Annotated in this window: 52 protein-coding genes and 1 pseudogene (2 of these 53 cut by a window edge); 22 read left to right on the top strand and 31 right to left on the bottom strand. The window is 60.4% G+C overall.

Annotated elements, in window-relative coordinates:
• Positions 1–1,562: the 3' portion of a T6SS phospholipase effector Tle1-like catalytic domain-containing protein gene (locus tag K5R88_RS20445; protein ID WP_226298263.1), read on the top strand. The gene continues 1,054 nt to the left of window position 1, outside the view; 1,562 of the gene's 2,616 nt are visible here — the last part of the coding sequence; the start codon falls outside the window, past its left edge; its stop codon occupies positions 1,560–1,562.
• 192 nt (positions 1,563–1,754) lie between these two features.
• On the opposite strand, the gene K5R88_RS20440 is transcribed toward K5R88_RS20445, so the two are convergent.
• A complete protein-coding gene (locus K5R88_RS20440) occupies positions 1,755–2,138 on the bottom strand; it encodes a DUF6124 family protein (RefSeq protein ID WP_226298262.1) in 384 nt (127 codons plus the stop codon).
• 487 nt (positions 2,139–2,625) lie between these two features.
• Here K5R88_RS20440 and K5R88_RS20435 point away from each other — a divergent pair, with 487 nt between their 5' ends.
• Positions 2,626–3,015: a hypothetical protein gene (locus K5R88_RS20435; protein WP_008038063.1), complete on the top strand. Its 390-nt coding sequence runs from the start codon at positions 2,626–2,628 to the stop codon at positions 3,013–3,015.
• A gap of 96 nt (positions 3,016–3,111) precedes the next feature.
• Here K5R88_RS20435 and K5R88_RS20430 read toward each other — a convergent pair whose 3' ends face one another.
• From K5R88_RS20430 to exbB, 6 genes are all read right to left on the bottom strand, one after another.
• Positions 3,112–4,512: an aminoacyl-tRNA deacylase and HDOD domain-containing protein gene (locus K5R88_RS20430; protein ID WP_008030618.1), complete on the bottom strand. Its 1,401-nt coding sequence runs from the start codon at positions 4,510–4,512 to the stop codon at positions 3,112–3,114.
• 78 nt (positions 4,513–4,590) lie between these two features.
• Entirely contained in the window at positions 4,591–6,666 is a 2,076-nt protein-coding gene (gene recG, locus K5R88_RS20425; protein WP_226298261.1) for an ATP-dependent DNA helicase RecG, read from the bottom strand.
• Between the two features lie 9 nt (positions 6,667–6,675).
• Complete coding sequence (locus K5R88_RS20420) at positions 6,676–7,605, bottom strand: hydrogen peroxide-inducible genes activator (protein WP_008030615.1); 930 nt, start codon at positions 7,603–7,605, stop codon at positions 6,676–6,678.
• A gap of 269 nt (positions 7,606–7,874) precedes the next feature.
• Positions 7,875–8,621, bottom strand: coding sequence for an energy transducer TonB family protein (locus K5R88_RS20415; protein WP_008038061.1), 747 nt, complete (start codon positions 8,619–8,621; stop codon positions 7,875–7,877).
• The gene (gene exbD / locus K5R88_RS20410; RefSeq protein ID WP_008030611.1) at positions 8,618–9,046 is read right to left on the bottom strand and encodes a TonB system transport protein ExbD; all 429 of its coding nucleotides are present in this window, start codon (positions 9,044–9,046) and stop codon (positions 8,618–8,620) included. Before exbD ends, K5R88_RS20415 begins: the two co-directional genes overlap by 4 nt.
• A gap of 6 nt (positions 9,047–9,052) precedes the next feature.
• Positions 9,053–10,021, bottom strand: a complete 969-nt coding sequence (gene exbB / locus K5R88_RS20405) for a tonB-system energizer ExbB (RefSeq protein WP_226298260.1) — start codon at positions 10,019–10,021, stop codon at positions 9,053–9,055.
• A gap of 188 nt (positions 10,022–10,209) precedes the next feature.
• Here exbB and K5R88_RS20400 point away from each other — a divergent pair, with 188 nt between their 5' ends.
• On the top strand, positions 10,210–11,067 hold the full coding sequence (locus tag K5R88_RS20400) for an SDR family oxidoreductase (protein ID WP_223480131.1): 858 nt from the start codon (positions 10,210–10,212) through the stop codon (positions 11,065–11,067).
• A gap of 135 nt (positions 11,068–11,202) precedes the next feature.
• On the opposite strand, the gene K5R88_RS20395 is transcribed toward K5R88_RS20400, so the two are convergent.
• The 6 genes from K5R88_RS20395 to K5R88_RS20370 form a co-directional block, all read right to left on the bottom strand.
• Positions 11,203–11,943 (bottom strand): hypothetical protein, encoded by a 741-nt coding sequence (locus tag K5R88_RS20395; protein WP_226298259.1) that lies wholly within the window; start codon positions 11,941–11,943, stop codon positions 11,203–11,205.
• Positions 11,944–12,014: 71 nt separating this feature from the next.
• Complete coding sequence (locus K5R88_RS20390) at positions 12,015–12,395, bottom strand: RidA family protein (protein WP_003229509.1); 381 nt, start codon at positions 12,393–12,395, stop codon at positions 12,015–12,017.
• Between the two features lie 25 nt (positions 12,396–12,420).
• Entirely contained in the window at positions 12,421–14,526 is a 2,106-nt protein-coding gene (gene spoT / locus K5R88_RS20385; protein WP_008038056.1) for a bifunctional GTP diphosphokinase/guanosine-3',5'-bis pyrophosphate 3'-pyrophosphohydrolase, read from the bottom strand.
• Between the two features lie 57 nt (positions 14,527–14,583).
• Entirely contained in the window at positions 14,584–14,847 is a 264-nt protein-coding gene (rpoZ, locus tag K5R88_RS20380; RefSeq protein WP_008030604.1) for a DNA-directed RNA polymerase subunit omega, read from the bottom strand.
• 167 nt (positions 14,848–15,014) lie between these two features.
• Positions 15,015–15,635, bottom strand: a complete 621-nt coding sequence (gene gmk / locus K5R88_RS20375; protein ID WP_192420542.1) for a guanylate kinase — start codon at positions 15,633–15,635, stop codon at positions 15,015–15,017.
• 12 nt (positions 15,636–15,647) lie between these two features.
• Positions 15,648–16,511 (bottom strand): YicC/YloC family endoribonuclease, encoded by an 864-nt coding sequence (locus K5R88_RS20370; RefSeq protein ID WP_008030602.1) that lies wholly within the window; start codon positions 16,509–16,511, stop codon positions 15,648–15,650.
• A gap of 281 nt (positions 16,512–16,792) precedes the next feature.
• On the opposite strand from K5R88_RS20370, the gene rph reads away from it, so the two are divergent.
• Positions 16,793–17,515, top strand: a complete 723-nt coding sequence (rph, locus tag K5R88_RS20365; RefSeq protein ID WP_008030600.1) for a ribonuclease PH — start codon at positions 16,793–16,795, stop codon at positions 17,513–17,515.
• 29 nt (positions 17,516–17,544) lie between these two features.
• A complete protein-coding gene (locus tag K5R88_RS20360) occupies positions 17,545–17,913 on the top strand; it encodes a DUF4870 domain-containing protein (RefSeq protein WP_008038052.1) in 369 nt (122 codons plus the stop codon).
• 168 nt (positions 17,914–18,081) lie between these two features.
• On the opposite strand, the gene K5R88_RS20355 is transcribed toward K5R88_RS20360, so the two are convergent.
• On the bottom strand, positions 18,082–18,861 hold the full coding sequence (locus K5R88_RS20355; RefSeq protein ID WP_008030595.1) for an exodeoxyribonuclease III: 780 nt from the start codon (positions 18,859–18,861) through the stop codon (positions 18,082–18,084).
• 82 nt (positions 18,862–18,943) lie between these two features.
• Between K5R88_RS20355 and pyrE the strand changes: the two genes are divergently transcribed.
• Positions 18,944–19,588, top strand: coding sequence for an orotate phosphoribosyltransferase (gene pyrE / locus K5R88_RS20350; protein WP_008038033.1), 645 nt, complete (start codon positions 18,944–18,946; stop codon positions 19,586–19,588).
• A gap of 171 nt (positions 19,589–19,759) precedes the next feature.
• Here pyrE and argB read toward each other — a convergent pair whose 3' ends face one another.
• From argB to coaBC, 4 genes and pseudogenes are all read right to left on the bottom strand, one after another.
• A complete protein-coding gene (gene argB, locus K5R88_RS20345; protein WP_008030582.1) occupies positions 19,760–20,665 on the bottom strand; it encodes an acetylglutamate kinase in 906 nt (301 codons plus the stop codon).
• A 17-nt stretch (positions 20,666–20,682) separates the two neighbouring features.
• Positions 20,683–22,059 (bottom strand): annotated as a pseudogene (locus K5R88_RS20340) (phosphomannomutase/phosphoglucomutase); the annotation flags it as partial.
• A gap of 283 nt (positions 22,060–22,342) precedes the next feature.
• Positions 22,343–22,798 (bottom strand): dUTP diphosphatase, encoded by a 456-nt coding sequence (gene dut / locus K5R88_RS20335; protein WP_008030580.1) that lies wholly within the window; start codon positions 22,796–22,798, stop codon positions 22,343–22,345.
• Between the two features lie 5 nt (positions 22,799–22,803).
• Entirely contained in the window at positions 22,804–24,012 is a 1,209-nt protein-coding gene (gene coaBC / locus K5R88_RS20330; RefSeq protein ID WP_008030577.1) for a bifunctional phosphopantothenoylcysteine decarboxylase/phosphopantothenate--cysteine ligase CoaBC, read from the bottom strand.
• Between the two features lie 135 nt (positions 24,013–24,147).
• Here coaBC and radC point away from each other — a divergent pair, with 135 nt between their 5' ends.
• On the top strand, positions 24,148–24,822 hold the full coding sequence (radC, locus tag K5R88_RS20325; protein WP_008038019.1) for a RadC family protein: 675 nt from the start codon (positions 24,148–24,150) through the stop codon (positions 24,820–24,822).
• 131 nt (positions 24,823–24,953) lie between these two features.
• Here the strand turns inward: radC and K5R88_RS20320 are convergent, their stop codons facing one another.
• Complete coding sequence (locus tag K5R88_RS20320) at positions 24,954–26,540, bottom strand: ABC transporter substrate-binding protein (protein WP_226298258.1); 1,587 nt, start codon at positions 26,538–26,540, stop codon at positions 24,954–24,956.
• A gap of 446 nt (positions 26,541–26,986) precedes the next feature.
• Here K5R88_RS20320 and rpmB point away from each other — a divergent pair, with 446 nt between their 5' ends.
• Both rpmB and rpmG read left to right on the top strand, forming a co-directional pair.
• A complete protein-coding gene (gene rpmB, locus K5R88_RS20315; protein ID WP_003176907.1) occupies positions 26,987–27,220 on the top strand; it encodes a 50S ribosomal protein L28 in 234 nt (77 codons plus the stop codon).
• Positions 27,221–27,231: 11 nt separating this feature from the next.
• Positions 27,232–27,387 (top strand): 50S ribosomal protein L33, encoded by a 156-nt coding sequence (gene rpmG / locus K5R88_RS20310; protein WP_007894709.1) that lies wholly within the window; start codon positions 27,232–27,234, stop codon positions 27,385–27,387.
• Positions 27,388–27,571: 184 nt separating this feature from the next.
• Here rpmG and K5R88_RS20305 read toward each other — a convergent pair whose 3' ends face one another.
• Complete coding sequence (locus K5R88_RS20305) at positions 27,572–27,934, bottom strand: cupin domain-containing protein (protein WP_008030568.1); 363 nt, start codon at positions 27,932–27,934, stop codon at positions 27,572–27,574.
• A 249-nt stretch (positions 27,935–28,183) separates the two neighbouring features.
• On the opposite strand from K5R88_RS20305, the gene K5R88_RS20300 reads away from it, so the two are divergent.
• Positions 28,184–29,677: an aldehyde dehydrogenase gene (locus K5R88_RS20300; protein ID WP_008038003.1), complete on the top strand. Its 1,494-nt coding sequence runs from the start codon at positions 28,184–28,186 to the stop codon at positions 29,675–29,677.
• A 191-nt stretch (positions 29,678–29,868) separates the two neighbouring features.
• On the top strand, positions 29,869–31,014 hold the full coding sequence (locus K5R88_RS20295; RefSeq protein WP_084317777.1) for an MFS transporter: 1,146 nt from the start codon (positions 29,869–29,871) through the stop codon (positions 31,012–31,014).
• Positions 31,015–31,121: 107 nt separating this feature from the next.
• Here the strand turns inward: K5R88_RS20295 and K5R88_RS20290 are convergent, their stop codons facing one another.
• Both K5R88_RS20290 and K5R88_RS20285 read right to left on the bottom strand, forming a co-directional pair.
• Positions 31,122–32,690, bottom strand: coding sequence for a phospholipase D family protein (locus tag K5R88_RS20290; RefSeq protein ID WP_226298257.1), 1,569 nt, complete (start codon positions 32,688–32,690; stop codon positions 31,122–31,124).
• Positions 32,691–32,750: 60 nt separating this feature from the next.
• Entirely contained in the window at positions 32,751–34,184 is a 1,434-nt protein-coding gene (locus tag K5R88_RS20285; protein ID WP_223557040.1) for an aminotransferase-like domain-containing protein, read from the bottom strand.
• Between the two features lie 179 nt (positions 34,185–34,363).
• Between K5R88_RS20285 and K5R88_RS20280 the strand changes: the two genes are divergently transcribed.
• Positions 34,364–34,609, top strand: a complete 246-nt coding sequence (locus K5R88_RS20280) for a DUF1127 domain-containing protein (RefSeq protein ID WP_226298256.1) — start codon at positions 34,364–34,366, stop codon at positions 34,607–34,609.
• Positions 34,610–34,727: 118 nt separating this feature from the next.
• Here the strand turns inward: K5R88_RS20280 and K5R88_RS20275 are convergent, their stop codons facing one another.
• A complete protein-coding gene (locus K5R88_RS20275; RefSeq protein WP_226298255.1) occupies positions 34,728–36,020 on the bottom strand; it encodes an NAD(P)/FAD-dependent oxidoreductase in 1,293 nt (430 codons plus the stop codon).
• 147 nt (positions 36,021–36,167) lie between these two features.
• Between K5R88_RS20275 and K5R88_RS20270 the strand changes: the two genes are divergently transcribed.
• Positions 36,168–36,521, top strand: a complete 354-nt coding sequence (locus tag K5R88_RS20270; protein WP_007947437.1) for a YkgJ family cysteine cluster protein — start codon at positions 36,168–36,170, stop codon at positions 36,519–36,521.
• 112 nt (positions 36,522–36,633) lie between these two features.
• Here the strand turns inward: K5R88_RS20270 and K5R88_RS20265 are convergent, their stop codons facing one another.
• A complete protein-coding gene (locus K5R88_RS20265) occupies positions 36,634–37,122 on the bottom strand; it encodes an Lrp/AsnC ligand binding domain-containing protein (protein ID WP_003177284.1) in 489 nt (162 codons plus the stop codon).
• Positions 37,123–37,278: 156 nt separating this feature from the next.
• On the opposite strand from K5R88_RS20265, the gene dadA reads away from it, so the two are divergent.
• The 6 genes from dadA (at position 37,279) to K5R88_RS20235 (ending at position 43,528) form a co-directional block, all read left to right on the top strand.
• Positions 37,279–38,583 (top strand): D-amino acid dehydrogenase, encoded by a 1,305-nt coding sequence (gene dadA / locus K5R88_RS20260; protein ID WP_008030556.1) that lies wholly within the window; start codon positions 37,279–37,281, stop codon positions 38,581–38,583.
• The gene (locus K5R88_RS20255; protein ID WP_008030554.1) at positions 38,555–38,908 is read left to right on the top strand and encodes a RidA family protein; all 354 of its coding nucleotides are present in this window, start codon (positions 38,555–38,557) and stop codon (positions 38,906–38,908) included. Before dadA ends, K5R88_RS20255 begins: the two co-directional genes overlap by 29 nt.
• Before the next feature lie 97 nt (positions 38,909–39,005).
• Positions 39,006–40,079: an alanine racemase gene (gene alr, locus K5R88_RS20250; protein ID WP_226298254.1), complete on the top strand. Its 1,074-nt coding sequence runs from the start codon at positions 39,006–39,008 to the stop codon at positions 40,077–40,079.
• A 125-nt stretch (positions 40,080–40,204) separates the two neighbouring features.
• Positions 40,205–40,753: a cupin domain-containing protein gene (locus K5R88_RS20245; protein WP_007947433.1), complete on the top strand. Its 549-nt coding sequence runs from the start codon at positions 40,205–40,207 to the stop codon at positions 40,751–40,753.
• A gap of 182 nt (positions 40,754–40,935) precedes the next feature.
• Positions 40,936–41,349: a c-type cytochrome gene (locus K5R88_RS20240; protein ID WP_032828815.1), complete on the top strand. Its 414-nt coding sequence runs from the start codon at positions 40,936–40,938 to the stop codon at positions 41,347–41,349.
• A gap of 256 nt (positions 41,350–41,605) precedes the next feature.
• Entirely contained in the window at positions 41,606–43,528 is a 1,923-nt protein-coding gene (locus K5R88_RS20235; protein ID WP_192228208.1) for an acetyl-CoA hydrolase/transferase family protein, read from the top strand.
• A gap of 128 nt (positions 43,529–43,656) precedes the next feature.
• Here the strand turns inward: K5R88_RS20235 and K5R88_RS20230 are convergent, their stop codons facing one another.
• Together K5R88_RS20230 and rep are read right to left on the bottom strand one after the other, a co-directional pair.
• The gene (locus K5R88_RS20230) at positions 43,657–44,229 is read right to left on the bottom strand and encodes a xanthine phosphoribosyltransferase (RefSeq protein ID WP_008030547.1); all 573 of its coding nucleotides are present in this window, start codon (positions 44,227–44,229) and stop codon (positions 43,657–43,659) included.
• 69 nt (positions 44,230–44,298) lie between these two features.
• Complete coding sequence (gene rep, locus K5R88_RS20225) at positions 44,299–46,308, bottom strand: DNA helicase Rep (protein WP_008030544.1); 2,010 nt, start codon at positions 46,306–46,308, stop codon at positions 44,299–44,301.
• 263 nt (positions 46,309–46,571) lie between these two features.
• Between rep and K5R88_RS20220 the strand changes: the two genes are divergently transcribed.
• Entirely contained in the window at positions 46,572–48,245 is a 1,674-nt protein-coding gene (locus tag K5R88_RS20220; RefSeq protein WP_008037990.1) for a putative bifunctional diguanylate cyclase/phosphodiesterase, read from the top strand.
• Between the two features lie 105 nt (positions 48,246–48,350).
• Here the strand turns inward: K5R88_RS20220 and K5R88_RS20215 are convergent, their stop codons facing one another.
• Positions 48,351–49,739, bottom strand: coding sequence for a NorM family multidrug efflux MATE transporter (locus K5R88_RS20215; protein WP_226298253.1), 1,389 nt, complete (start codon positions 49,737–49,739; stop codon positions 48,351–48,353).
• A gap of 158 nt (positions 49,740–49,897) precedes the next feature.
• Here K5R88_RS20215 and K5R88_RS20210 point away from each other — a divergent pair, with 158 nt between their 5' ends.
• On the top strand, positions 49,898–50,818 hold the full coding sequence (locus K5R88_RS20210; protein ID WP_008030538.1) for a LysR substrate-binding domain-containing protein: 921 nt from the start codon (positions 49,898–49,900) through the stop codon (positions 50,816–50,818).
• A 182-nt stretch (positions 50,819–51,000) separates the two neighbouring features.
• The gene (locus K5R88_RS20205; protein WP_226298252.1) at positions 51,001–52,977 is read left to right on the top strand and encodes a methyl-accepting chemotaxis protein; all 1,977 of its coding nucleotides are present in this window, start codon (positions 51,001–51,003) and stop codon (positions 52,975–52,977) included.
• Positions 52,978–53,106: 129 nt separating this feature from the next.
• Here K5R88_RS20205 and K5R88_RS20200 read toward each other — a convergent pair whose 3' ends face one another.
• The 4 genes in view from K5R88_RS20200 to K5R88_RS20185 are tightly spaced (at most 56 nt apart) and all read right to left on the bottom strand, a layout consistent with a single transcriptional unit that may run on beyond the window.
• A complete protein-coding gene (locus K5R88_RS20200) occupies positions 53,107–54,549 on the bottom strand; it encodes a vWA domain-containing protein (RefSeq protein ID WP_226298251.1) in 1,443 nt (480 codons plus the stop codon).
• Positions 54,550–54,605: 56 nt separating this feature from the next.
• A complete protein-coding gene (locus K5R88_RS20195; protein ID WP_008030533.1) occupies positions 54,606–55,112 on the bottom strand; it encodes a hypothetical protein in 507 nt (168 codons plus the stop codon).
• A gap of 4 nt (positions 55,113–55,116) precedes the next feature.
• Complete coding sequence (locus K5R88_RS20190; protein ID WP_207284938.1) at positions 55,117–55,848, bottom strand: hypothetical protein; 732 nt, start codon at positions 55,846–55,848, stop codon at positions 55,117–55,119.
• Positions 55,849–55,882: 34 nt separating this feature from the next.
• A protein-coding gene (locus tag K5R88_RS20185; protein WP_008037965.1) for an SUMF1/EgtB/PvdO family nonheme iron enzyme crosses the window boundary here: on the bottom strand, positions 55,883–56,316 show its 3' portion. The gene runs 1,111 nt beyond the window's last position; only the last 434 of its 1,545 coding nucleotides appear in the window; its start codon lies beyond the right edge, outside the window; it ends in the stop codon at positions 55,883–55,885.

The following is a 56,316-nucleotide window of genomic DNA, read 5'->3' as shown; positions in this document are numbered from 1 at the left end:
TTCCTCTGGATTCTATTCGCCGGAGGTCAAAAACGGCTGACGGCCAGCGAAATACTGAGGCTCCCTCTAGTTACCGGGATAATACTGTCGAGTACTTTTATCCAGGTGTGCACTCCGACGTAGGAGGAGGTTACTCACCGAAAGACCAAGGCAAAGCGATTTCTGGTACAGACGATTTGCTATCTCAAATTCCGTTACACCATCTCTATGCTGAAGCATTCAAGGCCGGTGCTCCGCTGCAAGTTCCACAGAATATTCTTCTTCCAGATCACGAAGCGTGGCGTGCCATGGACCCTAAGGTCCAAGACGAGTTCGACTTTAACGCTACCCTGGTTCGCCGCTTCAACGCTTGGCAGGCTCAAGCCAAAGGCGGCACTTTGGAAGAGGTGATGAAACAAGAGCATGCGCTAATTACCGCATGGAGAATCGACCGTTACGCCGGTGGCGTAGAAAAACAGCCATTCTTTCAAAACTCTCTTGCGGATATGCCCAAAGCAAAAATCGATGCTTGGGAAGCTATTCAGAAGCGCAGAGATGCCAAAACCTCTGCTGCTGCTGAGGGCAAGCCCGAGCCGACTTACACCGAGGCAGAGGAGAAGGAAAACCAACTGAACATACAAATTGTCGGTGGCCAGGAAAAAGTCGACAAAATGCGTTGGGAGAAAAAATTTGAGCCTCCTCTAGACCACCGCCAGCTAAGTGGGGCAGCAGCGGAGTTTAGGCATGACTACTTGAGAGAGTGGGGCATGGTGGATGACTCATTCACCGCTGGTGGTGTGGTAGATATGCTACTGGGCGGTACAGTGTTCCTGATAAATGAGGAAGACGAAGCGGAGGAGTATGCCTACCTGCATGCTGAAGGCACAAAGCTGCACGAAAAAATGTTTATTGCAGCCAATAAACCTAGGCCGGGGCAAGAAGACCTAGTGGCGTTGTTTGACAATCAGATTCACGACTCCCGAGCGTGGTTCATGAACCACTCCGCTATTGGACCGCGTGAGCCCTTTACGGACTATTTCCGTATCCGTTTGATTCATTTCGATAACGAGTCGAATAAGCAGCTATCGCTCTTAGCCAGTGCCGGGCGGGTTATCGGACTTGGTATTGCATTGGCTAGTGTCGGCCTGAGTATCAAGAGGAAGGATCCTCGTATGTTGCTAGGTCTGTTTTTACCATCCTTGGCTCGTCCTGTCCTGAGCGGAAAAGTGGGGCTGCCGGAAATCAGTGCTTTCGACCCACTTACAGGCATTGCGCTTCCAGTGGCAAGCAATCTGGATGCTCTACGAGTGTTCACTAAAGAACCGGGAGACCTGGTGGCCAAAGCCGCAGCCTTGCCACCGCTGAAACCATTGACTGAAGCAAACGCGAACACCCCGGCGCTGCAGAAAATTCTGGTAGCCCATCAGGCGCTTGAAGCAGTCGAAGCTGCTCGCAAGAAGGACGTGGGTGCATTGGCCGGTATGTTGGCGAATGCGGCGAACGATGAGGACAAGCCCGGTGGCTGGCTCGACTTGGTGGCTGATCAGGCCAGTAACTTGAAGTCGTCTGAAAAGAACGTGTAACTGCACAACGATAAAGGGCGACTCTGGATGAGCCGCCCTTTTTGCGTGGCGCCCAGTTACCCTGACAAAGTCTGTTTTGAAGCGAAGGAACCAAAGGTCTGCCCGGGTTCCTGAGCCAGAAAAGAACACGGCCCCGATTGCTGGCAACATCAATCGGGGCCGTTTTTGTTTGCTTGGTTAGCCAGTTCCGTCTTACGCCTTGGCGCGATGCTCTTCCGAGGGCGGCGAATCAATGTGGTCCAGCGCTCGTTCCACCAACAGATGCACGCCGTCCGCCATTCTGCTGAGTGCCAGGGCGACTGAGCGGCGGGAGCCTTCTACACCGTCGGCCAGGTCGGCGGCGATGGCGCTGATGGACAGCAGGTCTTCGGAGGCATTGGCCAGGAGGGTTTCGGTGTGGAGGTCGGGAGCGACGATAAAGAGCGCACCCTTGCGGGTTTTCGATTGTTTATCCGGTGCTGTGCCGAAGTGATGGTCGAGGGCGCGCTCGGCGGCTTCGTGGAGTTTTTTGGAATCGAAGGATTCGTAGGGGGATGTGGCTTCGTGTTCTGGGGGATTCGGAGTTGGCTTAATCATTGATGTAGCTCCTGGAATTAAGAGACCGACACCGTTTCGCTTTGCACTTCGAAAGAGGTGGCAGCTGTGCGTTGGTGTGCAAGACCGATCCAGGAACCGGCAGACCCGAAGGTCTCCGACGCACAGCCGCCATAACGACCCGCGAGCATAGGAAAACGCTCGACGAATAGCCATAAGCAATTGCACACCTGGGTTCGGACTTGCACGTCCGTATCACCGATTTTGCGGCGACGGACAAAGCCTATCGATGAAGCTCGATGCTGCCTAGTTCATGAACAACGCCATACATTGAAGGAAATATCCGATAGCCCCGAGCGTAGAAAGACCAAAAAACCTCAGCTTTTAAACAACAGCCTTTCGTCAATGACTTGGTAGTCATCAGCGTCAAAAACCACGGCATCTTCTTCTAACACTGCACAATAGTGGCGTTCTCGCTCGAAGCCGCTACACTGCGCCGGCCGTTCATTTTCCTTTTGAGGCTGTGCGCATGAAATTTCGTTTTCTTCTGTGGATGCTGGGTTTGTTGATGGGTAAGGCCAGTCGGACTAATCCTGCGTTTCAGCAGCAGTTGGGTGACAAGGAGTTGGTGTTTCAGCTACAGACACTGGACGGGAAAGTGGCGCGGCATTTCTTTGTGAAGGACCAGCGCATTACCAGTAAGTCGGGCGTGTATGCCGAGCCGGCGTTTGCGATTGCGTTTAAAGATGCGGCGTATGGCTTTGCCACGATGCAGGCGAAGAACAAGCAGTTGGCGTTTATGACGGGGATTCAGGACAAGTCGATTCAGATCAAGGGCAACCCGGCGTTGGTGATCTGGTTTCAGGGGTTGACCAAGTATTTGAAGCCGCGGAAGGCGAAGGCTGCCGCTAAGGTTTGAGGTGGTCAAGTAGACCGAGGTGGATTTTTCGCGGGCAAGCCTCGCTCCTACAGGAATCACGAAACCCTGTAGGAGCGAGGCTTGCCCGCGAAGCTTTTAGGCCTGGGTGAATTGCGAGGCGAGTTCGCGCAGCAGGACTTCGGCTTCGAGGACTTTGCTGACGACGTCGTTGGCTTTGTCGCGAGTCAAACCGACGCGCTCCAGCAGGGCGTCGGGGATGTCTTCATCCGGGCCGGAGCCGATGCCGCGGCTACGCAGCAGGCGCACGGACAGGCACACGAGGTTCGGGTACTCGGCGTAGGCGCCGTCGTAGCTTGGGTCGTGCTGGAAGCGCAGCGCGGTGGCCAGTTCGTCGGGCATGTCCCAATAGCGCATCAGCCATGAGCCGATCTGTTCGCGGCTGATGCCGAGCAGGTGTTGCTCGACGTAGCTGTGGCACAGGTGCGGGTTGACCTCCAGGTGGCGGCAGATCAGCGAGAAGTGCGGCGGGAACACGTGGGCCAGCAGCAGGTAGCCGAAGTTGTGCAGCAGGCCGGCGAGGTAGGTCAGGCCGGCTTCCGGGCGCTGGGCGCGCGGCATGGCGCGGGTCAGGCCTTCGATGACGGCGGCGGTGTAGATCGATTGCTGCCAGTACGGCGTGGTGTGTTGCGGGTGGTCTTTGGGCAGGCTGAGGGTTTTGCCCAGGGCCAGGCCCAGCGCCAGGTTGATCACCAGATCGAAACCCAGCACGCGGACGATGGCGTCTTCAACGGAGCGAATCTTGCCCGGCGAGGCGTAGTACGGCGACGCCGCCCAGCTCACGACTTGTGCGGCCAGGGCCGGGTCGGTTTCGACCACGCCGGTGATGTCGTCGATGGTGGCGTTGGGGTCGACGCGCAGTTTGATGATTTTCTGCGCGGTCTCGGCCAGTGGCGGAATTTCGATGGTGGCTTCCAGGCGTTGCTGGATGCGTCTCGCGGTGAACGCCTGGACGGCCTGGGTGATTTCCTCGCGGTCATCGTCGGGGCGGTCGAGGTTCGGGCGGATGCTGCTCACGTTCTCGCCGAAGTTGGCGGCGCTGGCCTTGGTCAGCATGGTCTTGAAGGCTTCGCTGGTGATTTCCAGCAGCACGCCCGGCTCGCCCGAGTTGATCAGCAACTTCGGTTCGCGCAGCAGGCTTTCTTCGTACAGGCAGGGCGAGCTGGTCAGCGCCGGCAGGCCGGGCAGCAGGCTCAGGTTGTGTTTGCCGAGCATCTTTTCCAGGCGCTCGGTCGACACGGCGGCGAGGCGGCGGCCGGTCAGTTCGGCGAGGCGGTTGAGGTCGAGCAACTGGCTTTGCGGGAACAGCACCATCAGCGCGCCCACGGCGTCGTCGAGCAGCACCGCTTGCACTTTGCGCGAGGCGTTCAGGCCGTGGTGGTCGAGGACTTCTTCGTAGGCGATGCCCAGTTTGGCGAGCAGCAGCCGAATAACAGACGGAGCGTGCGGGGTTTCGGGGACGAGGGCAGCTTCAGTCATGGTCTGTATCCGTATTCAAACAATTGCAGGAGTATAACCAGCTTGTTTAAGGGCAGGGTCCAGAAACTGCGACGGTGCTCACACTTGGCCGTATTGCTGCCCGTGGCGCAGCCAGCGGTCGAGCAGCGGGCTGACGTGATCCGGCCAACGCTCCAGCAATGCCTGGGCGGCGTCGCGCACGGCGGGTAGCAGATCGGCGTCGCGCATCAGGTCGGCGACCTTGAATTGCAGCAGACCGGTCTGGCGCGTGCCGAGCATTTCGCCGGGGCCGCGTAGTTCGAGGTCTTTCTCGGCGATGACAAAACCGTCGTTGGTTTCGCGCATGATGCCCAGGCGCTGACGGCCGATCTGTGACAGCGGCGGATGGTAGAGCAGCACGCAATGGCTGGCGGCGCTGCCTCGACCGACGCGGCCGCGCAATTGGTGCAACTGCGCGAGGCCGAGGCGCTCGGGGTTTTCGATGATCATCAGGCTGGCGTTCGGCACGTCGACGCCGACTTCGATCACGGTGGTGGCGACCAGCAGTTGCAGGTTGCCGGCCTTGAATTCAGCCATCACGGCGGCTTTTTCCACAGGCTTCATGCGGCCGTGAATCAACCCGACCTTCAACTCGCCGAGGGCGGAGGTGAGGTCCTCAAAGGTGGTTTCCGCCGCTTGGCAGGTCAGCTCTTCCGACTCTTCGATCAGCGTGCACACCCAATAGGCCTGACGCCCTTCGGCGCAGGCACCGCGCACCCGTTCGATGACTTCGACGCGTCGGGTGTCGGTGACCAACACGGTGTTGACCGGGGTTCGGCCGGGCGGCAGTTCGTCGAGGATCGAGGTGTCGAGGTCGGCGTAGGCGCTCATCGCCAGCGTGCGTGGAATCGGCGTGGCGGTCATGATCAGCTGATGCGGACACATGCGCCCGCCGACGCCTTTCTGCCGCAGCGCCAGGCGCTGTTGCACGCCGAAACGGTGTTGTTCGTCGATGATCACCAGCGCGAGGTTCTTGAACTGCACTTCGTCCTGGAACAGTGCGTGAGTGCCGACCACCATCGGTGTGCCACTGGCGATCTGCTCCAGCGCGGCCACGCGGTTCTTGCCTTTGAGCTTGCCGGCCAGCCACGCGACTTCAATGCCCAGCGGTTCGAGCCAGCGCTTGAAGGTGATGAAATGCTGCTCGGCGAGGATCTCGGTCGGCGCCATCAACGCCACTTGGTAACCGGCTTCCAGCGCTTGCAATGCGGCAAGGGCTGCGACCACGGTTTTGCCCGCACCGACGTCGCCCTGAATCAGTCGCAGCATTGGTTCGTGCTGGCTGAGGTCATAGGCAATTTCGTTGCCGACGCGTTGTTGGGCGCCAGTTGGATTGAAGCCGAGATTGGCCAGGTATTGGGCCGGCAATCGGGTGGCTTTCGGCATCGCCGGCGCGCGCAGGGAACGCATGCTTTCGCGCAGACGCTGCTGGGACAGTTGATGGGTCAGCAGTTCTTCAAAGGCCAGACGATGCTGCGCCCAATGATGACCGAGGGCGAGTTCGTCGACATCGGCGTCGGCCGGCGGGTGATGCAGGTAACGAATTGCGTCGGCCAACGGCGCCAGTTGATAGTCCCGCGCCAGTTCGTTCGGCAACCAATCCGGCAGGCTGGTCGGGCCGAGCATCGTCAGGGTTTGCATGCAGAGCTGGCGCAAACGCTGCTGGGTCAGGCCTTCGGTGAGCGGGTACACCGGCGTCAGGGTTTCATCCACGGGCGGCGGCTCGTCGCCGGTGAGGGCGCGGTATTCCGGGTGGTAGATTTCCAGTCCCGACGCACCGGGCCGCGCTTCGCCGTAGCAGCGAATCCGCGTGCCACGTTTGAGGCCTTCTTTCTGGGCGTTGCTGAAATGGTAGAAGCGCAGGCTGAGCCCGCCGGTACCGTCCTGCAAGCGCACGACCAGGCTGCGGCGCCGGCCCATGACCACGTCGGCGCCGCTGACGGTGCCTTCGATCACGGCATCCTGCCCCGGTCGCAGGTGGCCGATCGGGACTACGCGAGTGCGGTCCTGATAACGCAGCGGCAGGTGAAACAGCACGTCCTGGAGATTCTCCAGGCCGACCTTGGCCAGTTTCTCGGCCATGGCCTCGCCGACACCCTTGAGTGCCGTGACCGACACTTGCGACAACTCGGTCATGACAGCAACTTAAGCCGCAGCCACCGGCGCGGGCGGCTTGGCCACCGAGCACAGGCGAATGGAGTCAGCGAGGATTTCAATGGCCTTCGGACGCGGGAAGCTCGCGCGCCAGGCAATGGCCACGGTGCGGAACGGCACCGGGGCGGTCAGTGGGCGCACTTCAATTACACCGGGGGCGTAGTGATGGCTGTCCACGGCCGACAGCGGCAGGATCGAAATCCCGAGCCCCGAGGCGACCATGTGGCGAATGGTTTCCAGCGAGCTGGATTCCACCGTGGTGTGCTTGGCGCCGTCGTTGCCTTTGGTCAGCGTCGGGCAGGCTTCCAGCACTTGATCACGGAAGCAGTGGCCCTCGCCAAGCAGCAGCAGGCTCTTGTCGTTGAGCAGGGCGGCGTCGATGGATTCTTTTTGTGTCCACGGGTGCTGGGCCGGCATCAGGACGTAGAACGGCTCGTCGTAGAGCTGCAGGGTCAGGACGTCGGCTTCGTTGAACGGCAGGGCGATGATGATCGCGTCGAGCTCGCCGTTGCGCAGTTTGTCGCGCAGCACGTGGGTGAAGTTTTCTTCGATGTACAACGGCATCTGCGGGGCGACCCGGTGCAGTTGCGGAATCAGGTGCGGAAACAGGTACGGGCCGACGGTGTAGATGGCGCCGACTTTCAGCGGGGCGGTCAGCTGGTTCTTGCCGGCCTGGGCCAGTTCGCGGATGCCTTGGGCCTGTTCCAGGACTTTTTGTGCCTGGGCCACGATGCCTTCGCCGACCGGGGTCAGGCGCACGGCGCTCTTGCTGCGCTCGAAAATCAGCACACCGAGTTCGTCTTCAAGCTTTTTCACGCCCACCGACAGGGTCGGCTGGCTGACGTGGCAACGCTCGGCCGCGTGGCCAAAGTGCTGCTCTTGGGCGAGGGTAACGATGTAGCGTAATTCTGTAAGAGTCATAGCGAGCGTCCATGAAGTTGCGGGCCAAGCATACCGGCTGCAATCGATAGACGCACGTTATCAGAGAGAGTGTGTCGAGTGACACCGGGTAATGCCGGTTTGCCGCTGGCGGATATGCAAAAGGCACCTTTCGGGTGCCTTTTGCATATCTTGTTACCGCCACAGAATCTGTAGGAGCGAAGCTTGCTCGCGAAAGCGGTATGTCAGTCGAATCATTCGTGAATGACACACCGTTTTCGCGAGCAAGCTTCGCTCCTACAGGGTTCTCTTTAGCGGCGGCGTTCCAGCGAGTAAACAAACGGCGCAACAATTTCGATGGAGCCGTTGTTCAGCATGTCGGCCGGTGGCTTGGGCAGCGGTTGGGCACGCTTGATCATTTCCAGGGTGGCCCGGTCCAGATCGGCGTTGCCCGAACGGCCCACCAGTTCGAACGACAACACGTTACCTTCGCCGTCCACCACGAAGCGCAGACGGTTCAAACCTTCCTTGCCCCGCGCCTGTGCACTGGCCGGGTACTTTTTGTACTTGGCCAAGTGCGCCAGCAGGGTGCCTTGCCAACTGGCCTTGGCCGCTTGCTGCGCAGGTGATGGGCCCGGTGCCGGTTGAGCGGATTTCTCCGTCGGCGCCTGGGTCGGTTGCGCTTCGCTCGGTTTTTCCTCGGACGGTTTTTCCTTCGGCGGCTCCGGCTTTTTCTCCACAGGCTTGGGCGGTTGAGGCTTGGGCTTGGGTTTGACCGGCTTCGGTACGGTGATTTCTGCCTTCGGCACTTCGGCCAGTTTCGGGATCGGCAGCTCTTCCACCGGAGCAGGGGGTTGTGGCGGCGTTATCACCTTCGGCGGTGCCGGAGGAGGTGGTGCCGGAACCGGCGCCAACTCGACCATCATCGCCTGCGGCGGCAGCTCGATAGGTGGGCGCGACGTCCAGTTCAGCGCCAGCGCAATGGCCAGCGCATGGACGCCCAGCACCACGGCCAGGCTACCGCCGTAACGCGTCAGCTTATGGCGCGTCGTGATCATTTCTTCACTGCCGTCTCGAGTCCGACCAGACCGACCTTCAGGTAGCCGGCAGCGCGCAGGTTGTCCATCACGCTCATCAGGTCGCCGTAGTCCACGCCTTTATCGGCCTGGAAGAAGATCGTCGTGTCTTTCTTGCCCTGGGTCTTGGCGTCGAGCGTGGCGCCGAGTGCTTCGGCTTTCACTTCGTCTTCGCCGAGGAACAGGCGCTGGTCAGCTTTGACGCTGAGGAACACCGGTTTCTCTGGCCGCGGCGCCGGTTTGGCGCTGGAGGCAGGCAGGTCGACCTTGATGTCCACGGTGGCCAACGGAGCGGCCACCATGAAGATGATCAACAGCACCAGCATCACGTCGATGAACGGCGTGACGTTGATTTCGTGGTTCTCGGCCAGATCGTCGTCTGCGCCTTCTTTCAAATGCAGGCCCATGGCCGATTACCCCACTTTCACCATGTGCGGTTGCGAGCTGCGCTCAGGCTGGTGGTCGAGGTCGCGGCTGACCAGCAACAGGACTTCTGCCGAGGCGTCGGACACTTGCGCCTTGTAGCCGGCGATGGAGCGGGCGAACACGTTGTAGATCACAACGGCTGGAATCGCGGCAACCAGGCCCAGCGCGGTGGCCAGCAAGGCTTCGGCGATGCCGGGAGCCACGACGGCGAGGTTGGTAGTCTGGGTTTTGGCGATGCCGATGAAGCTGTTCATGATGCCCCACACGGTGCCGAACAGGCCCACGAACGGCGCGGTAGAGCCGATGGTGGCGAGTACGCCGGTGCCGCTGCTCATGTTGCGACCGCAGGCTGCGACCAGGCGCTCGAGACGGAAGGCGACGCGTTCCTTGATGCCTTCTTTCTCACGGCTGTTGGTCGACAGGTGCATCTCTTCCAGCGCATCGTGCACCAACAGGTTGGCGAGGGTGCCGGGCTTGGCTGCCGTTACACTGGCTTCCTTGAGGGTGGCCGCCTTCTTCAGGTGGACGATTTCGGTGCGCAGACGGCGCTTGGCGCCCATCAGCTCGAAGCCCTTGGCGATCCAGATGGTCCAGGTGATGATCGACGCGATGGCGAGGCCGATCATCACGATTTTCACGATGATGTCGGCGTTCTGGTACATGCCCCACGGCGACAGGTCATGGGCCATGCCCAGGCTGTTGTCGGCTTCGAGGACTTGCGGCGCGTCTTCACCAGCGGCGTCTACGGCCTGGGCCGGATCGGTGGCAACCGGTGCGGCGTGTTCGGCAGAGTGCTCGGCGGGAGCGGGCGCAGTGGCGGCGGCTGGGGTGGCCGGGGCTTGTGCGTCAGCGAAGGCGGCGGTTGGCGCCAGCATCAGGCTGAGCAACAGGGCGGCCACCGCGCTCCAGGCGCGAGGTCGATTGGTTGGCGAAGCGGGGAATTGATTGCGTGTCATGCTGGCCGGACCTGAGAGGAAAAGACGGTAAATGTTCTTCCAGGCCTCGAAGGCCGAGAACAAAAGTGGCGGGCATTATTGCAAGTAATTCTTGTTAACAGAAGTAATAGAGTATCTTTTTTTCCTTCATTGCTAGCCGCTCGTCCATTGCCGGCGCTAGTCTGTGGCTTTCCGATAGGAGTTTTTTGATGTCCGCGCCCTCTGTTTTGATCGCCGGCTGCGGTGATGTCGGCAGTCGTCTGGCTACACAATTGCTCGCTTGCGGGTGGGAGGTCCATGGCCTGCGCCGTGACGTCTCGCGCCTGCCCGAGGGGGTGATTGGCGTTGCCGGTGACTTGTTCAACAAGGATTGCCCGCAAACCTGGCCGGTCGGTGCGGTGGACTACCTGGTGTATTGCGCGGCAGCCACCGATCACGATGAAGCCGGTTACCGCGCCGCTTATGTCGAGGGCTTACAGCATGTGATCGAGTGGCTGGACGACTACGGACAGGTGCCCAATCGCCTGCTGTTCGTTTCCAGTAGCAGCGTTTACGGCCAGCAGGACGGCGAGTGGGTCGACGAAACGTCGCCGACCATCGCTGCCGGCTATTCAGGTCGACTGATGCTGGAGGCGGAACAAGTGGCACTCAACAGTGGCATCCCGGCAAGCATCGTGCGTTTGACCGGCATCTACGGCCCGGGCCGCGAATGGCTGCTGACGCAGGTTCGTCGCGGGTATCGCGTGGCTATTGATCCGCCGTTGTATGGCAATCGGATTCACGTGGATGACGCGGCTGGCTTGATGGCGTTTCTGCTTGAGGCGGATCGGCGCGGTGTGGCGTTGGATGACGTTTATATCGGCGTCGACGACGCGCCTGCACCACTGGCCGAAGTGGTGGATTGGTTGCGTGAATATCTGGGCGTGACCGAATGGGCTGACGATGCGAGTGTGCGGCGCACGGGCAGCAAGCAGTGCAGCAATGCGCGGGTGAAGGCCTTGGGTTGGGTGCCGAAGTACCCGAGCTATCGCGAAGGGTACGCCGCCATTCTCGAAGGCCGCTGCTGATTTCCAGGCCCCACATACAACTGTAGGAGCCGGCTTGCTGGCGATGAGGCCGTAACATCCAACATCTCTGTTGGCTGATACACCGCCATCGCCAGCAAGCCGGCTCCTACATTGGTTTCGCGTGGGGCTTGCGGGTTACTGCTTTTCCAGCAACCACTTGCGATCACCCGGCGTGAACTGCGGCATTTCGTCTGCCTGCGCGGTGTTCACAGCCTGGAGGATCTCCAGTTCCTTGCCCTTGCGCGCAAAGATCCAGGTGTTGCCCTGGCCCTTGAGCTGCAACCACATGTTGTCGTTGCCGCCGCTCATCGATGCGCAATCGCCCGCCAGACACAGCGCGTAGCGATCCGCACCCGGCAAACCGGTTACCTGGCCGTCGGCCTGGAACTGCACGGAGCTGCCTTCGCCGGGACCACTGATGACTTTCCAGTTGCCGCCCATGTAGGCGGAATACAGCGCGCGTTCGAAGCTGGCACCCATCGGTGCGCCATCCGGCACCGGGATCAGCGCGCGGTCGAAGACCTGTGCGGGTTCGTTGTCGCTGGCGACTTGGGCCAGTTGCTTGCCGTCACGCTTCAGCTCACTGGCGGAACTGCCGTAGAAGTCGACTTTCCAGGCGCCGGACGCTTCGCCCAGCAGCTTGCCTTCGACGTTCTCAAAACCGTTGGTGTAGCGGGCCTGACCGGCCTTGGTGTTGACGTCCCATTCCAGGTTCGGACCATAGGCCTGGAGCGCTTCGCGCAGGGGGCCGCCTTTGGACGCAGCATCGATCGCCACCTGATTGATCCAGGTGCCGCTGATGTCGCGGTCGGCAGGGTTGCTGGCACATCCGCCCAAGAGTAGGGCGACCAGCGAGACAGCAAGCGCAGTGCGCATGGTGGAATCCTTTCAAAACGCTTTTTTATACATACGGCATTGGCGCAGCCTTTCGGGCTGCGCCGAACGCATTACTCGATGACCAGAATGGCATCCATTTCAACCTGCGAACCCTTTGGCAGGGCGGCTACGCCGATGGCGGCGCGGGCTGGGTATGGCTGGTCAAAGTACTTGCCCATGATCTCGTTGACCTTGGCGAAGTGGCTCAGGTCGGTGAGAAAGATGTTCAGTTTGACGATGTCCTTGAACGAACCACCAGCGGCTTCGGCCACGGCTTTCAGGTTCTCGAACACCTGGACGGTCTGGGCTTCGAAGCCTTCAACCAGTTCCATGGTTTTTGGGTCCAGAGGAATCTGACCCGACATGTAAACGGTGTTGCCAGCCTTGATCGCCTGGGAGTAAGTGCCGATGGCGGCCGGGGCCTTATCGCTGGTGATAACAGTCTTGGTCATGAATGACTCCTTGTAATAGGTTGGCTTAGGCGCGCATGCGGGTGATGCGGATCACCCCGGTCAGTGCGCGCAGTTTCTTGATTACGCGGGCCAGATGCACACGGTCGTGCACGCTGACCACCAGTTGGACCACGCTGATGCGACCATCGCGTTCGTCCATGCTGATTTTTTCGATATTGCCGTCGGCCGCGTTGACGCTGCTGGCCAGCAGTGCGATCAAGCCGCGCTGGTGTTCCAGCTCGACGCGCAGCTCGACGTTGAATTCGCCGGTGACATCCTTGGCCCACGAGAGCTGGATGCATTTTTCCGGGTTGTGGCGGATTTCGCTGATGTTGCGGCAGTTGTCGAGGTGCACAACCATGCCTTTGCCCGCCGACAGGTGACCGACAATCGGGTCGCCCGGGATCGGCGTGCAGCACTTGGCGTAGCTGAGCACCAGACCTTCGGTGCCGCGAATCGCCAGCGGGCCTTCCGCGCTTGGCAACTGTTCGCCTTCGCCCAGCAGGCGGCGGGCAACCACGTAAGCCATGCGATTGCCCAGGCCGATGTCTTCGAGCAGATCTTCGATCAGTTCGAGGCGGTACTCGGTAAGCATGGCCTTCACGCGCTCGGCCGGGACTTTGTCCAGGGCGCTGTCGAAACCGTTGAGGACCTTGTTCAGCAGGCGTTCGCCGAGGCTGATGGATTCGGAGCGGCGTTGCAGTTTCAGTGCGTGGCGGATATGGGTTCGCGCCTTGCCGGTGACCACGAAATTGAGCCACGCCGGGTTCGGCCGTGCGCCGGGAGCACTGACGATCTCGACCGTGGAGCCGCTTTGCAGCGGTTCGGACAACGGCGCGAGACGACGATTGATCCGACAGGCAATGCAGCTGTTGCCCACGTCGGTGTGCACCGCGTAAGCGAAGTCGACCGCCGTGGAGCCTTTGGGCAGCTCCATGATCCGGCCTTTGGGCGTGAACACGTAGACCTCGTCCGGGAACAGGTCGATCTTCACGCTTTCGATGAATTCCAGCGAGTTGCCGGCGCGTTGCTGCATTTCCAGCACGCCTTTGACCCACTGGCGGGCGCGGGCGTGAGTGCCTTTGGGCTGCTCGTCGCCGCTGGATTTGTACAGCCAATGGGCGGCGATGCCGTTATTGGCCATCTCTTCCATTTCACGGGTGCGGATCTGGATCTCGATCGGAACACCGTGCATGCCGAACAACGTGGTGTGCAACGACTGGTAGCCGTTCGCCTTGGGGATCGCGATGTAATCCTTGAAGCGCCCCGGCAGCGGTTTGTACAAATTGTGTACAGCACCCAGTACGCGGTAGCAGGTATCGACCTTGTCGACGATGATCCGGAACGCGTAGACGTCCATGATCTCGTTGAAGGCCCGACGCTTGCCGCGCATTTTCTTGTAGATGCCGTAGAGGTGTTTCTGGCGACCGCTGACTTCGCCCTGAATCCCATCGATGGCCAGGCAGTGACCGAGGGATTCTTCGATCTTGTTGACGATTTCCTTGCGGTTGCCCCGGGCGCGTTTGACCGCCTGGTTGATCCGCGCGGAACGCATCGGGTGCATGGCCTTGAAGCCGAGGTCTTCGAATTCTATGCGGATGGCGTGCATGCCCAGCCGGTTGGCGATGGGCGCATAGATTTCCAGGGTTTCCTTGGCGATCCGCCGGCGTTTCTCTCCGGACAGGACTTCCAGCGTGCGCATGTTGTGCAGGCGGTCGGCGAGTTTGACCAGGATCACGCGAATGTCGCGCGCCATGGCCATGGCCATTTTTTGGAAGTTTTCGGCCTGGGCTTCGGCCTTGGTCTCGAAGTTCATCTGGGTCAGCTTGCTGACGCCATCGACCAGTTCGGCCACGGTTTCGCCGAACTGCGCTTGCAGCGCTTCCTTGGCAATACCGGTGTCTTCGATTACGTCATGCAGCATCGCAGCCATCAAACTCTGATGGTCCATGTGCATGTCGGCAAGAATATTCGCCACCGCAAGAGGATGCGTGACGTACGCCTCGCCACTGCGGCGGCGTTGGCCGTCGTGGGCTTGTTCGGCGTAGAAGTACGCTCGGCGGACCAGGTTGACCTGGTCCTTGCCGAGGTAGGTCGATAAGCGATCGGCGAGGGCGTCTATGCTCGGCATGATGACTCCTGCCGTTCGCTGTGACCCCGCGCCGTGCTACGTCGACCAGGCATAGGCTTAGACGGCCTCGTTGGACTCGTCCTCGAACGCTGCGAACAGCGGTTCATCCTGGACGATTTCTTGCTCGGCGATGAACTCGTAGCTCATCAGGCCTTCAGCGATTTCACGCAGCGCTACAACGGTAGGCTTGTCGTTTTCCCACTGAACCAGCGGCTCTTTGCCACCGGTGGCCAGTTGACGGGCACGCTTGGTAGAGAGCATGACCAGCTCAAAGCGGTTTTCCACGTGTTCTAGGCAGTCTTCAACGGTTACGCGGGCCATGGTATTCCTCGGAGCGAATGCAATATGCGCGCTGCCCGGTTGGGCGAGCGGACTCAACAGTTTAAAAAATCACCAGCGATTAGGGAAGCGCTGATTTTTTGACCAAGCCCTTCAACGCGCTGCAAGTGCCAATGTAAAGCCCTTGCAGCGGTTTTGGGAAGAGCTGTTTAGCCGAGCAATTCAGCCAAAAGTTTGCCGTTGCGCTGCTGCTGACGCTTCTGATGCAGCTGATTGGCACGGAAAATCGCCTGCAAATCGCGCAGGGCATGGGCGAAATCGTCGTTGATGATCAGGTAGTCGTAGTCAACGTAGTGGCTCATCTCGCTGACGGCTTCACGCATGCGACCGTCAATGATCTCGTCGCTGTCCTGGCCGCGATTGGTCAGGCGCTGGTGCAAGGCCTGCAGGGACGGCGGCAGAATGAAGATCGAACGGGCCTGGGGCATCAACTTGCGCACTTGCTCGGCGCCTTGCCAGTCGATTTCCAGAATCAGGTCGTGGCCTTCGTCCAGGGTCTGCTGCAGGTGGCTTTGCGAAGTGCCGTAGAGGTTGCCGAATACTTCGGCGCGCTCGAGGAAATCGCCGTGCTCGATCATCTTCACGAACTCGCCGCGTTCGACGAAGTGATAGTTCACGCCGTCCACTTCACCGGGGCGCATGGCGCGGGTGGTGTGGGAGACCGAGACGCGGATCTCCGCATCAGCGTCGGTCAGGGCTTTGACCAGGCTGCTCTTGCCCGCGCCCGAAGGGGCGGAAATGATGTACAGGGTGCCGGTGCTGTGGGTCATGTCGGGTTTGCCTTACTCAATATTCTGCACTTGTTCGCGCATCTGCTCGATCAACACCTTGAGGTTGACCGCCGCCTGAGTGCTGCGCGGGTCGAAGGCTTTGGAGCCCAGTGTGTTGGCTTCGCGGTTGAGCTCCTGCATCAGGAAGTCGAGGCGCCGGCCGGCAGCGCCGCCGGACTTGAGTACCCGGCGAACTTCGATGATATGAGTGCTCAGGCGATCCAGTTCTTCGGCGACGTCGCTCTTCTGAGCGAGCATGACCATTTCCTGTTCCAGACGCTGCGGGTCCATTTCCGCCTTCATGTCGGCAAAGCGGTCGAGGACTTTCTGGCGCTGGGTGGCGAGCATCTGCGGGACCAGTTCGCGCAGGGTCACCACGTCTTCTTCAATGGACGTCAGGCGATCGTTGATCAGCCGTGCCAGCTCCGCGCCTTCGCGCTCGCGGCCAGCCTTGAGTTCCTTCAGGCCTTCGTTGAACAGCGCCAGCGCTTCGGCATTCAGGGCTTGCGGGTCGGTGGCATCGCCCACCAGCACGCCGGGCCAGGCCAGCACTTCCAGCGGGTTCAGCGCGGCCGGGTTCTTGATCAGGCCGGCGATGGTCTCGGCGGCGGCGACCAATTGCGCGGCGCGCTCGCGATCCACTTGCAGGGGTTTATCGGTGTTCTCTTCGGTGAAGCGCAGGGTGCATTCGAGTTTGCCTCGGGAGATGCCTTGGCGCAGCGCTTCGCGGACCGCGCCTTCGAGATCGCGAAACGACTCCGGCAGACGCAAGTGCGGTTCCAGGTAGCGGCTGTTGACCGAGCGCAGTTCCCAGCTCAGGGTGCCTTGGACGCCGGCTTTTTCGACGCGGGCGAAGGCGGTCATGCTGTGCACCATGGAGGTACCTCGCAATGCAGGTCGATGCGTTACCAAAGGTTTCGCGGACCCGCTATCTGTGAATTAAAGCCGACAGGCAGCAAAGGCGCAGGATTGTAGCGCAGTGGGGCGGATGCGCCCAAACACACGGTGTGACAAAGGGCTGCAGGCCGTCGGTAAAGCACTGTTCCAAGCTCAAGCCAGAGCCTTCAATCGTCGGGCGGATTTTTTAGAAGTGCCCAGTATTGGCGCGCGGCTCTATAATGCTCGGCAGTTTTCCGTCCCCCGTACAGGTATTCCCTATGAAACGTCCAAGTGGTCGCGCTGCCGATCAGCTCCGCTCGATCCGCATTACCCGCAACTACACCAAACACGCCGAGGGATCCGTACTGGTCGAATTCGGTGATACCAAAGTCATCTGCACCGTCAGCGTCGAAAACGGCGTGCCGCGTTTCCTCAAAGGTCAGGGCCAAGGCTGGTTGACCGCCGAATACGGCATGCTGCCGCGCGCCACCGGCGAGCGTAACCAGCGTGAAGCGAGCCGCGGCAAGCAAGGCGGCCGCACCCTGGAAATCCAGCGTCTGATCGGTCGTTCGCTGCGCGCCTCGCTGGACATGTCCAAGCTGGGCGACGTCACCCTGTACGTCGACTGCGACGTGATCCAGGCTGACGGCGGCACTCGCACCGCGTCCATCACCGGCGCGATGGTTGCGCTGGTCGATGCCTTGAAAGTGATCAAGAAGCGCGGCGGCCTGAAAGGCGGCGACCCGCTCAAGCAAATGATCGCCGCCGTTTCGGTGGGCATGTACCAGGGCGAGCCTGTGCTCGACCTCGACTACCTGGAAGACTCGGCTGCCGAGACCGACCTGAACGTGGTGATGACCAGCACTGGCGGCTTCATCGAAGTTCAGGGCACTGCCGAAGGCGCGCCGTTCCAGCCTGAAGAGTTGACCGCTATGCTTGAACTGGCGAAGAAAGGCATGACCGAAATCTTCGAACTGCAAAAGGCTGCACTGGCTGACTGACCGGAACCATTCCAGACAAGGAGGACAACATGAGTGACGAGCAAGAGCTGCTTCCCGTCCCGAGCAAAGAAGTTCGGCAATGGGCGATGTTTTGTCACCTGTCCGCCTTGCTGGGGATCTGGATTCCGTTCGGCACGCTGATCGGCCCGCTGATTCTCTGGCAGATGAAGCGCGAGATGGACCCGTTTGTCGATGCGCAGGGCAAGGAGGCGCTGAACTTTCAGATCACCGTCGCCATCGCTTCGGCCATCTGCTTCCTGCTGATGGTGTTGATCATTGGGTTCTTCCTGTTCGGGTTGCTGGCGATCGGTGCGTTGGTGTTGACGATCATTGCTGGCGTGAAGGCCAATGAGGGGGTGCCGTATCGGTATCCGTTCACTTGGCGGTTGATCAAATAGGCGACACAGCCCTGTAGGAGCGAGGCTTGCCCGCGAAGAGGCCGTCACATCCGGCATAAATGTCGGCTGTTAAATCGCTTTCGCGGGCAAGCCTCGCTCCTACAAGAATGAGGCGCCCACAAAAAAGCCGACACTGCTGTCGGCTTTTTTGTGTCTGTGTAACGACGTCTAGATGGTCAGCGTCCAGTCGTAGTCCACGATCAGTGGTGCATGCTGCGAAAACCGTGGCTGACGTGGCAAGCGAGCGCTACGTACAAAGCGGCGCAGGCCCGGCGTCAGTATCTGGTAATCGAAGCGCCAGCCCAGGTTGAGCATCTCAGCCTGCTCATTGTCCGGCCACCAGCTGTACTGATCACCTTCACGGCTGACTTCGCGCAGGGCATCGACATAACCCATGTTGCCGACAATCTCGTCCATCCAGGCACGCTCAGGTGCCAGGAAGCCCGGGGATTGCTGGCTGTCGCGCCAGTTCTTGATATCCAGCTTCTGTTGCGCCACGTACAGCGAGCCACAGTAAATGTACTCGCGACGTTTGCGTCGCTGTTTATCCAGATAACGGGCGAAGTCGTCCATTAGCTTGAACTTCTGGTTCAAGTCTTCATCGCCGTTCTGCCCCGAAGGGAGCAGCAAGGTCGCGATGCTGACCTTGTCGAAATCGGCTTGCAGGTAGCGCCCGTAGCGGTCGGCCGTCTCGAAACCGAGACCGCTGATGACTGCCTTCGGCTGCAACCGCGAATACAAAGCCACGCCACCCTGGGCGGGAACTTCGGCTTCGCAGGCATAAAGGAAGTAGCCATCCAGTTGGAAGGCTGGATCGTCCAGTTCAAAGGCGGAGGCGCGGGTGTCCTGCAGGCAGATGACGTCGGCATTCTGTGCTTGCAGCCAACTGAGCAAACCTCGCTCCACTGCAGCCTGAATACCATTGACGTTCACACTGATGATCCGCATAAATGGCCCCAAAAATCGCGTGCGTGTATGATACACGGCGTCAACCTAATTAGCTAAATCCGTGGTATTTGGGGTTTTTTTCATGCAAGCGTATCAGCGCGATTTCATTCGTTTTGCCATCGATCGCGGCGTTTTGCGCTTCGGTGAGTTCACCCTGAAGTCCGGGCGTACCAGTCCATACTTCTTCAATGCCGGCCTGTTCAACTCGGGTTCGGCCCTGGCGCAGCTGGGTCGTTTCTACGCGGCGGCCATCGTCGAGAGCGGCATTCCCTTCGACGTATTGTTTGGCCCTGCCTACAAAGGCATCCCTTTGGCGGCGACCACCGCAGTGGCCCTGGCTGAACATCACGACCGTGATTTGCCATGGTGCTTCAACCGCAAAGAGGCCAAGGCCCACGGCGAAGGCGGCAGCCTGGTCGGCGCGCCATTGACCGGCGATGTGCTGATCATCGACGACGTGATCACCGCCGGCACCGCGATCCGCGAAGTGATGCAGATCATCGCTTCCCAGGACGGCGCCAAGGCGGCGGGCGTGCTCATCGCCCTGAACCGCCAGGAGCGTGGCAACGGCGAGTTGTCGGCGATCCAGGAAGTGGAGCGTGATTTCGGCATTCCGGTGATCAGCATTGTTTCGCTGAATCAGGTGCTGGAATTCCTGGCCGACGATCCACAGCTCAAGCAGCACCTGCCAGCCGTAGAAGCCTACCGCGCCCAATTCGGCGTCTGACGCCGACATTGTAGGAGCGAGGCTTGCCCGCGAAGGCGGTCTCGCAGTCACATCCCTGTTGAATGTGACGACCCCTTCGCGGGCAAGCCTCGCTCCTACAAGGGATCGCGCAGGCAAAAAAAAGACCCCGCTCAGCCAGGCTGAGCGGGGTCTTTTTGTATGCGCTATCGCTTAGTGACGCTTGCGATTGCTGATCAAAGTACCCACGCCGGTATCGGTGAAGATTTCCAGCAAGATCGCATTCGGCACCCGACCATCAATGATCAGCGAGCTGCCCACGCCACCCTGAACCGCTTCCAGTGCGCAACGGATCTTCGGAAGCATGCCGCCGTAGATCGTGCCGTCGGCGATCAGGTCGTCGACCTGCTGAGTGCTCAGGCCGGTCAGGACCTGGCCCGACTTGTCCATCAACCCGGCGATGTTGGTCAGCAGCATCAACTTCTCGGCTTTCAGCGCTTCGGCCACCTTGCCGGCCACCAGGTCGGCGTTGATGTTGTAAGACTCGCCGTTGGCACCGACGCCGATTGGCGCGATCACCGGGATGAAGTCGCCTTTGACCAGCAGGTTCAGCAAGTCGGTATTGATACCGACCACTTCACCGACGTGGCCGATGTCGATGATTTCCGGTTGGGTCATCTCCGGCGTCTGGCGGGTGACGGTCAGCTTTTTCGCACGAATCAGCTCGGCGTCTTTACCGGTCAGGCCGATGGCGCTGCCGCCATGACGGTTGATCAGGTTGACGATGTCTTTGTTGACCTGGCCGCCCAGGACCATTTCCACCACGTCCATGGTTGCCGCGTCGGTGACGCGCATGCCATCGACAAAGTGGCTCTCGATCGACAGTCGCTTGAGCAGATCGCCAATTTGCGGGCCGCCACCGTGAACCACCACCGGGTTAATCCCGACGGCTTTCATCAGCACGATGTCGCGGGCGAAGCCGGTTTTCAGCTCCTCGCTCTCCATCGCGTTGCCGCCGTATTTGATCACCAGCGTCTTGCCGACATAGCGGCGGATGTAAGGCAGCGCTTCGGACAGGACCTTGGCGGTGTTGGCGGCGGCTTCGCGTTCGAGGGTCATTCAGGGCTCCGGGTGAATCAGAACGGTAGTTGGAGATCAGGTGCAACACGCTTCAACTGGACTTTGAAAACGTCCTTGATGCGTTGCAATTCAGCCTCGTCATCGGCCTCGAAGCGCAGCACCAGCACCGGTGTGGTGTTGGACGCGCGCACCAGGCCCCAGCCTTTGGCATAGTCGACTCGCACGCCGTCGATGGTGGTCAGGTCGGCGCCTTCGCCCCACTTCGCGTCGTGCAATGCATCAATGATGCTGAATTTGCTCTCTTCGGTCACATGGATATTGATTTCCGGCGTAGAAATATCATTCGGGAAGGTCGCAAACAGCTCTTCCGCGGTGGATTTTTCCTTGCTGAGGATTTCCAGCAGCCGTGCGGCGCTGTAAATGCCATCGTCGAAACCGAACCAGCGTTCCTTGAAGAAAATGTGCCCACTCATTTCGCCGGCCAGCAGGGCGCCGGTTTGTTTCATTTTCTTTTTGATCAACGAATGACCGGTCTTCCACATTAGCGGACGACCGCCGTATTCCTTGATCAGCGGCGTCAGGCGACGGGTGCATTTGACGTCGAAGATGATTTCCGCGTCCGGATTGCGCGCCACAACGTCGCGGGCGAACAGCATCAGCAGGCGGTCCGGGTAGACGATGCTGCCGGTGTTGGTCACTACGCCAACGCGGTCGCCATCGCCGTCGAAGGCCAGGCCGATGTCGGCGTTGGTTGCCTTGACCTTGGCGATCAGGTCGACAAGGTTTTCAGGCTTGCCCGGGTCCGGGTGATGGTTCGGGAAGTTGCCGTCGACTTCGCAGAACAGCGGGATGACTTCGCAGTTCAGCGCTTCGATCAATTGCGGGGCGATCACGCCGGCCGCGCCGTTGCCGCAGTCGACCACGACTTTGAGGCGGCGGGACAGTTTGATGTCCTGGACGATTTCGGTGTTGTAGCGGTCGAGGATCTCGACCTTGGTGATGCTGCCCTTGCCGCTGCTCAGGTTGTTGGTCTTGAGGCGGTCGTGCAGGGCCTGGATCTGTTCGTTGGCCAAGGTGTCACCAGCGATGACGATCTTGAAGCCGTTGTAGTTCGACGGGTTGTGGCTGCCGGTCAGCATCACGCCCGATTTGCCGGCCAATACGTTGGCGGCGTAGTACAGCGCCGGGGTTGGCACCAGGCCGACGTCGCTGACGTGGCAACCGGCCTCGGCCAGGCCTTTGATCAGCTGCTCGACCAGTTCCGGGCCGGATAGGCGACCGTCGCGGCCAACGGAGACGTTCGGTTCGTCCTGGGCCAGGCTTTGGGCGCCAATGGCGCGACCGAGCCAGTAAGCGGTTTCAGCGTTCAAGAATTCCGGGACGGTGCCGCGAATGTCGTACGCGCGGAAAATGCTGTCGGGGAACTTGGGTGCGACTTGGGCTGGGTTGCTCATCTGTGGGAATGCTCCATCTCGAAAGTGGCTGGACCTGCGCGCGAAGAACGCTTCGGCGGGCTCGAACTGAAGGGTATGACGGCGTTTTTCGCAGAGAGTTCGTGGTGCGAAAAGGCCATGCCACCAACGCCAACCAGGATTTGGCCAGCCAATGCCTTGTTTTCCAGTGTTAAACCTTCCAGATGACGGCTATGCAATTTTCATTCTGAAAATGCAGAGCACCCTTCAGGCCGGGCAGGGCGCCCAGCCTGAAAACCAGAAATCAATGCTTGCCGGAATGCCCGAAACCGCCCGCACCGCGCTCGGTTTCAACGAACTCTTCGACCATCTCGAAGTGCGCTTGAACCACCGGCACCAGAACCAGCTGGGCCAAACGCTCGCCAACCACCATGTTGAAATCGGTCTGGCCGCGGTTCCAGCACGAAACCATCAACGGACCCTGGTAATCGGAGTCGATCAGGCCGACCAGGTTGCCCAGCACGATGCCGTGCTTATGGCCCAGGCCGGAGCGCGGCAGAATCAGCGCCGCCAGGCCAGGATCGCCAATGTAGACGGACAGGCCGGTCGGGATCAGCACGGTTTCACCCGGTTTGATGACGATGTCTTTTTCCAGCATGGCGCGCAGGTCGAGGCCGGCGGAGCCTGGGGTGGCGTATTGCGGCAGCGGGAATTCAGTACCGATGCGTGGGTCGAGGATCTTGGCTTGCAAAGCGTGCATGTAAATTAAACCTGGTTCAGACGTTCGGCGATAAAAGTGATCAGCTGGCGAGCAATCTTGCTCTTGCTGGTCTGGGCGAAAAGTGTGGCGTGGAGCTCACGGTCGATCACGCTGCAGGCGTTTTCTTCGCTATTGAAGCCAATGCTCGGGTTGGCGACGTCGTTGGCGACGATCAAATCGAGGTTCTTGTCTTTCAACTTGCGCGCAGCGTAATCGAGCAGGTGTTCGGTTTCAGCGGCGAAACCGACACTGAATGGGCGGTCGGGGCGCGTGGCGATGGTGGCCAGAATGTCTGGGTTGCGGACCATTTGTAGTAGCAAGCCGTCGCCGTTCGTAGGGTCTTTCTTGAGTTTCTGTGGGGCGACGACTTCGGGGCGGTAGTCCGCGACTGCTGCCGAGGCGATGAACAGGTCGCAAGGGATCGCGGCTTCACAGGCGGCGAGCATGTCGCGAGCGCTGACCACGTCGATGCGGGTGACGCGATCCGGCGTCGGCAGGTGCACCGGGCCGGTGATCAGGGTCACGCGGGCGCCTGCTTCAACGGCGGCTTCGGCCAGGGCAAAGCCCATTTTCCCGGAGCTGTGGTTGGTGATGTAGCGCACCGGGTCGATGTTTTCCTGGGTCGGGCCGGCGGTGATCAGCACGTGTTTGCCGGTCAGCGCCTGGCGCTGGAAGCAGTCTGCCGCGCACTGGGCGAGTTCGACGGCTTCGAGCATGCGGCCCAGGCCAACGTCACCACAGGCCTGGCTGCCCGAGGCCGGGCCGAAGGCCTTGATGCTGCGGCTTTCGAGGGTTTGCAGGTTGGCCTGGGTCGCCGGGTCGCGCCACATGGCCTGGTTCATCGCCGGGGCGACGGCGACCACAGCGTCGGTGGCCAGCACCAGCGTGGTCAGCAGGTCGTCGGCGATGCCTTGGGCCAGACGGGCGATCAGGTCCGCGGTCGCCGGAGCGATCAGCACCATGTCGGCCCACTTGGCGAGTTCGATGTGGCCCATCGCCGCTTCGGCCGCCGGGTCCAGCAGGTCCAGGTGGACCGGATGCCCGGACAGGGCCTGCATGGTCAGCGGAGTGATGAACTCAGCGCCGCCACGGGTCATGACCACGCGCACTTCGGCGCCCTGATCGATCAGGCGGCGAACCAGATCGGCGCTCTTGTAGGCAGCAATACCGCCGCCGACGCCCAGAACGATGCGTTTCCGATACAGCCGCTGCATAGGTCTGCCTTTCATTTCGTTGATGACTGCGTAGCGATACCCCCTCCCCAGGAGTGAAATCGCCCACAAAAAAGATGGGCTACGATATCACAGCGACCGCTACGGAACAGCGGCGCCCACAGACAGGGAGGTGCTATGAGTATTCGCGATTGGCCGGTGGCCGAGCGGCCGCGGGAGAGGTTACTGGAGTTGGGTTCGGCGAGCCTTTCGGACGCTGAGCTGTTGGCGATTTTTTTACGGACCGGCGTGTCGGGTAAAAGCGCGGTGGATCTGGCGCGACACTTGTTGAGTCAATTTGGCAGCCTGCGCGCCTTGCTGGAGGCCGATCTAAAGGCATTCAGCGGACAGTTGGGGCTCGGGCCGGCAAAGTTTGCGCAGTTGCAGGCAGTGTTGGAAATGGCCCGTCGGCATCTGGCTGAGCGCTTGCGCCACAGCTCCGTGTTGGAGAATCCGCTGATGGTGCGTGATTACCTCAAGTCGATGCTGCGACATGAGCCTCATGAAGTATTTGGTTGTCTGTTCCTCGATTCGAAACATCGAGTACTGGCGTTTGAATCACTGTTTCGCGGCTCTATCGACTGCACCAGCGTTTATCCGCGTCAGGTGGTCAAGCGCGCTTTGGCTCACAACGCCGCAGCTTTGATCCTTTGCCACAACCATCCCTCAGGCAATCCCGACCCTAGTCATGCCGACCGAAAGCTGACCAAGCGCCTGCAAGAGGCGCTGGACTTGATCGATGTGCGGATACTCGACCATTTCATCATCGGCGACGGTGATCCGCTGTCGATGGCGGAGTATGGGTGGATGTAGGAGGGCGGATACGTAACCAAATGTGGGAGCGGGCTTGCTCGCGAAGGCGGAGTGTCAGTCGCAATCAATGTTGCCTGACACGCCGTCTTCGCGAGCAAGCCCGCTCCCACAGGGTTTTGTGGCGATGCTGATTACTTAAAGTTGACCTTGGAGTAGTCCTGGCGGCCGAAGGGGCTGACCGAGTACCCGTCTACTTCCTTGCGCATCAGCGCGAAAGCCGTCGGGTGCGCCAGCGGCAGCCACAGCGCCTGCTGCTGGATCTGCGCCTGGGCCTGTTCATACAGCTTGGTGCGTACACCTTGCTCGGAGGTGGTCTTGCCGGCACTGATCAGCTTGTCCAGGTCCTGGTTGCAGTAGCGGGCGAAGTTGGTGCCGGACTTGACCGCCGCGCAGGAGAACTGCGGCGTCAGGAAGTTATCCGGGTCACCGTTGTCGCCAGCCCAGCCCATGAACAGCAAGTCATGCTCGCCAGCCTTGGCGCGGCGGATCACTTCGCCCCATTCGATCACGCGAATCTCGGCCTGAATGCCGATTTCCGCCAGGTCCGACTGGAGCAGTTGCGCGCCGAGGCTTGGATTGGGGTTCAGCAGGCTTCCGGACGGGCGGGTCCAGATCGTCGTCTGGAAACCGTCTTTCAGGCCGGCCTTGGCCATCAATGCCTTGGCTTTTTCAACGTCATGCGCGTAGCCCGGCAAGCCTTTGGCATAGCTCCAGGTATTTGGCGGATACGGGCCGTTGGCGGCTTCGGCGGTGTCTTCGAACACGGCTTTGACGTAGTTGGCCTTGTCGAACGCGAGGTTGATCGCCTGGCGCACTTCAGGCTTGTCCAGTGGCGGATGCTGGCTGTTGATGGCAACGAACGCGGTCATGAACGCATCAGTCTTTTCGACTTTCAGTGTCGGCTCTTTCAGCGCGGCTTGTACGTCCAGCGGTTTCGGCGAGAGGGCGATCTGGCACTCGTTACGACGCAGTTTCTGCAATCGCACGTTGGCGTCTGGGGTGATGGCGAAGATCAGCGGGTCCACCGAAGGCTTGCCACGGAAGTAATCCGGGTTGGCTTTGTAGCGGATCGTGGCGTCCTTCTGAAAACGCGTGAACACGAACGGGCCGCTACCGATCGGCTGGCTGTTGAGCTTCTCCGGGGTGCCGGCTTTCAGCAGCTGGTCGGCGTATTCGGCGGAGTAGATCGAGGCGAAGCCCATGCTCAGGGTCGGCAGGAACGTCGATTCCGGATGATCGAGGGTGAAGCGCACGGTCAGTGGGTCCAGCGCGTCGATCTTCTTGATCAGCGCCGGCAATTGCATCGATTGCGCGTGCGGGAAGCCGCTCTGCGCCACTTTGTGCCACGGATTTGCCGGGTCGAGCATGCGCTCGAAGCTGAATTTCACGTCTTCGGCGGTCAGTTCGCGGGTCGGGCTGAAGTATTCGGTGCGGTGGAATTTCACCTGCGGGTGCAACTTGAACACGTAGGTCAGGCCATCCGGGCTGACTTCCCAGCTGTCCGCGAGGCCTGCGACCACTTTGCCGCTGGCGGTATCGAAGTCCACCAGACGGTTCATCAGCACGTCGGCCGAAGCGTTGGTGGTGGTCAGCGAGTTGTATTGCACCACGTCGAACCCTTCCGGGCTGGCCTCGGTGCAGACACTCAGGGCGGCGGCGTGGGCCAGCGGGCTCAGTAGAAGCGGGGCGAGCAACAGCGGTAGGGCAGCGAGGCGCATGGTCGGATTCCTTTACAGATCGAAGGCCCATCTGCAAGTGCAGTCTGGAAAAGGCTTACCCTAGAGGGCTCTTTTGTAAATGACTATCCCCTTTTTCATTTTAAGGGGACTATGTGCGATCGTTTTCGGTGAATGCCGGCCGAGAAAACCCCTGGATTGGCCGGTTGGCCGATTTTCTGCGACGAGCGGTCTTTATCGACGATAGCCTTTACCCAAGGCGCTCGCAGCCTGAAAAATGGGGTTTTTATCAAGTCGGTGCGCACGGAATGTTGTTGCACCTCAGTCTTTCTGGTATAAAGCAGCGCTCTTTTCTAGGGGCCCGGTTCCTTCACTGTAGGTGTAGCCGGTAAGACCTCTAAAGAAACGCGGCGCCTGGCGCCAAATGACTGAGAGATTAAGCGGCCAACCCATGCCGGGTTGGGCATGTGGTTTTAGAGGGCTGAGGCATGTCGAGAGTATGTCAAGTTACCGGTAAGGGTCCGGTGACTGGGAATAACATTTCCCACGCAAACAACAAAACCCGTCGTCGTTTCCTGCCGAACCTGCAGCATCACCGCTTCTGGGTTGAAGAAGAGAAACGTTTCGTGCGTCTGCGCGTATCTGCCAAAGGCATGCGTATCATCGACAAGCGTGGCATCACTGTCGTGCTGGCCGAAATCCGCGCCGCTGGCAAGATCTAAGGGAGCTAATCATGCGTGAATTGATTCGTTTGATTTCGAGCGCCGGTACTGGTCACTTCTACACTACCGACAAGAACAAGCGCACTACTCCGGACAAAATCGAGATCAAGAAATTTGATCCGGTTGTTCGCAAGCACGTGATCTACAAAGAAGGCAAAATCAAGTAATTGATTTTTCCCTCTTACGAAAAAGGCCCGTATCGCGAGATACGGGCCTTTTTTTGTTGCCTGAGGGTTTTGCGTTTCCTGTTAGGGCCCCTTCGCGGGCAAGCCTCGCTCCTACAGGGCGGACGCAATCCACTGTAGGAGCGAGGCTTGCCCGCGAAGAGGCCGGCCCGAACAACGCAAATCCTCAGGCCTTCTGTTCAAACGCCACATAAATCTTGCGGCACGGCTCCAGCACTTCCCAGGTGCCACGAAAGCCTGCCGGGATCACAAAGCGATCACCCACGCGCAGTGTCTTGGCATTGCCGTCGAGGTCACGCAGCACTGAAACACCCTGAACGATTTCGCAGTATTCATGCTCGGTGAAGTTCACCGTCCACTGGCCGACAGCGCCTTCCCACACACCGGCGTTCAACTGGCCGCACGGGCTGTTGTAGTGGTTGTAAACCACTTGCTCGGGGTCGCCCTTCAAGATTTTCGCCGGGTCCGGCCTGTAGCGCTCGGGCTCGGTAGTGGCCTGGCTAAAATCGACGATATTCTGGATGCTCATTATTGTTATCCCCCGTGATTGCGGCGCGAGTGGCTGGAAAGATGGCTGGAAAGCCCAAAGTCTATGTTTATTAAAATGAACACCGCAAGGCCGTTTACCGACCTTATGTCAAATATATTGAAACAACCCCGGCCACTGGTTTAGGGTGACGGTTGCCTTCGGCCGAATTGCAGGCTGGCTGGGCAGAATTCCTGGGGACGTCCGCGAAGAACGCGGGGCGCTCGTATTCAATAAGAGGAGGACACTCGAATGACCACCCTGACTCGTGCCGATTGGGAACAACGGGCTCGCGATCTGAAGATCGAAGGCCGTGCCTACATCAATGGCGAATACACCGATGCCGTCTCCAGCGAGACCTTCGAGTGCATCAGCCCGGTCGATGGCCGTCTGCTGGGCAAGATTGCCAGCTGTGACGCCGCCGACGCCCAGCGCGCTGTTGAAAACGCTCGCGCCACGTTCAATTCCGGCGCCTGGTCGCGTTTGGCCCCGACCAAACGCAAAGCCACCATGATCCGTTTTGCCGGCCTGCTGAAACAGCACGCCGAAGAGCTGGCCCTGCTTGAAACCCTGGACATGGGCAAGCCAATCAGCGATTCCCTGTACATCGACGTTCCCGGCGCGGCGCAAGCCCTGAGCTGGAGCGGTGAGGCTATCGACAAGATCTACGACGAAGTCGCTGCGACCCCGCACGATCAGTTGGGTCTGGTCACTCGTGAGCCGGTCGGCGTTGTCGGCGCCATCGTGCCGTGGAACTTCCCGCTGATGATGGCCTGCTGGAAACTCGGCCCGGCGCTGTCCACCGGTAACTCGGTGATCCTCAAGCCATCCGAAAAATCACCGCTGACCGCCATCCGCATCGCGGCGCTGGCCGTTGAAGCCGGCATCCCGAAAGGCGTACTGAACGTGCTGCCGGGCTACGGTCACACGGTCGGCAAGGCCCTGGCCCTGCACAACGATGTCGACACGCTGGTGTTCACCGGTTCGACCAAGATCGCCAAGCAACTGCTGATCTACTCGGGCGAATCGAACATGAAGCGCGTCTGGCTCGAAGCTGGCGGCAAGAGCCCGAACATCGTGTTCGCCGATGCGCCGAACCTGCAGGAAGCTGCGGAAGCGGCTGCGGGCGCCATCGCCTTCAACCAGGGCGAAGTCTGCACCGCCGGTTCGCGCCTGCTGGTCGAACGTTCGATCAAGGACCAATTCCTGCCGCTGGTGATCGAGGCCTTGAAGGCCTGGAAGCCGGGCAACCCGCTGGACCCGGCGACCAACGTCGGCGCGCTGGTGGACACCCAGCAGATGAACACCGTGCTGTCCTACATCGAATCCGGCCACACCGACGGCGCCAAACTGGTTGCTGGCGGCAAGCGCACGCTGCAGGAAACCGGCGGCACCTACGTTGAGCCGACGATTTTCGACGGCGTCAGCAACGCGATGAAAATCGCCCAGGAAGAAATCTTTGGCCCGGTGTTGTCGGTCATCGCTTTCGATACCGCCGAAGAAGCCGTCGCGATTGCCAACGACACGCCTTACGGCCTGGCTGCAGCCGTGTGGACCAAGGACATCTCGAAGGCTCACCTGACCGCCCGGGCCTTGCGTGCCGGTAGCGTGTGGGTCAACCAGTACGACGGCGGCGACATGACCGCTCCGTTTGGTGGCTTCAAGCAGTCGGGCAACGGTCGTGACAAATCGCTGCACGCGTTCGACAAGTACACCGAGCTGAAGGCGACCTGGATCAAGTTGTAAGCCGTTAAAGGGAGGCTGCTGCAGAGCAGGCCTCCCGATCGACGCAGATCCCTTGTGGGAGCGAGCCTGCTCGCGATAGCGGTGTAACAGTCGACGAAAATGTTGAATGTTGCTCCGTCATCGCGAGCAGGCTCGCTCCCACATTTGTTTTGTGTTGTCTGCGAAAAATAATATCCACAGGAGCGTGGAACATGCGTTGGGCGACTTATTTCGCCGTGTTGGCGTCTGTCTTGAGTGTCGGCCTGGCCCTGGGTGTCAGCATGCCGCTGGTGTCCTTTCGCCTGGAAGGCTGGGGTTACGGTTCGTTTGCCATCGGCGTGATGGCCGCGATGCCAGCGATTGGTGTGTTGCTGGGGGCGAAGATCTCCAGCCATCTGGCGGCGCGGCTCGGCACGGCCAATCTGATGCGCTTGTGCCTGTGGGCCGGGGCGGTCTCCATCGGTTTGCTGGCGCTGTTGCCGAGTTATCCGGTGTGGCTGGTGCTGCGGCTGATGATCGGGGTGATCCTGACCCTCGTCTTCATCCTGGGTGAAAGCTGGATCAACCAGTTGGTGGTCGAGCAATGGCGCGGCCGGTTGGTGGCGCTGTATGGCAGTAGCTATGCGCTGAGTCAGCTGGCCGGGCCTTTGTTGTTGGGTGTTCTGGGTACCGAACACGATTATGGATTCTGGGTCGGGGTCGGTTTGCTGACGGCGGCACCGTTCCTGTTGCTCGGCCGCAGCGGTGCGCCGACCAGCGAAGCCTGCAGCGTGACCTTCAGCGACTTGTGGGGCTTTTGCCGAGGCCTGCCGGCGATTGCCTGGGGCGTGGCACTGTTCGCGGCGTTCGAGGCGATGATCCTGACCTTGTTGCCGGTCTATTGCCTGCGCCAGGGCTTTACCACAGAAATCGCGTTGGCGATGGTCAGCACTGTGGTGGTGGGCGATGCCTTGCTGCAATTGCCGATTGGCGCACTGGCGGATCGCTTGTCGCGACGTACGTTGTTCACCGGTTGCGCTGTGGTGCTGATGCTCTCGAGCCTGGCGATCCCGTTGCTGATCGACACGTTGCTGATTTGGCCATTGTGGGTGCTGTTCGGCGCCAGTGCCGGGGGCTTGTTCACCTTGTCGCTGATCCTGATTGGCGAGCGTTATCGCGACGATGCGCTGGTGCGGGCCAATGCGCATATTGCGCAGCTATGGGGCATTGGTTGCCTGGTCGGACCATTGGCGGCTGGCGCCGGTAGTCAGTGGATCAGCGGTCATGCGTTGCCGCTGTTGATGGCGGCAGGTGCGTTTGGGCTGGTGATTTTGCTGTCGCGCCAAGGTGCGTTCGGCACGGTTGCCGAGCCTGCCTGAACCCAAACTGTAGGAGCGAGCCTGCTCGCGATGGTGTGTCAGCTACATAGGTTTGACTGACACACCATCGCGAGCAGGCTCGCTCCTACAGGGGTGTTTATTGTGGGTTAGAGCATTTTCTCCAGGCCCACGGCGGTGCTCATCCATGCATTGAAATGGCGCCACCAGCTTCCCGGTTCATCGGTCAGTGTGTGCATTTTGCCGTCGTCTTCGGTCACCCAGACGATCCGATTGTTTTCCAGTTTCACCTCATAACTCAGAGGCGGCGCCATACCTTCCAGCGCCGCCTTGCGCACATAGACAGCGAGTTCGGGGCTGTCTACCAGCACCCCGACTTCGGTGTTCCACAGTAGCGAGCGCGGGTCGAAGTTGAACGAGCCGATGAAGGATTTCTGCTGGTTGAAGATCATCGCTTTGCTGTGCAGGCTCGAATCGGAACCCCGGTATGGCTTGCTGTAGAAAATATGCGGCCCGCTGCCGCCGCCTTCGCCTGGCTGGCGACGCAATTCGTACAACTTCACGCCATGTTCCAGCAATGCCCGGCGATAGGGCGCATAACCGCCGTGCACCGCCGGTACATCGGTGGCTTCCAGCGAGTTGGTCAGCAGGCTGACAGAGACCCCGGCATCGGCGCGGCCGGTCAGGTAAACCAGCCCCGGCTGACCCGGTACGAAGTAAGCCGAGATCATGATCAGCTCTTTGCTGACCCCGTTCAGCTCAGGCGCCAACTGCGTGGTCAGCAGCAATTGCGGATCGGGTTCGCCGTCTGCCAAAACCTTGCTCGGTGCGTCCCACAACGCCTGGTTCCAGGCCCAGATCAACTCACGGCGCCAGATGTCCATGCGCGGGTTTGTGGTGTAAGTCATCAATTGTTGATACAGCGCGTGATTCTGTTTGCGCGTCTCTTCCAGTGATTCTTCCAGGCGCGTGCGGGTGTTTTGCAGGTCCTTTTGCGTCGGTCGGCTCGACAGGAATTCATCGATCGGCTTGCTCAGCGCGCTGTTCCAGTACTGATCAAAGCTGTGGCCCAGTTGCTCGGCGACCGGCCCGACGCCGAGCATGTCGATGTCGGTGAAATTCAAGTTGGGCTCGGCATCGAAATACTCGTCCCCCAGATTGCGACCGCCGACGATGGCGGCGCTGTTGTCCGCCAGCCACAGCTTGTTGTGCATGCGCCGGTGTTGCAGCGACAGGTTGAACAGCCGCCCCATGGTCCGCGTCACGCCGGTGCTGCGGCCCAGGTGCAGCGGGTTGAACAGGCGGATCTGGATCTGCGGGTGCGCCGCCAGCGTGGCGATGATCCAGTCGAGGCCGTCGCTGGTGGTGTCGTCGAGCAGGATTCTCACGCGTACGCCACGGTCGGCGGCCTTGAGCAGTTCGTCCACCAGCATCCGTGTGCTGATGCCGTCATGGACGATGTAGTACTGCAAGTCGAGGCTGCTTTGGGCGTTGCGGATCAGCTCGGCACGGGCCATGAACGCTTCGCCGCTATTGGACAGCAGACGAAAGCCGGACTTGCCCTCGTGGGGCGCGGCCTGGGCCTGGATTGATCGACCGAATGCCGAGTCGCTGGCGGGCAGCGCCTGGCTCGGTTCGCGTTGAACATCGAGACTGGCGCAACCGCCCAGGAGCGAGGCGAGTAGCAGCAGAGCGAGTAGGGGCTGTCTGACTCTCACGTGGGATCGGTCCGATTGGCGGCAGTTGTCGACATATGGACGCTGGATCTCGGCTAAAGGTCAGTCGGTGAAGTTCTCATTTTCCGCCAGCAGTTTGATTGCCGCCGCGCCGACCTTGCGCACCGCGTCTTCGATCTGTGGTGTTGGCTTGGCAGCGTAGTTCATCCGCAGGCAATTGCGGTATTTGCCCGAGGGCGAAAAGATGCTGCCGACGGCAATCTGTACGCCTTGGTCGTGCAGGGCGCGGTTCAGTTTCAGGGTGTCGAAGCCATCGGGCAGTTCGACCCAGAGCATGAAACTGCCTTGCGGCCGACTGGCGCGGGTGCCAGCGGGAAAATAGCGGCTGACCCAATCGATCATGATGTCGCGATTGCGTTGGTATTGTGCGCGCACCCGCCGCAAATGAGGCTCGAAGTGACCGGCCTTGAGGAATTCGGCGATGGCAATCTGCGGTTGCGGCGCTGTGCTGCCGGTGCTGATGTATTTCATGTGCAGCACCCGCTCCAGATAGCGGCCCGGTGCAACCCAGCCGATGCGCAGGCCGGGTGCCAGCGTTTTGGAGAACGAACTGCAGAGCAGGACGCGGCCGTCTTCGTCGAAGGATTTGATCGTGCGCGGTCGCGGGTAGTTGTAGGCCAGTTCGCCATACACATCGTCTTCGATGATCGCCACGTCGAAGCGCTGTGCGAGCGTCAACAACGCGCGTTTGCGCGATTCCGGCATGATGTAGCCCAACGGGTTGTTGCAGTTGGGGGTCAACTGTATGGCCTTGATCGGCCATTGCTCCAGGGCCAGTTCCAGTGCATCGAGGCTGATCCCGGTCAGCGGGTCGGTGGGGATTTCCAGGGCTTTCATGTTCAAGCCCTTGAGCGTCTGCATGGCGCCGTGAAAGCTCGGCGAATCCACCGCGACGATGTCGCCCGGCTCACAGATGGAGCGAATGCTGGTGGACAGCGCTTCGTGGCAGCCGGTGGTGATCACCAGGTCGTTGGCCGTCAGTTGGCAGCCGGAGTCGAGCATCAGGCGGGCGATTTGCTCACGCAGTTCGAGGGTGCCGTGGATGTTGTCGTAATACAGGCCGGGCATGTCCTGTCGCCGACTGATGCGCGCGAGGTTGCGCAGCAATGGTTTCATGGTTGGCGTGGTGATGTCCGGCATGCCGCGACCCAGTTGCACCACGTCTTTGCGTGGCACAGCGCGGATCAGTTCCAGCACCTGGTCCCACTGCGAGATATCCACAGGACGTTGCGCCGGACGGCCAATCGCTGGCAGTTCCGGCAAGTCGCGGCTGGCCGGGACGAAGTAGCCGGACTTGGGTTTCGGCATCGCCAGGCCGCTGTCTTCCAGCACTCGATAGGCCTGCTGCACCGTGCTCAGGCTGACCCCGTGTTCGACGCTCAATGCCCGCACCGACGGCAGCCGGTCGCCGGGGCGATAGAAGCCCTGTTCGATCCGCGTGCCGAGCAATTCGGCGAGGTTGACGTAAAGGGTCATGGCGCAGTCTCGGTGTGAGTGATTCGGTTAACCAGTACAGATCAGGCAAAAAATTGTAATTCAGAGGCTAAAACGGCAAATCTGTATGGAATTAATACAGGCTGGTTGAATCTGTAATGCTTTTCGCCGTCCGCGCATCATGAAAGCTCTGGCTACCCAAGTAAACAGGAGCAATCAAAATGAACGGCTTGAGCGATGTGCGGCTGACGTTACGCAGTCAGGAACTGGCGGCAGGGCAAATCAACGGTACGCGCGAGGCGTTGATGCGCAACGCACCGTCGGGCCTGAGTCGCTGGGGTCTGTTCTGGCATCGTCTGCACACGCGCAAGGCGTTGCTGGAACTGACGCCGGAGCAATTGCGGGATGTGGGGTTGAGCCGGGAACAGGCGCGGGAGGAGGGGCTTAAGCCATTCTGGCGGATCTGAGGTTTGTGGTGTTCATTAGATCCATTCGCGGGCAAGCCTCGCTCCTACAGTTGGACGCGTATCCCTTGTAGGAGCGAGGCTTGCCCGCGAAGGCGTCATCACTGACGCCACAAATCCCTCAGACCAACTCTTTAAGCCGATGCCACAACATCCCCAGCGCCAACAACGGCGAACGCAAATGCTTCCCGCCGGGGAAGGTAATGTGCGGCACCTTGGCAAACAGATCGAACCCGCCACCCTGCTGACCACTGATCGCTTCGGCCAGCAGCTTGCCAGCCAGATGCGTGGCATTCACGCCGTGACCTGAGTAGGCCTGGGCGTAATACACGTTAGGCTGGTCCTTGAGCCGGCCAATCTGCGGCAATCGGTTTACGCCAATGCCGATCATCCCGCCCCACTGATAATCAATCCTCGCGCCAGCCAGTTGCGGGAACACCTCAAGCATCTTCGGCCGCATATACGCGGCGATGTCCTTCGGGTCTCGACCTGAATAATGGCAGGCGCCACCGAACAGCAAACGACGATCCGCCGAGAGCCGGTAGTAATCCAGCGCCACCCTTTGATCACACACCGCCATGTTCTGCGGCAGCAGTTCATGTGCCTGTTCTTCGCTCAAGGGTTCGGTGGCGATGATGTAGCTGCCGGCGGGCAACACCTTGCCGCTGAGTTCGGGGTTGAGTTGGTTGAGGTAGGCGTTGCAGCCCAGCACCAGGGTTTTTGCGCGAACCGAACCTTGAGCCGTATGGACCTTCACCTCCGGGCCGTAATCAATGCGGGTCACTGCCGATTGCTCGAACAGTCTGGCGCCCAGTTGCTGCGCGGCGGCGGCTTCGCCCAATGCCAGATTCAGTGGGTGCAAATGGCCCGAACCCATGTCGATCAGGCCGCCGACGTAGCGATTGGAACCCACCACGCTGTGCATCTCATGCGCTTGCAGCAATCGGGTTTCATAGCGGTAGCCGAGGTCGCGCAGTTCTTCGGCGTCTTCGGCGAAACCTTCCAGGTCGCGGGGTTTGTTGGCGAGATCGCAGTAACCCCAGGTCAGGTCGCAAGGGATCTGAAAACGCTCGACGCGTTGTCGGACGATTTCCACGGCTTCCAGGCCCATGAGTTTCATCTGACGCACGCCGTCCGTGCCGATCACGTTGGCGAACTGATCGAGCCCATGACCGACGCCACGAATCAGTTGCCCACCATTACGGCCGCTGGCGCCCCAGCCAATCTTGTGCGCTTCGAGCAGCACCACGCTGAGGCCGCGCTCCGCCAGCTCAAGCGCGGTGTTCAGCCCGGAAAACCCGCCGCCGACCACGCACACATCGGCTACCAGCTCACCTTTCAACACCGGGTGATCGGGTTGCGGCAGGCTGCTGGCGGCGTAATAAGAGGCGGTGTGCTGAGCACGGGCATTCATGCGCATCATCCTGATTTTTGTGTCTAGAAAATTTGACGGAGCATAAGCCGGACCTTCCGGCGCGGGCAACACTGGTCGGTTGTGGCTGTCTGGATCGGCGCGTTTGCGTCAGAATCGCGCTCCAGTCCGCTTTGGGTCACCGTTTCGATGAGCTGCAACAGTCAGAAAATCCGCACGTTGCGACAGCAGATTCCCTCGTTCGAGTGCGTGCCCGGCTGCCATGACTGCTGCGGGCCGGTGACCACCTCGCCGGAAGAAATGTCCCGCCTGCCGCGCAAGACCCGCGCCGAGCAGGATGCGGCGATGGATGAACTCAACTGTGTGCACTTGGGGCCCAACGGCTGCACGGTGTATGACGAGCGACCGCTGATTTGCCGGTTGTTCGGCACCACCAAGACCTTGCCGTGCCCGAATGGGCGGGGGCCGGTGGAGCTGATTCATCCGCGGGTCGAGAAGCAGATTCATGAGTACATGGCTTCCACCCGGCAGGTGCTCGTCTGAGGGAAGACCGAGTCGCCTGTAATCGCTAGCAGGCTAGCTCCCACATTGGAATGCATTTCAACTGTGGGAGCTAGCCTGCTAGCGATGGGGTCTGAACAGGCACCACAAAGTCTCAATCCGGAATCGGCAGACTCAGACTCTCCTTCACCTCTTCCATCACGATATAACTCTTCGATTCGCGCACATGCGGCAGCTTGAGCAGGATGTCGCCCAGCAGCTTGCGATAAGAAGCCATCTCCGAGATTCGAGCCTTCACCAGGTAGTCGAAATCCCCTGACACCAAATGGCATTCCAGCACGTGGGGCAGTTTCAGCACCGCGCGTCGGAACTCTTCGAAAGTATCGCCGGATTTGTAGTCGAGGCTGATCTCGACGAACACCAGCAGACTACCCTTGAGGTGCTGCGGGTTCAGCCGGGCGTTGTAGCCCATGATGATCCCTTCGCGCTCCAGGCGCCGGACCCGCTCGGTGCAGGGCGTGGTCGAGAGCCCGACCTTTTCCCCAAGCTCCGTGAAGGAGATACGCCCGTCCGCTTGCAGGATCCGCAGGATGTTGCGGTCGATCTTGTCCAGCTCACGTTTGGTCTGAGTGTTGGTACGCATAGGGGATGCGCCTCCGTGAAAAGCGTTTTTGCCGAGAATTGTCGCCAAATATAGGTGCTTATATAGTGAAATGCACTGGCTAATCTTTTTTAAACTGCCCACATCTACGGTCTGTTCTACAAACGTCAGCGGCACGCCGCGATGAGGGATATGAAAATGCGCGTTATGGTCTTGGGTAGCGGCGTCATCGGTACCACCAGTGCTTATTATCTGGCGCGTGCCGGGTTCGAAGTGGTGGTGGTGGACCGTCAGCCGGCTGCGGCCATGGAGACCAGTTTCGCCAACGCCGGGCAGGTTTCGCCGGGTTATGCCTCGCCGTGGGCCGCGCCGGGTGTGCCGCTCAAGGCCATCAAGTGGCTGTTGCAGCGCCACGCACCGCTGGCGATCAAGGCCACTGCCGACATCGACCAATACCTGTGGATGGCGCAGATGCTGCGCAACTGTACCGCCAGCCGTTATGCGGTGAACAAGGAGCGCATGGTCCGTCTGTCCGAGTACAGCCGTGACTGCCTCGACGAACTGCGTGCCGAAACCGGCATTGCCTACGAAGGCCGCAGCCTCGGTACTACTCAATTGTTCCGCACCCAAGCTCAACTCGACGGCGCCGCGAAAGACATCGCCGTACTGAAAGAGTCCGGCGTGCCGTTCGAACTGCTCGACCGTGCCGGCATTGCTCGCGTTGAGCCGGCGCTGGCCAGCGTGACCGATATCCTTGCCGGTGCCCTGCGCCTGCCGAACGACCAGACCGGCGATTGCCAGATGTTCACCAGTCGCCTGGCCGAAATGGCTGTGAAACTGGGTGTGGAATTCCGCTTCGGCCAAGACATTCAAAAGCTCGACTACGCCGGTGATCGCATCAACGGTGTGTGGATCGACGGCAAGCTGGAAACCGCTGACCGCTACGTATTGGCACTCGGCAGCTACTCGCCGCAACTGCTCAAGCCGCTGGGCATCAAGGCACCGGTGTATCCGCTGAAGGGCTACTCCCTGACCGTGCCGATCACCAACCCGGCGATGGCCCCGACGTCGACCATTCTCGACGAGACCTATAAGGTCGCGATCACCCGTTTCGACAACCGCATCCGCGTCGGCGGCATGGCTGAAATCGCCGGTTTTGACCTGTCGCTTAACCCGCGTCGGCGCGAAACCCTGGAGATGATCGTCAACGACCTTTATCCTCAGGGCGGCGATCTGGCCCAGGCAAGTTTCTGGACCGGTCTGCGTCCGACCACGCCGGATGGCACGCCGATTGTGGGTGCAACGCCGTTCAGCAACCTGTTCCTGAACACCGGTCACGGCACCCTCGGCTGGACCATGGCGTGCGGCTCCGGTCGCTTGCTGGCCGACCTGATGGCGAAGAAAACGCCGCAGATCAGTGCAGAAGGCCTCGATATTTCCCGTTATGGCAGCAAAGTCCAGGAGCCCGCAAAACATGGCAATCCAGCGCCAGCTCACCAATGAGCGCATGAGTCAGATCGTCGCTCACAATGGTACGGTGTATTTGGCAGGGCAGGTCGGCGACGACATGAACGCCGGGATTGAACAGCAGACTCGCGAAACTCTCGCCAATATCGAGCGTTTGCTGGATATGGCGGGTACCGACAAGCACCATTTGCTGTCGGTGACGATTTACCTGAAAGACATCGACGCGCACTTCGAAGGCATGAACGCGGTGTGGGACAAGTGGCTGCCAAAAGGCGTCGCCCCGGCCCGCGCAACGGTTGAGTCGAAGCTGTGCGAACCGGAAATCCTGATCGAGCTGTCGGTTGTAGCCGCTCTGCCGTAAGCCTGTCAGAAAGATCCCTCTCCCGGTGCTGTTGGCGGTTCACGCTGTCAGCCAGCGCCGGTTTTTATTCCCATGACCGCCTAGAAGCCCTGCCGCCATGCGTCCAGCCCGTGCCCTGATCGACCTTCAAGCCCTGCGTCACAACTACCGGATCGCCCGTGAACTCACCGGGGCCAAGGCCCTCGCGGTGATCAAGGCGGATGCCTACGGCCATGGCGCGGTGCGTTGCGCCCAGGCGCTGGAAGCCGAGGCGGACGGGTTTGCCGTGGCGTGCATCGAAGAAGCATTGGAGCTGCGCGCTGCCGGCATTCGCGCGCCGGTGTTGTTGCTGGAAGGTTTTTTCGAAGCCGATGAGCTGGCGCTGATCGTCGAGCATGATTTCTGGTGCGTGGTGCATTCGCTGTGGCAACTCGAAGCCATCGAAAAAGCCGCGCTCAGCAAGCCGATCACGGTCTGGCTCAAACTCGATTCGGGCATGCACCGGGTCGGTCTGCAACCAAAGGATTACCAGGCGGGCTATCAACGGCTGCTGGCCAGCGGCAAGGTCGCGAAAGTGGTGTTGATGAGCCACTTCGCCCGCGCCGATGAGCTGCACAGTCAAGCCAGTGCCGAGCAGGTGGCGGTGTTTGAAGCGGCCCGTCAGGGTTTGTCCGCCGAGGTCAGCCTGCGCAACTCGCCGGCAGTGCTCGGTTGGCCGCAGATCCCGAGTGACTGGGTACGTCCGGGCATCATGCTCTATGGCGCCACGCCTTTCGAAGAAGCCAACGCCGTGGCCTCGCGCCTGCAACCGGTGATGACCCTGGAATCGAAAGTGATTTGCGTGCAAGAGCTGCCGGCCGGCGAGCCGATCGGTTACGGCGCCAAATTCATCACCCAGAAGCCGATGCGCGTTGGCGTGGTGGCGATGGGTTATGCCGATGGCTATCCGCGTCACGCACCGACCGGTACGCCGGTGATGGTCGCCGGGCAGCTCAGCCAGTTGATCGGCCGGGTGTCGATGGACATGCTCTGCATCGATCTGACCGATGTACCGCAAGCCGGCCTCGGTTCGACCGTCGAGTTGTGGGGCAAAAGCGTGCTCGCCAGCACCGTGGCGGAAGCCGCGGACACGATTCCCTATCAGATCTTCTGCAACCTGCGCCGGGTTCCGCTGCTCTATTCCGGGGCTTGACCCGAACCTCGCGGACCGGAAGTCGCTTCGCCGAACAGGATTCAGGCCAAAGTGTTGTAAATACTGAACGCTGTCGCCATGATAACGCTCAATATTCCTACAACCTGAATCCTGGAGGCGCAAGCTTGGACGTCGGTGAACGACTGCAATCCATCCGTAAGCTCAAAGGTCTTTCGCAGCGTGAACTCGCCAAACGCGCGGGCGTCACCAACAGCACCATTTCGATGATCGAGAAGAACAGCGTCAGCCCCTCGATCAGTTCGCTGCGCAAGGTTCTGGGCGGGATTCCCATGTCGATGGTCGAGTTCTTTTCCGAAGAGATCCTGCAGGAAAAACCGACTCAGATCGTCTACAAGGCTAACGAGCTGATCGATATTTCCGATGGCGCAGTGACCATGAAACTGGTCGGCCGGGCTCACCCGAGCCGCGCCATTGCCTTCCTCAATGAAATCTACCCGCCAGGCGCCGACACCGGTGACGAGATGCTCACCCATGAGGGCGAGGAAACCGGGATTCTGGTGGAAGGGCGCCTGGAACTGGTGGTCGGGCTGGAAACTTTTGTGCTCGAAGCCGGTGATAGCTACTACTTTGAAAGTACCAAGCCGCACCGTTTCCGTAATCCGTTCGACGCGCCGGCGCGACTAATCAGCGCAGCCACGCCAGCGAACTTTTAAGAGAAGAGGCGTCCTGCCAGCACGGCAGCGGCACCCGAAGGGTTTTTCCGCGGCGCAACAAGACCCCTTCGACTTTGGGGTTGTTTCAGTGCGGCGGGCTTACCGCTATACTTGCGCCCGCCTGCGAACCGTGGCCGTAGGCGTGACTAGCCACCATTGAGGGTGAACGCGTGAACCTAATTATGAAAATGCTGGCTGCACCAGCAACCGTATTGGCCCTTTGGGCTGTCAGCGCTCAAGCTGCGACGAATGACGATATTGCAAAACGCCTTGATCCAGTTGGCCAAGTTTGTGTTCAGGGTCAAGAGTGCAAGGGGATGGAAGTCGCTGCTGCTTCTGGCGGCGGTGGCGGTGCCAAGGCACCTAAAGACGTGATTGCAAAACATTGCAACGCTTGCCACGGCACCGGCCTGTTGGGCGCGCCGAAAATCGGCGACAAGGCAGCCTGGAAAGAACGCGCCGATCACCAGGGCGGCCTCGACGGCATCCTGGCCAAGGCCATTACCGGTATCAATGCGATGCCGCCTAAAGGCACCTGCGCCGACTGCTCCGACGACGAGCTGAAAGGCGCCATCAAAGAGATGTCCGGCCTGTAACACGCCCGCATCGTCAGCGAAAAAGCCGCCTCCGGGCGGCTTTTTTGTGCCCGTTGTTCACGGACCTGTAGGAGCCGGCTTGCTGGCGATCCAGACGCCACGGTTAACCTGGTAAACCGTGTGATCGTTCATCGCCAGCAAGCCGGCTCCTACAGGTGGTGGGCATAAAGCGATTTACCGCCCGAGGCTGTTCATTGCAGCAAAGACCCGGCAAGCTCGGTCCAACCCCAATTCATGGAATGTAAGGGAGGATCAGATGGTGCAGCTGTGTTCTATCGAGCAAGCGGTCGATGAGGTGCTGGCGCGGTTGCCGGCGCATATCCACATGGGCCTGCCCCTCGGTCTGGGCAAACCCAACCACTTCGTCAACGCGCTGTATCAACGCGTTGCGCAATTGCCCGAGCGCAAGCTGACGATCTACACCGCGCTGTGCCTGGGCCGTCCTGCATTGGGCGACGGCTTGCAGAAGCGCTTCCTCGAACCCTTCATCGAACGGGTATTCGGCGATTATCCGGAGCTGGATTTCCTCGCGGGCCTGCGCAAGGACAACCTGCCGCCCAACATCCATATTCAACAGTTTTTCATGCAGCCCGGCAGCCTGCTTCATAGCGAATCCGCCCAGCAGGACTACGTGAGCAGCAACTACAGCCACGCCGCACGGGATATCAACGCGGCCGGTTTGAACCTGGTCGCGCAACTGGTGGCCAGCCACTCCGAACACCCTGATCGCCTGAGCCTGAGCTGCAATCCGGACATCACCCTCGACCTGTTTCCGATGATCGCCAAGCGCAGGGCGGCGGGGGAGACAGTCCTGCTCGTGGGCCAGGTACACAACGACTTGCCGTACATGCCCGGTGACGCGGAAATCGGCATCGACACTTTCGACCTGCTGGTCGACGAGAAAGACAACACCACGCTGTTCTCGACGCCGAACATGCCGGTGGGTTTCCAGGACCATTTCATCGGCCTGCACGCCAGCGCGCTGGTCCGCGATGGCGGCACCTTGCAGATCGGCATCGGCGCCATGGGCGACGCGCTGACGGCGGCGTTGCTGGCGCGGCAGGCGGATAACGACGGATACAAGGCGTTGTTGGCCGACGTAAATCTCAGCCAGTGGGCGCAGTTGATAGACCGCGAAGGGGGGTTGGAACCGTTCGCCAAAGGCCTTTACGGTTGCAGCGAAATGTTCGTCAACGGCCTGCTGGTGCTGGTCGATGCCGGGATCGTGCGGCGCAAGGTCTACCCCGATGTGCCCACCCAACAACAGGCGAATGCCGGCACGCTGGATGAAGCGGCGCAGACCGACGGCATTTCGGTGCACGGCGGGTTCTTCCTGGGGCCGCGCAGTTTCTACGAGCGTCTTCGAGAGCTGCCCCAGAGCAAGCGGCTCGAATTCAACATGACCCGCATCAGCTACATCAACGAGCTGTACGGTCAGGAGGAACTCAAACGCTTGCAGCGCCTGGATGCGCGCTTCATCAACACCGTGTTCACCATGACGTTGCTTGGCGCCGGCGTGGCCGATCAGCTTGAAGACGGGCGGGTGCTGAGCGGCGTCGGCGGGCAATACAACTTCGTCGCCCAGGGCCATGCGCTGGAGGGCGCGCGTTCGATTCTGCTGCTGCGAAGCTGGCGCGAGTCGGGCGGGGAGGTCAGTTCCAACATCGTCTGGGAGTACGGCCATTGCACGATCCCGCGGCATCTGCGGGACATCGTGGTCACTGAATACGGTATCGCCGATTTGCGTGGCAAGACCGATGCGGCGGTGATCGAGGCGTTGCTGAACATCAGCGATTCACGGTTCCAGCCCGGCTTGATCGAGCAGGCGCAGAGTGCCGGGAAACTGCCGAAGAGTTTTCGTCTTGATCCGCGTTTTGCCGACAACCGACCAGAACGTTTACAGGCGATTCAGGCGCGGCATCCGCAGTTGTTTCCGGAGTATCCGCTGGGGAGTGATTTCACCGCGCATGAGCGGGATTTGTTGCGGGCGCTGAACTGGTTGAAGAGCAAGTTCAAGCTGACGGAGATTCTGGAGTTGGGCAAGGCGGCACTGGATGCGCCGGAGCCGGCAGCGTTTCCCGAGCATCTGGAGCGTATGCAGCTGACCAATCCGGAAGGGTTGAAAGAGGACCTGTTTCAGCGGCTGCTGCTCACCGGCCTCAAGGCCACCGCGCAATAACAGCCAACCCAAAACAACTGTGGGAGCCAGCCTGCTGGCGATGACGGTCTGTCAGGCATGAAGATTTTGACTGACACGACGCCATCGCCAGCAGGCTGGCTCCCACAGGGGAAATGCGGTGCTGCTGGTTATTCGATAAAGGTCACGACGCCGCCAGCCAGCGACTTAACGCGAGCCAGCGATTCAACGCGATAACCCTGCGCATCCAGTTCCGCACGTCCACCCTGGAACGACTTCTCGATCACGATACCCAGACCGGCCACGGTCGCGCCGGCCTGTTTGATGATCGAGATCAGCGCCTGGGACGCCTTACCGTTGGCCAAAAAGTCATCGATGATCAGCACGCGGTCGCTGCTGGTCAGGTGGCGCGGGGAGATCGCCACGGTGCTTTCGGTCTGCTTGGTGAACGAGTAAACGGTCGCCGACAGCAGGTTTTCGGTCAGGGTCAGGGACTGATGCTTGCGCGCGAAAATCACCGGTACGCCCAGGTTCAGTCCGGTCATGATCGCCGGAGCGATGCCCGAGGCTTCGATGGTGACGATCTTGGTGATGCCCGAGTCCTTGAACAGCGCAGCGAACTCGTCGCCGATCAGTTTCATCAGCGCCGGGTCGATCTGGTGGTTCAAAAAGGCGTCGACCTTCAGGACCTGATCGGAAAGCACGATGCCTTGTTCGCGAATTTTCTGGTGCAGTGCTTCCATGAAGCGTTCCTCTACTGGCGCCATGTGCGCCTAGTTTGTGAAAAAGTGTCGGTTAAAAAGTGCTCAATTCTAGCGCTTTAACATCGCCCGTATATCGGCCAATGCGGTATTGCCGCGAACGGCTTTGACTTCTACCGGCGTGTCGTCGGTGCCTTCCCAGGCCAGGTCGTCCGGCGGCAGTTCATCGAGGAAGCGGCTGGGCGCGCAGTCGATGATCTCGCCGTACTGCTTGCGCTTGGCCGCGAAGGTGAAGGCCAGGGTCTGGCGTGCGCGGGTAATGCCGACGTAGGCCAGGCGGCGTTCTTCTTCGATGGTGTCGGCTTCGATGCTGGAGCGGTGCGGGAGAATTTCCTCTTCCATGCCCATGATGAACACGTAAGGGAATTCCAGCCCTTTGGAGGCGTGCAATGTCATCATCTGCACACCTTCGGCGCCGTCTTCCTCTTCCTGCTGGCGTTCCAGCATGTCGCGCAGGACGAGTTTGCCGATGGCGTCCTCGACGGTCATCTCGCCTTCTTCGTCTTTCTCCAGGGTGTTTTTCAACGCCTCGATCAGGAACCAGACGTTACCCATGCGGTAGTCGGCGGCCTTGTCGCTGGAGCTGTTGGTGCGCAGCCAGTTCTCGTAGTCGATGTCCATGACCATGCTGCGCAACGCCGAAATCGGGTCTTCGCCGGCGCACTGCTCGCGGACCTTGTCCATGAAACGCTTGAAGCGCGACAGGCGATCGGTGAAACGCGCATCCAGATGCTCGCCCAGGCCGATTTCGTCGGTGGCGGCGTACATCGAGATTTTGCGTTCGGTGGCGTAGTTGCCGAGCTTCTCAAGCGTCGTCGAACCGATCTCCCGGCGTGGGACGTTGATCACCCGCAGGAAGGCGTTGTCGTCGTCCGGGTTCACGATCAGGCGGAAGTAGGCCATCAGGTCCTTCACTTCCTGGCGTCCGAAAAAGCTGTTGCCACCGGATAACCGATACGGAATCTGGTGGTGTTGCAGCTTCAGCTCGATCAGCTTGGCCTGGTAGTTACCGCGATACAGGATCGCGAAATCGCTGTAGGGCCGGTCGGTGCGCAAGTGCAGCGTCAGCAATTCCACGGCCACGCGCTCGGCTTCGGCGTCTTCGTTGCGGCAGCGGATCACGCGGATCTCGTCGCCGTGACCCATCTCGCTCCACAGTTGTTTTTCGAATTCGTGCGGGTTGTTCGAGATCAGCACGTTGGCGCAGCGCAGGATGCGGCTGGTGGAGCGATAGTTCTGCTCCAGCATCACCACTTTCAGGGACGGGTAGTCGTCCTTGAGCAGCATCAGGTTTTCCGGGCGGGCGCCGCGCCAGGCGTAGATCGACTGGTCGTCATCGCCGACCACGGTGAACTGGTTGCGCGTGCCGATCAGCAACTTCACCAGCAAATACTGGCTGGCGTTGGTGTCCTGGTATTCGTCCACCAGCAGGTAGCGGACTTTGTTCTGCCACTTTTCGAGGATGTCGGCGTGTTCCTGGAACAGTTTCACCGGCAGCAGGATCAGGTCGTCGAAGTCCACCGCGTTGAACGCCTTGAGCGTGCGCTGGTAGTGGGTGTAGACGATGGCGGCGGTCTGTTCCTTGGGATTGCGCGAGTTTTCCAGGGCTTCGGCGGGCAGGATCAGGTCGTTTTTCCACGAGCCGATCATGTTCTTGATCTCGTCGACGCCGTCGTCGCCCGCGTATTCCTTCTGCATGATGTCGGTCATCAGGGCTTTGACGTCGGTCTCGTCGAAGATCGAGAAGCCCGGTTTGTAGCCCAGCCGCACGTGTTCCTTGCGGATGATGTTGAGGCCCAGGTTGTGGAAGGTGCACACCGTCAGGCCACGGCCTTCGCCGCCTTTGAGCAGGGTGCCGACCCGTTCCTTCATCTCGCGCGCGGCCTTGTTGGTAAAGGTCATGGCGACGATGTACTGGGCGCGGATGCCGCAGTTCTGGATCAGGTGCGCGATTTTGCGCGTGATCACGCTGGTCTTGCCGGAGCCTGCACCGGCGAGCACCAAAAGAGGGCCGCCGACGTAGCTCACGGCTTCTTGCTGCCGGGGATTGAGTCGGGACATACGTAAATTCAGGAGTCAGTACGAAATGGGCCGGCATTTTAACAGGCTCAGCGAATTGTGCTGCTCTCTCCGACTTGTGACGTAACACGCTATCTATATTTGCCGGTTTTGTTACTTTCACGCAGGATGCGCAACGAATTTGCGACTAATGTTCGTAATTCCGGATACAAAGGCCTCGTTTGATAACTGATGTCGTTGGTCATTGGTTATCGGCACGGCATAATGCCCGCCGCCTACATCATTGCAGAGTCTAGGGAGCTAGCTTGTCTACGCCTGTCGAACCCTTGCGTTTGCTGCTATTGGCCGAAGAGCCAGCGTGGGCAGCGTTGTTGCGCGAGTGTCTGGCTCCGATGGGGAGCTCGGCCGTGCTCATCAGCGCTCCGAGCTGGGAGTCGGTCAGCGCTCTGTTTGATGACAACCGCAGCGCGGTGTTGTTGACGATCCCGGCCCTTCAGCCGGCGCCCGGCCGTTGCAGTTTGCCAACGGTGTTGTTGCTCGAACAAGAGCCGCTGTTGCCGCCCGATGGCGTGAGCGACTGGCTGGTGCGCGATCATCTCGACCCTGGCATGTTGCGCCGTTGCCTGCGCCATGTGCGCGAGCGCGGCGTGCTGGAAAACACCCTGCAACGCCTGGCCGAGCAAGACCCGCTGACCGGCATCGCCAACCGCCAGGGCTTCCAGACCTTGCTGGCCGCACGGTTGGCGGAAAACGACGGCCGTGGCCTGGCCCTCGGGCACCTTGACCTCGACAACTTCCGCCACGCCAACGACGCCCTCGGCCATCAGGCCGGCGACCGCTTGATCCTGCAAGTGGTCGCGCGCCTGAAAAGCCAGCTCGAGGCCGGCGATCAACTGGCGCGGCTGGGCAGCGATGAGTTCGCCCTGCTGATCGACACCCGCCGCGCGCCGCAACGCGCCGAATGGATGGCCGAACGCATCACCGAAGCGTTGGCCGAGCCCTATTGGGTCGACGGCGAAAGCCTGTTGATCGGTTCCAGCCTGGGCATCGCCCACGCCCGCGCCCAGGCCGGCGCCGATCCGTTGATGTGGCACGCGCACATCGCCATGCAGCAGGCCAAGAGCACTCAAGGCTGCACCTTTCACATCTTCAACGAACGCATCAACCGCAATGCCCGCAGCATGGCCGACCTCGAAAGCGAGCTGCGCCGGGCGTTGCGTCGCGATGAGCTGGAACTTCATTACCAGCCACGCCTGAACCTTGAAGACGGGCAGATCGTCGGCCTCGAAGCTTTGGTGCGCTGGCGCCATGCCGAGCGCGGGTTGTTGCCGCCGAGCGAGTTCGTGCCACTGGCCGAGCAAAGCGGCTTGATCGTGCCACTTGGTTACTGGGTGATTTCCCGCGCGTTGCGCGACATGCAGGCGTTGCGCGAGCTCGGTCTGCCGGCGCTGCACATGGCGATCAACCTGTCGTTCCGGCAGTTTCAGGACAGTCAGTTGCTGTCGACCCTGAGCCGGCTGATTGCCGAACGTGGCGTCGAGGCGCAGTGGCTGGAATTCGAACTGACCGAAACGGCGGTCATGCGCCGCAGCGATCTGGTGAAACAGACCATGGATGCCCTCGGGCGCCTGGGCGTGCGCTTCTCGCTCGACGACTTCGGCACAGGGTTTTCCTCCTTCGTGCACCTCAACAGCCTGCCGATTGCCTTGTTGAAGGTCGACAAGAGCTTTGTCGGCGGAATGGAAGGGCGCGAAGAGAATCGCAAACTGGTGCACGCGATGATCAACCTCGCGCACAACCTCAATCTGGAAGTGGTCGCCGAGGGCGTGGAAACGCCGGAGCAGCTGGATCTGTTGCGCGGGTTTGGTTGCGATCAGGTGCAAGGGTATTTGATCAGCAAGCCGTTGCCGTTGACGGAGCTGATTGAGTATTTGAGTTTTGGCAGCAGTCAGCAGCCGATGCTAGAGATCGTGAGCTAAAGACGAATCCCTGTAGGAGCGAGGCTTGCCCGCGAAGGCGTCGAGTCAGTCGACATTGTTGTTACTGACACGACGCCTTCGCGGGCATGCCTCGCTCCTACAGGGTTAGGCGATCTCGAAACGCTGAGCTGACGACGGCTCCCGCCGAATCATCCGCTTCATCTTCCACTCGAATGCCAGCGTCAGGCTCACCGCCGCGCACGCCAGGCCCAACGCCAAGCCCCACCAGACACCCGTCGGCCCCCAGTTCAAATGGAACGCCATCCACCACGCGGCCGGTGCGCCAATCAGCCAATAGCAACCCAACCCGACCAGGAACGTGGTCTTGGCGTCCTTGAGCCCGCGAATGCAGCCCATGGCGATGGTTTGCGTGCCGTCGAACAGCTCGAACCAAGCCGCCACCGCCAGCAGGCTCACCGCCAGTTCGATGACCGGGCGGAAGGCCGGGTCGTTCTGGTCCAGGAACAGGCCGATCAACTGATTCGGCAACAGCCAGAAGACCATCGCGAAACCGAGCATCGCCGCTGCGCCAAAGGCGATCCCGACCCGCCCGGCAAGCCGCGCGTCCAGCAACTGCCCGGCGCCGTAATGCTGGCCGATGCGCATGGTGATCGCATAGGAAAGCCCCGCCGGAATCATGAACGCCACCGAGACGATCTGCAGCGCGATCTGATGCGCGCCCAGTTGCGTACTGCCCATGGTGCCCATGCACAGCGCGGCGAAGGCAAACAGCCCGACTTCCACTGCGTAGGTGCCGCCAATCGGCAGACCCAGGCGCCACAACTCCTTCAGGTACTGCCGGTTTGGCCGCGACAAGCCCTGGCGCAATGGATAGGCGTCGTACGCCGGATGCCGCCGAATATGCAGCGCCAACGCCACGGCCATCAGGTTGGCAACAATTGCCGTGACCAGACCGATACCCACCAGGCCCATTTTCGGCAGGCCGAACATCCCGGTGATCAACGCATAATTGAGCACGAAGTTGGCCACCGTGCCGCCGAGGCTGATGACCATCACCGGCGTCGCCCGGCCAATCGCGCTGGTGAAACCGCGCAGGGCCATGAAGCTCAGGTAGCCGGGCAAGGCGAACGGCAAAATCAACAGGAACTGCCCGGCTGACTGGACGTTGGTTTCGGTCTGGCCAAACATCAGCAACACCGGTTTGAGGTTCCACAGCAGCAACCCGGCGACCAAAGCCATCAACCACGCCAGCCACAACCCGGCCTGGGTCAGCCGTGCCGCGCCAACGATATCGCCCGCGCCCTGACGGATCGCCACCAACGTGCCGACCGCCGCAATCACGCCGATGCAAAAGATCGACACAAACGAATAGGTCGCCGCGCCGAGTCCGCCGCCGGCCAATGCCTCGGGGCTCAGGCGCGCCATCATCAAGGTGTCGGTGAGGACCATCAGCATGTGCGCCAACTGCGAGGCAATCAACGGCCCCGCCAGCCGCAGGATGGCCCAGAGTTCAATACGTGCTGGATGCTGCATGGTCATCACGCCCGATTATCAAAGAGAACAGGAAAGCGTCGATTCTCGGCGCTCTGCGGGGTTTGCACAAAGGGATAAAAAGGATGGATGGCATGATTAAAACTCATCCTGGGGAGTTTCTGATAAGTTGACGAAATTGCGCCATAGGAGCTTTCCGCATGTCTCGTCGTCTTCCTCCCTTGTATGCCCTTCGCGCATTTGAAGCGGCGGCGCGGCATAGCTCGTTTACCCGTGCCGCTGAAGAGTTGTCGATTACGCAGAGTGCGGTCAGTCGGCATATTCGTACGCTTGAAGAGCATTTTGCCTGTCGGCTGTTTCATCGCAGCGGGCGCAATTTGCAACTGACCGAGTCGGCGCGGCTGATCCTGCCGGGCATTCGCGAAGGCTTCACCGCCCTTGAGCGGGCCTGCAATACCTTGCGCGCCGAAGATGACATCCTGCGCATGAAAGCGCCGTCGACCCTGACCATGCGCTGGCTGCTGGCGCGGCTCAGCCGTTTCCGCCACCTGCAACCGGGCAACGAAGTGCAACTGACCAGCGCCTGGATGGACGTCGATTCGGTGGACTTCAACCATGAGCCGTTCGACTGCGCCGTGATCCTCAGCAATGGGCATTTTCCGCCGGACTGGGAGGCGAGTCTGCTGTTCCCGGAGGAGCTGATTCCGGTCGGTGCGCCGAATCTTCTGAAGGACCAACCGTGGGATGTCGCGCGCCTGGCCCATGCCGAACTGCTGCACCCGACACCGGACCGGCGTGACTGGCGCAACTGGCTGGAGCGCATGGGGCTGACGGATCAGGTGTCGCTCAAGGGCGGGCAGGTGTTCGATACGCTGGAGCTGGGCATGATCGCCGCCGCCCGGGGATATGGCGTATCGATGGGCGATCTGCTGATGGTGGCCGAAGATGTGGCGCAGGGCCGTCTGAGTTTGCCGTGGCCGACCGCCGTCGCCAGTGGTGAGAATTATTACCTCGTCTGGCCGAAAACCCGCCCAGGAGGTGAACGTTTGCGCCGCCTCAGCGATTTCCTGCAAGGCGAGGTGCGGGCGATGAAATTGCCGGACGTCGAACACTTGTGCTGAATCGATAGAGCCCTTGAAATAGCGGCCTTGAGCCATATCCCGGCTATTTACTCAAGTATTCAGGTTTGCCGCCGAAAATCTGCAGATGGAACCTTCGTGCAGGTTCGACGTAATTCCCCATTATTAGAAATTATGCTGAGTAGCCGATCAAGGAGGATCAGATCGCTCGGCCAGGAGCTGTCATGTCTCAACCTCGTGCCCGGATTGCCTCACAGCTTGGCCTTGCGCTCGCCATTATCCTGGCGATTGTCATCAGCGGCAGTACCCTGTTTGCCCTGCGTTCACTGGACAAGGCCAACCTCGCCACCCGCGAAGAGCACCTGGCCAGTGAGGCGCGGTTGCTGGCCGACCAGTTGAGTACGTTTCACGGCACGTTGCGTGAAAGTACCCTGCGCCTTGCGGGGTTGTTCGAAAAGCGTTTCAGTGGCGGGCTGAGCGTGCACCCGGATGCGCCGGTGAACGTGGCGGGCACCCAGACTCCGGGCCTGCAACTGGGCGGCGAAGTGCTCAATAACAACTTCAAGGAAGTGGACGAGTTCAAGCAGATGACCGCCGGCGTGGCCACGGTGTTCGTGCGCAGCGGCGAGGACTTCATTCGGGTCAGTACCAACGTCACCAAACAGGATGGCAGTCGTGCCATTGGCACTGTTCTCGATCATGCGAACCCGGCTTATGCCCGTTTGATGGCGGGGCAGAGTTTCGTCGGACGGTCTTTGCTTTTTGAACGCTACTACATGTCGCAGTACACCCCGGTACGCGACAGCGGCGGCAAGGTCATTGCCGTGCTGTATGTCGGTTTCGACTACACCGACGCGCAGAAAGCCCAGTTCGAAAACCTCAAGCGATTCCGCATCGGCAAGACCGGTTCCCTGGCGTTGCTCGACGAGCAGAACAAATGGCTGGTACCGATCGCCGGCGTGGAAGCGCTGGATAAAGCCGTTCCAGCCATCACCGCCCTGGCGAAAACCCCGAGCGAGGGCGGTTTCTGGAGCGACACGTCCGAAGACTTCTACAGTGTTTCCGTGCCGTTCCAGGACGGCCCGTGGTCGGTCGTGGCGAGCATGCCGCAAGACGAAATCAGCGCGGTGACCTGGAGTGTCGGCATTCAACTGGCGATTGGCAGCCTGCTGGCGATGTTGATCGCGGTCGGCTCGGCAGTCTGGCTGCTGCGCAGCAAACTCGCGCCGCTGGGTGATCTGGTGCGTCAGGCCGAAGCCCTGGGGGCCGGCGACCTGAGCGTGCGTCTGGACGTGTCGAGCAACGACGAGATCGGTCAGCTGGCCCGCGCCTTCAACCAGATGAGCCAGGCGTTGTCGACGATGGTCGAGCACATCCGCCGGGCCTCGCAAGAGGTCAACAGCCGTGCCCAGGCCTTGTCCGGTTTGTCTGGCGGTGCCTATGAAGGCATGGAGCAGCAGTCCGGCGAAATCACCAGCATGGCCGGCGCCGTGGAAGAGTTCAGCGCCACCTCGTTGAACATTGCCGACAACATGGGCAGCACTCAGCGTCTGGCGCAGGAAAACGCACAGCAAACCCAGATCGGTCGTACATCGATGGGTGAAGCGTCCTCGTCCCTGGAGCAAATCGCTGGCGCGCTGAACAGCACGGCCACGGTGATCAACACCTTGGGCCAGCGTTCTCAGGAAATCGGCGGCATTGTCGGGGTGATCACCTCGATTGCCGAGCAAACCAACCTGCTGGCGCTCAACGCGGCCATCGAAGCGGCGCGTGCCGGTGAGCAGGGCCGCGGTTTTGCGGTGGTGGCTGATGAAGTGCGCAACCTGGCCTCACGCACTCGCCAGGCCACCGACGAAATTTCCGGGATGATTCAGAGCATCCAGCAGGAAACCGGCAATGCCATCAGCACCATGGAACAGGGCAAAGTCCTGATGCAGGAAGGCTTGTCGCGCAACGCCAATGTCGCCTCGGCACTGGCGCGGATCGATGAGCAAAGCCGTTCCGCCGGTGAACAGTTCGCCGCGATCACTACAGCGACCCAGGAACAGAGCAGCACCGCGACGCTGCTCAGCAGCAACCTGCAAAGCATCGCGCTGGCGAACAGCGAGCAGCGGGAAGTGGTGTCGAACCTGGCGGTGACCGCCAAAGAGCTGGAGAGCCTGGCGGCGGAATTGCGCCAAGAGGTTGACCGGTTTCGTTGAGTCGCCTTTGAAATCGCCTTCGCGGGCAAGTCGGATCGCCGCACCGCTCGCTCCTACAGAGGTCAACACTGGACCTGTAGGAGCGAGGCTTGCCCGCGAAGGGTTCACCGCAAATTACGGATCTGCCAATCAATCACACTTGGCGTTGCTCGACACTTCCTTGGTTGCGAGTTTCAACTGCTTGGCCAGTTCCGCCGCGTTGGTGCTGTTGTAAACCCGGCCTCCGGTGTTTTCAGCAATGCAGCGTGACGGGCCACCGGCACCGATTTTCACCACGTTGACCCGCAGGCGTGGTTGTTCCCTGGCGATTTGGCGGGACACCGCGCAAGCGTCTTTCTGGCAACCGTCCTCACCGTCGACGAACATCACGATCACGGCATCGTTATTACGCCCGTCGACGGTGCTTGCCGCGTAAGCCAGGCTGTCGGCCAGCGGTGTGCCGTCGTTGGGAACCAGCCCTCGAATCCCGTTGATCAGCCGTGGCCGGTCGCCAAACTTGAACACGCCCTGGTCCGGTGTGCGTTCGCAGCCGGCGAAGGTAATGAGGCGCGTGTCGATCTTCGGGTCCAGCCCGTTGATCATGCCGGCCAGCGAGTCCTTGGCGACGTCCATGCGGCTGGGTTTGGCGAAGATCTGCATGGTGCGGTTCGGGTCCAGATACTTGTTCATCTCATTGCCGAAGAACCAGTCCTCGTCGGCTTTCACCGACCTGATGTTCAAATCCATTGAGCCCGAGGTGTCGAGTACCACCACGAACTGCGGGATCTCTGCGTTTGGCGCTTTTTTGCGGCACGCGAAGTTGTCCAGCGTCGGTGCCGGCGGCGGTGGCGGTGGTGGCGGCGGGGCGGCCACCACAGGTTTTGGCGGCGGGACCGGTTTGGGGGCGGGCACTGGTTCTGGCTCTGGAACCGGTACGGGTTCCGGTTTCGGTTCCACTACAGGCTCCGGCTCCACTACCGGCTCGGGAACAGGCTCAACCGGTTTCTCGATCGGTGTCACCACCGGGGCGACCGGTTCGACCGGGACAACTTTTTCCCGGTGCATAAACCACCAGTAAGCCCAGAGCGCCAGGAGCAACAACAGCAGTGCCAGCAATGCCGCGGCGATCCACCATCCACGGCGCGAAGGCGCCGCGGCGGCCACCGGAGCCAGCGGAACCACCGGCGGCACCACCGGTTTTGGCGGGCGCTGGTTCCAGCGCACCACCAAAGGCTCACCGTTGAGGCTGTAGAGTTTGTCCAGCTCGGGAGCGCCGAGCAGGCTGCGCAGGTCATCCGCTTCCGTGGGCTGACCGCGTTTTTGCAGTTCGTCCGCCAACTGTCCAAGGGACGTCTGACGCACTTCATAGGTTTCCAGCAATCGCCGTTGAGCGTCCTCGTTGAGGTCGGCATAGGGCGTGGGTTGGCCACCCAGTTCGGTCCACCATTCCAGCACCTCGCCGCTGCCCATTCGCGGGATGGCGAAGAGGCTGGAGACGGTCGGCGGAAAGTGTTTCTGGATGAGGGCTACTTTGGCTTGCAGCGCACTCATCCCCTCTGGTGTGGCTTGCGCATCCCTGATGACCCGCTGCATGACGTCGATTCCTGAAAAGGCTGCAGGCCTCCGGCGGGAGGCCTGCGGGTGAAAAGTTACTCTTCGTAACCGAGGCTGAATTGCAGTTGGTTGACCTTTTTCTGCAGCGCCTTCAGTTGTTCCTGCTTGGCGGCCAGGGCCGCCTTTGAAGGCTTGGCCACCGGTGCAGTCTGCGAGTCCTTGAGCTGCTGTTCGAGCCCGGCGATCTGCTTTTGCACCTGGCTTTCATTGCCATGGCGCGCCTTCAGTGAGGTCAGCAACTTGCCCAGCGACTGGTTCAGTTCAGCCTGGGATTTCTGCTGGCTGGCCAAATCGGTTTTGGTGCTGAGCTGCTGGGCCTGAATGTTCTCGTACACCTGACGGAACATCGCGTTTTGCTGGCGGGACTCGGCCAGGGCCTGTTCCTTTTGTTTGACCTGATCGCTGTAACCACCAGAGTAGTCGCAGTTCATCTTGGTCAGCATGCTGCTGTCGCGATTGGTCGCATCGCATTCGCCCGGCTGGGTCGCGCAACCGCTCAAGGCGAGGACGGCGGTCAGGACCGCCAGTTGTCGTAACGTCATGTGCTTAACCCAGAGTGATTGCGGAGCGCTGGCTGTAGAGACCGTCGACTTCCTTCTGCAAGGCAGCGACTTTCTCGTTCATTTTCAGAATGCTCACATCCACCTGCTTCATCTCGGCGCTGGAGCCTTGGGCGCGTTCGGCATCGGCCACTTTGCTGTACTCGGTGACTTTTTTGCGCATGTTGCTGAGGTCTTTGCGCAAGATTGCGATGTTGTTGTCGATCTCGGCGATTTGCGTCTGGGCTTTGGTCTTGTCGACCTTTTTGCTGGCGATGTCCTGTTTGATCCTGGCGATACGCGCCTGGTCATCCTTGATCACTTGCTGAGCGGTCTCGGTGCGGGCAATCACATTGCGCGTGTCTTGCTCGACTTCGCTGTTCATCTTCGCCAGACGGGTGGAGGTGTCGGCGTATTCGCTGCGACGTTGATCCAGATAATAGTTCGCGCCCATGGCCACGCCACACGCGGTAATACCGGCGGCGATGGCGCAGACCGCCTTGTTGCTGCTGTTGGACAGCGCGCAACCGAGGATGCCGACACCGGCGCCGACGGCGCAGGCCTGGTAACCGGACTTGCTGAAGAACTCCGCGTCATTGCCCTGGGTCAGACGCGGGTCTGCGCCGTCGCTGCCGCCGAGCATCGAACTGCCGGTGTTGGCGCAACCAGTCAGCAACAGGCTGCCGGCAACGACGAATGCGATCTGTAGTTTGAAGCGAGTCCAAAGGCTGCGCGACATGGTGAAACTCCTCGATGACGGTGTTGACGTGTTGTTATTGAGTGACGGTCTTGCAGCTGGTCAGCCAGGCGTCAGTGTCGATCTTCTGTTTTTGCAGGAAGGTCTTCTGATTCGCCCAGTGCGTGCGCAAGTAGGGTTTGAGGTCCTGAAGCTGTTTGTTGCGAGTAATGATTTCTTCCATCACCGGAACCTGTGCCTCGAGCAGCGGCTGACCGTACAACGTCGCCGACTCCACCAGGCTGCTGGCGTAGTAACGGCTGAGTTTGTGCAGGCGATCCTTCTGCTCGTCGAGCTTGCCCTTGCGCATGTCGCAACTGGCGTCTTTTTCGGCGGCTTCGCAATTGAGCTTGTAGTTTTTCTGCAGGAAATCCACGTACTGGCCGTCGTCGAGCATCTTGGTGCACAGGAACGCACCCAGATTTAGGCTGGCGCGAATCGCCTGGTCGCGGGTTTCTTCCTGCTGCTGGT

This window comes from Pseudomonas sp. MM213 (genome assembly GCF_020423045.1).
GTDB lineage: Bacteria > Pseudomonadota > Gammaproteobacteria > Pseudomonadales > Pseudomonadaceae > Aquipseudomonas > Aquipseudomonas migulae.
The sequence above is the reverse complement of the archived record's forward strand: the minus strand, read 5'-3'. Positions and strand labels throughout refer to the sequence as shown.

Bases quoted from the DNA above. Each gene is read 5' to 3' on its own strand.
- exbD (WP_008030611.1), bottom strand. From the start codon at position 9,046: ATGGGCCTGCATTTGAAAGAAGGCGCAGACGACGATCTGGCCGAGAAC.
- dadA (WP_008030556.1), top strand. From the start codon at position 37,279: ATGCGCGTTATGGTCTTGGGTAGCGGCGTCATCGGTACCACCAGTGCT.
- K5R88_RS20265 (WP_003177284.1), bottom strand. From the start codon at position 37,122: ATGCGTACCAACACTCAGACCAAACGTGAGCTGGACAAGATCGACCGC.
- dut (WP_008030580.1), bottom strand. From the start codon at position 22,798: ATGCACGCTTTGCAAGCCAAGATCCTCGACCCACGCATCGGTACTGAA.
- K5R88_RS20255 (WP_008030554.1), top strand. From the start codon at position 38,555: ATGGCAATCCAGCGCCAGCTCACCAATGAGCGCATGAGTCAGATCGTC.
- K5R88_RS20440 (WP_226298262.1), bottom strand. From the start codon at position 2,138: ATGATTAAGCCAACTCCGAATCCCCCAGAACACGAAGCCACATCCCCC.
- radC (WP_008038019.1), top strand. From the start codon at position 24,148: ATGAGTATTCGCGATTGGCCGGTGGCCGAGCGGCCGCGGGAGAGGTTA.
- rpmG (WP_007894709.1), top strand. From the start codon at position 27,232: ATGCGTGAATTGATTCGTTTGATTTCGAGCGCCGGTACTGGTCACTTC.
- K5R88_RS20215 (WP_226298253.1), bottom strand. From the start codon at position 49,739: ATGCAGCATCCAGCACGTATTGAACTCTGGGCCATCCTGCGGCTGGCG.
- alr (WP_226298254.1), top strand. From the start codon at position 39,006: ATGCGTCCAGCCCGTGCCCTGATCGACCTTCAAGCCCTGCGTCACAAC.
- spoT (WP_008038056.1), bottom strand. From the start codon at position 14,526: ATGCCGAGCATAGACGCCCTCGCCGATCGCTTATCGACCTACCTCGGC.
- pyrE (WP_008038033.1), top strand. From the start codon at position 18,944: ATGCAAGCGTATCAGCGCGATTTCATTCGTTTTGCCATCGATCGCGGC.
- K5R88_RS20390 (WP_003229509.1), bottom strand. From the start codon at position 12,395: ATGACCAAGACTGTTATCACCAGCGATAAGGCCCCGGCCGCCATCGGC.
- K5R88_RS20305 (WP_008030568.1), bottom strand. From the start codon at position 27,934: ATGAGCATCCAGAATATCGTCGATTTTAGCCAGGCCACTACCGAGCCC.
- K5R88_RS20190 (WP_207284938.1), bottom strand. From the start codon at position 55,848: ATGTCGCGCAGCCTTTGGACTCGCTTCAAACTACAGATCGCATTCGTC.
- rpoZ (WP_008030604.1), bottom strand. From the start codon at position 14,847: ATGGCCCGCGTAACCGTTGAAGACTGCCTAGAACACGTGGAAAACCGC.
- K5R88_RS20420 (WP_008030615.1), bottom strand. From the start codon at position 7,605: ATGACTCTTACAGAATTACGCTACATCGTTACCCTCGCCCAAGAGCAG.
- K5R88_RS20320 (WP_226298258.1), bottom strand. From the start codon at position 26,540: ATGCGCCTCGCTGCCCTACCGCTGTTGCTCGCCCCGCTTCTACTGAGC.
- K5R88_RS20430 (WP_008030618.1), bottom strand. From the start codon at position 4,512: ATGACTGAAGCTGCCCTCGTCCCCGAAACCCCGCACGCTCCGTCTGTT.
- K5R88_RS20280 (WP_226298256.1), top strand. From the start codon at position 34,364: ATGAACGGCTTGAGCGATGTGCGGCTGACGTTACGCAGTCAGGAACTG.
- K5R88_RS20370 (WP_008030602.1), bottom strand. From the start codon at position 16,511: ATGGTGCACAGCATGACCGCCTTCGCCCGCGTCGAAAAAGCCGGCGTC.
- K5R88_RS20300 (WP_008038003.1), top strand. From the start codon at position 28,184: ATGACCACCCTGACTCGTGCCGATTGGGAACAACGGGCTCGCGATCTG.
- coaBC (WP_008030577.1), bottom strand. From the start codon at position 24,012: ATGCAGCGGCTGTATCGGAAACGCATCGTTCTGGGCGTCGGCGGCGGT.
- rep (WP_008030544.1), bottom strand. From the start codon at position 46,308: ATGTCCCGACTCAATCCCCGGCAGCAAGAAGCCGTGAGCTACGTCGGC.
- K5R88_RS20295 (WP_084317777.1), top strand. From the start codon at position 29,869: ATGCGTTGGGCGACTTATTTCGCCGTGTTGGCGTCTGTCTTGAGTGTC.
- K5R88_RS20435 (WP_008038063.1), top strand. From the start codon at position 2,626: ATGAAATTTCGTTTTCTTCTGTGGATGCTGGGTTTGTTGATGGGTAAG.
- K5R88_RS20240 (WP_032828815.1), top strand. From the start codon at position 40,936: ATGAAAATGCTGGCTGCACCAGCAACCGTATTGGCCCTTTGGGCTGTC.
- recG (WP_226298261.1), bottom strand. From the start codon at position 6,666: ATGACCGAGTTGTCGCAAGTGTCGGTCACGGCACTCAAGGGTGTCGGC.
- K5R88_RS20195 (WP_008030533.1), bottom strand. From the start codon at position 55,112: ATGACGTTACGACAACTGGCGGTCCTGACCGCCGTCCTCGCCTTGAGC.
- exbB (WP_226298260.1), bottom strand. From the start codon at position 10,021: ATGACACGCAATCAATTCCCCGCTTCGCCAACCAATCGACCTCGCGCC.
- K5R88_RS20200 (WP_226298251.1), bottom strand. From the start codon at position 54,549: ATGCAGCGGGTCATCAGGGATGCGCAAGCCACACCAGAGGGGATGAGT.
- K5R88_RS20395 (WP_226298259.1), bottom strand. From the start codon at position 11,943: ATGCGCACTGCGCTTGCTGTCTCGCTGGTCGCCCTACTCTTGGGCGGA.
- K5R88_RS20400 (WP_223480131.1), top strand. From the start codon at position 10,210: ATGTCCGCGCCCTCTGTTTTGATCGCCGGCTGCGGTGATGTCGGCAGT.
- rpmB (WP_003176907.1), top strand. From the start codon at position 26,987: ATGTCGAGAGTATGTCAAGTTACCGGTAAGGGTCCGGTGACTGGGAAT.
- K5R88_RS20285 (WP_223557040.1), bottom strand. From the start codon at position 34,184: ATGACCCTTTACGTCAACCTCGCCGAATTGCTCGGCACGCGGATCGAA.
- K5R88_RS20230 (WP_008030547.1), bottom strand. From the start codon at position 44,229: ATGGAAGCACTGCACCAGAAAATTCGCGAACAAGGCATCGTGCTTTCC.
- rph (WP_008030600.1), top strand. From the start codon at position 16,793: ATGAAACGTCCAAGTGGTCGCGCTGCCGATCAGCTCCGCTCGATCCGC.
- gmk (WP_192420542.1), bottom strand. From the start codon at position 15,635: ATGACCCACAGCACCGGCACCCTGTACATCATTTCCGCCCCTTCGGGC.
- argB (WP_008030582.1), bottom strand. From the start codon at position 20,665: ATGACCCTCGAACGCGAAGCCGCCGCCAACACCGCCAAGGTCCTGTCC.
- K5R88_RS20275 (WP_226298255.1), bottom strand. From the start codon at position 36,020: ATGAATGCCCGTGCTCAGCACACCGCCTCTTATTACGCCGCCAGCAGC.
- K5R88_RS20360 (WP_008038052.1), top strand. From the start codon at position 17,545: ATGAGTGACGAGCAAGAGCTGCTTCCCGTCCCGAGCAAAGAAGTTCGG.
- K5R88_RS20205 (WP_226298252.1), top strand. From the start codon at position 51,001: ATGTCTCAACCTCGTGCCCGGATTGCCTCACAGCTTGGCCTTGCGCTC.
- K5R88_RS20210 (WP_008030538.1), top strand. From the start codon at position 49,898: ATGTCTCGTCGTCTTCCTCCCTTGTATGCCCTTCGCGCATTTGAAGCG.
- K5R88_RS20355 (WP_008030595.1), bottom strand. From the start codon at position 18,861: ATGCGGATCATCAGTGTGAACGTCAATGGTATTCAGGCTGCAGTGGAG.
- K5R88_RS20270 (WP_007947437.1), top strand. From the start codon at position 36,168: ATGAGCTGCAACAGTCAGAAAATCCGCACGTTGCGACAGCAGATTCCC.
- K5R88_RS20235 (WP_192228208.1), top strand. From the start codon at position 41,606: ATGGTGCAGCTGTGTTCTATCGAGCAAGCGGTCGATGAGGTGCTGGCG.
- K5R88_RS20415 (WP_008038061.1), bottom strand. From the start codon at position 8,621: ATGATCACGACGCGCCATAAGCTGACGCGTTACGGCGGTAGCCTGGCC.